The sequence below is a fragment of the Meiothermus cerbereus DSM 11376 genome, assembly GCF_000620065.1.
In the GTDB taxonomy this organism is placed as follows: domain Bacteria; phylum Deinococcota; class Deinococci; order Deinococcales; family Thermaceae; genus Meiothermus; species Meiothermus cerbereus.
In genome coordinates this window covers 115512-159548 of record NZ_JHVI01000007.1, presented here as the reverse complement: position 1 = coordinate 159548, position 44037 = coordinate 115512, and the positions used below count along the sequence as shown (strand labels likewise).

At 61.3% G+C, this 44037-nt stretch carries 44 protein-coding genes, 1 rRNA gene and 1 pseudogene (1 of these 46 cut by a window edge); 29 read left to right on the top strand and 17 right to left on the bottom strand.

Annotated features, from left to right (window positions below):
- Positions 1–5 precede the first annotated feature (5 nt).
- A 16S ribosomal RNA gene (locus Q355_RS0102895) occupies positions 6–1494 on the top strand.
- A gap of 190 nt (positions 1495–1684) precedes the next feature.
- Positions 1685–2980 carry a cytochrome P450 gene (locus Q355_RS0102890; protein WP_027876405.1) on the top strand — a complete coding sequence of 432 codons (1296 nt, stop codon included), beginning with the start codon at positions 1685–1687 and terminating at the stop codon, positions 2978–2980.
- A 173-nt stretch (positions 2981–3153) separates the two neighbouring features.
- Here Q355_RS0102890 and Q355_RS0102885 read toward each other — a convergent pair whose 3' ends face one another.
- On the bottom strand, positions 3154–3927 hold the full coding sequence (locus tag Q355_RS0102885) for an HAD family hydrolase (protein WP_027876404.1): 774 nt from the start codon (positions 3925–3927) through the stop codon (positions 3154–3156).
- A 186-nt stretch (positions 3928–4113) separates the two neighbouring features.
- Here Q355_RS0102885 and trpE point away from each other — a divergent pair, with 186 nt between their 5' ends.
- The 10 genes from trpE to Q355_RS0102835 are packed head-to-tail and all read left to right on the top strand — an operon-like array spanning position 4114 to position 11894.
- Entirely contained in the window at positions 4114–5529 is a 1416-nt protein-coding gene (trpE, locus tag Q355_RS0102880; protein WP_027876403.1) for an anthranilate synthase component I, read from the top strand.
- Entirely contained in the window at positions 5526–5795 is a 270-nt protein-coding gene (locus Q355_RS0102875) for a chorismate mutase (protein ID WP_027876402.1), read from the top strand. The genes trpE and Q355_RS0102875 overlap by 4 nt, the downstream gene beginning before the upstream one ends.
- 11 nt (positions 5796–5806) lie before the next feature.
- A complete protein-coding gene (locus Q355_RS0102870; RefSeq protein ID WP_036258534.1) occupies positions 5807–6367 on the top strand; it encodes an anthranilate synthase component II in 561 nt (186 codons plus the stop codon).
- Between the two features lie 30 nt (positions 6368–6397).
- Complete coding sequence (locus Q355_RS0102865; protein WP_027876400.1) at positions 6398–6616, top strand: hypothetical protein; 219 nt, start codon at positions 6398–6400, stop codon at positions 6614–6616.
- Positions 6616–7008, top strand: a complete 393-nt coding sequence (locus Q355_RS0102860) for a type II toxin-antitoxin system VapC family toxin (protein ID WP_027876399.1) — start codon at positions 6616–6618, stop codon at positions 7006–7008. Before Q355_RS0102865 ends, Q355_RS0102860 begins: the two co-directional genes overlap by 1 nt.
- Positions 7005–7820 carry a glycosyltransferase family 2 protein gene (locus Q355_RS0102855; protein WP_027876398.1) on the top strand — a complete coding sequence of 272 codons (816 nt, stop codon included), beginning with the start codon at positions 7005–7007 and terminating at the stop codon, positions 7818–7820. The genes Q355_RS0102860 and Q355_RS0102855 overlap by 4 nt, the downstream gene beginning before the upstream one ends.
- Entirely contained in the window at positions 7796–8683 is an 888-nt protein-coding gene (locus tag Q355_RS0102850; RefSeq protein WP_027876397.1) for a glycosyltransferase family 2 protein, read from the top strand. Before Q355_RS0102855 ends, Q355_RS0102850 begins: the two co-directional genes overlap by 25 nt.
- A complete protein-coding gene (locus Q355_RS0102845; RefSeq protein ID WP_027876396.1) occupies positions 8676–9527 on the top strand; it encodes a glycosyltransferase family 2 protein in 852 nt (283 codons plus the stop codon). The genes Q355_RS0102850 and Q355_RS0102845 overlap by 8 nt, the downstream gene beginning before the upstream one ends.
- A 34-nt stretch (positions 9528–9561) precedes the next feature.
- Positions 9562–10731, top strand: a complete 1170-nt coding sequence (gene trpD, locus Q355_RS17065; RefSeq protein WP_027876395.1) for an anthranilate phosphoribosyltransferase — start codon at positions 9562–9564, stop codon at positions 10729–10731.
- Positions 10728–11894 carry a lipid-A-disaccharide synthase-related protein gene (locus tag Q355_RS0102835; RefSeq protein ID WP_027876394.1) on the top strand — a complete coding sequence of 389 codons (1167 nt, stop codon included), beginning with the start codon at positions 10728–10730 and terminating at the stop codon, positions 11892–11894. The genes trpD and Q355_RS0102835 overlap by 4 nt, the downstream gene beginning before the upstream one ends.
- Here Q355_RS0102835 and Q355_RS0102830 read toward each other — a convergent pair.
- Positions 11857–12276, bottom strand: coding sequence for a hypothetical protein (locus Q355_RS0102830; protein ID WP_027876393.1), 420 nt, complete (start codon positions 12274–12276; stop codon positions 11857–11859). The two genes, Q355_RS0102835 and Q355_RS0102830, sit on opposite strands and share 38 nt — an antisense overlap.
- A gap of 373 nt (positions 12277–12649) precedes the next feature.
- Here Q355_RS0102830 and Q355_RS0102825 point away from each other — a divergent pair, with 373 nt between their 5' ends.
- A complete protein-coding gene (locus Q355_RS0102825) occupies positions 12650–13567 on the top strand; it encodes a hypothetical protein (protein ID WP_027876392.1) in 918 nt (305 codons plus the stop codon).
- A 252-nt stretch (positions 13568–13819) separates the two neighbouring features.
- Positions 13820–15751, top strand: a complete 1932-nt coding sequence (locus Q355_RS0102820) for a DNA topoisomerase subunit B (protein ID WP_027876391.1) — start codon at positions 13820–13822, stop codon at positions 15749–15751.
- Here the strand turns inward: Q355_RS0102820 and Q355_RS16645 are convergent.
- A complete protein-coding gene (locus Q355_RS16645) occupies positions 15748–17433 on the bottom strand; it encodes a peptidoglycan DD-metalloendopeptidase family protein (protein WP_156941853.1) in 1686 nt (561 codons plus the stop codon). The two genes, Q355_RS0102820 and Q355_RS16645, sit on opposite strands and share 4 nt — an antisense overlap.
- Positions 17434–17550: 117 nt before the next feature.
- Here Q355_RS16645 and Q355_RS16145 point away from each other — a divergent pair, with 117 nt between their 5' ends.
- From Q355_RS16145 to Q355_RS17060, 3 genes are read left to right on the top strand one after another with little or no spacing between them, the layout of a single operon-like run.
- The gene (locus Q355_RS16145; protein WP_027876390.1) at positions 17551–18132 is read left to right on the top strand and encodes a peptidoglycan-binding domain-containing protein; all 582 of its coding nucleotides are present in this window, start codon (positions 17551–17553) and stop codon (positions 18130–18132) included.
- Between the two features lie 2 nt (positions 18133–18134).
- Complete coding sequence (locus tag Q355_RS0102800; RefSeq protein ID WP_027876389.1) at positions 18135–18575, top strand: hypothetical protein; 441 nt, start codon at positions 18135–18137, stop codon at positions 18573–18575.
- A gap of 2 nt (positions 18576–18577) precedes the next feature.
- The gene (locus tag Q355_RS17060) at positions 18578–18994 is read left to right on the top strand and encodes a DUF6636 domain-containing protein (protein WP_036258533.1); all 417 of its coding nucleotides are present in this window, start codon (positions 18578–18580) and stop codon (positions 18992–18994) included.
- Between the two features lie 103 nt (positions 18995–19097).
- On the opposite strand, the pseudogene Q355_RS17285 reads toward Q355_RS17060, so the two are convergent.
- Positions 19098–19559: pseudogene (locus tag Q355_RS17285) on the bottom strand (phage integrase N-terminal SAM-like domain-containing protein); the annotation flags it as partial.
- Between the two features lie 308 nt (positions 19560–19867).
- Here Q355_RS17285 and Q355_RS16330 point away from each other — a divergent pair.
- Both Q355_RS16330 and Q355_RS0102780 read left to right on the top strand, forming a co-directional pair.
- A complete protein-coding gene (locus Q355_RS16330) occupies positions 19868–21430 on the top strand; it encodes a TRM11 family SAM-dependent methyltransferase (protein WP_211247146.1) in 1563 nt (520 codons plus the stop codon).
- A gap of 21 nt (positions 21431–21451) precedes the next feature.
- Positions 21452–22792: a hypothetical protein gene (locus tag Q355_RS0102780; RefSeq protein WP_051529275.1), complete on the top strand. Its 1341-nt coding sequence runs from the start codon at positions 21452–21454 to the stop codon at positions 22790–22792.
- Between the two features lie 101 nt (positions 22793–22893).
- On the opposite strand, the gene Q355_RS0102775 is transcribed toward Q355_RS0102780, so the two are convergent.
- The 7 genes from Q355_RS0102775 to Q355_RS0102745 form a co-directional block, all read right to left on the bottom strand.
- Positions 22894–23706: a carbohydrate ABC transporter permease gene (locus Q355_RS0102775; RefSeq protein ID WP_084496024.1), complete on the bottom strand. Its 813-nt coding sequence runs from the start codon at positions 23704–23706 to the stop codon at positions 22894–22896.
- Positions 23703–24827, bottom strand: coding sequence for a carbohydrate ABC transporter permease (locus Q355_RS0102770; protein WP_027876384.1), 1125 nt, complete (start codon positions 24825–24827; stop codon positions 23703–23705). Before Q355_RS0102770 ends, Q355_RS0102775 begins: the two co-directional genes overlap by 4 nt.
- A 118-nt stretch (positions 24828–24945) precedes the next feature.
- Positions 24946–26181 (bottom strand): ABC transporter substrate-binding protein, encoded by a 1236-nt coding sequence (locus tag Q355_RS0102765; protein WP_027876383.1) that lies wholly within the window; start codon positions 26179–26181, stop codon positions 24946–24948.
- A 13-nt stretch (positions 26182–26194) separates the two neighbouring features.
- The gene (locus Q355_RS0102760) at positions 26195–27397 is read right to left on the bottom strand and encodes an ROK family transcriptional regulator (RefSeq protein ID WP_027876382.1); all 1203 of its coding nucleotides are present in this window, start codon (positions 27395–27397) and stop codon (positions 26195–26197) included.
- A gap of 83 nt (positions 27398–27480) precedes the next feature.
- Positions 27481–27945 carry a D-aminoacyl-tRNA deacylase gene (dtd, locus tag Q355_RS0102755; RefSeq protein ID WP_027876381.1) on the bottom strand — a complete coding sequence of 155 codons (465 nt, stop codon included), beginning with the start codon at positions 27943–27945 and terminating at the stop codon, positions 27481–27483.
- Positions 27946–27986: 41 nt separating this feature from the next.
- Complete coding sequence (locus Q355_RS0102750) at positions 27987–28817, bottom strand: DegV family protein (RefSeq protein WP_027876380.1); 831 nt, start codon at positions 28815–28817, stop codon at positions 27987–27989.
- A 42-nt stretch (positions 28818–28859) separates the two neighbouring features.
- The gene (locus Q355_RS0102745) at positions 28860–29699 is read right to left on the bottom strand and encodes a DegV family protein (RefSeq protein WP_027876379.1); all 840 of its coding nucleotides are present in this window, start codon (positions 29697–29699) and stop codon (positions 28860–28862) included.
- 258 nt (positions 29700–29957) lie between these two features.
- Here Q355_RS0102745 and serA point away from each other — a divergent pair, with 258 nt between their 5' ends.
- Both serA and Q355_RS0102735 read left to right on the top strand, forming a co-directional pair.
- Positions 29958–31523, top strand: coding sequence for a phosphoglycerate dehydrogenase (gene serA, locus Q355_RS0102740; RefSeq protein ID WP_027876378.1), 1566 nt, complete (start codon positions 29958–29960; stop codon positions 31521–31523).
- A gap of 18 nt (positions 31524–31541) precedes the next feature.
- Positions 31542–32600 carry a pyridoxal-phosphate-dependent aminotransferase family protein gene (locus Q355_RS0102735; protein ID WP_027876377.1) on the top strand — a complete coding sequence of 353 codons (1059 nt, stop codon included), beginning with the start codon at positions 31542–31544 and terminating at the stop codon, positions 32598–32600.
- A gap of 29 nt (positions 32601–32629) precedes the next feature.
- On the opposite strand, the gene mqnP is transcribed toward Q355_RS0102735, so the two are convergent.
- The gene (gene mqnP, locus Q355_RS0102730) at positions 32630–33490 is read right to left on the bottom strand and encodes a menaquinone biosynthesis prenyltransferase MqnP (protein WP_027876376.1); all 861 of its coding nucleotides are present in this window, start codon (positions 33488–33490) and stop codon (positions 32630–32632) included.
- Between the two features lie 117 nt (positions 33491–33607).
- On the bottom strand, positions 33608–34444 hold the full coding sequence (locus tag Q355_RS0102725) for a sulfurtransferase (RefSeq protein ID WP_027876375.1): 837 nt from the start codon (positions 34442–34444) through the stop codon (positions 33608–33610).
- An 84-nt stretch (positions 34445–34528) separates the two neighbouring features.
- On the opposite strand from Q355_RS0102725, the gene acuI reads away from it, so the two are divergent.
- From acuI to Q355_RS0102710, 3 genes are all read left to right on the top strand, one after another.
- Positions 34529–35509 (top strand): acrylyl-CoA reductase (NADPH), encoded by a 981-nt coding sequence (gene acuI, locus Q355_RS0102720; RefSeq protein WP_027876374.1) that lies wholly within the window; start codon positions 34529–34531, stop codon positions 35507–35509.
- 52 nt (positions 35510–35561) lie between these two features.
- The gene (locus Q355_RS0102715; RefSeq protein WP_027876373.1) at positions 35562–36203 is read left to right on the top strand and encodes a lysophospholipid acyltransferase family protein; all 642 of its coding nucleotides are present in this window, start codon (positions 35562–35564) and stop codon (positions 36201–36203) included.
- A 107-nt stretch (positions 36204–36310) separates the two neighbouring features.
- Positions 36311–36613 (top strand): HU family DNA-binding protein, encoded by a 303-nt coding sequence (locus Q355_RS0102710; protein WP_027876372.1) that lies wholly within the window; start codon positions 36311–36313, stop codon positions 36611–36613.
- 60 nt (positions 36614–36673) lie between these two features.
- On the opposite strand, the gene Q355_RS0102705 is transcribed toward Q355_RS0102710, so the two are convergent.
- The 3 genes from Q355_RS0102705 to Q355_RS0102695 form a co-directional block, all read right to left on the bottom strand.
- Entirely contained in the window at positions 36674–37117 is a 444-nt protein-coding gene (locus Q355_RS0102705; protein ID WP_027876371.1) for a hypothetical protein, read from the bottom strand.
- Positions 37118–37149: 32 nt separating this feature from the next.
- Positions 37150–37944 (bottom strand): pseudouridine synthase, encoded by a 795-nt coding sequence (locus Q355_RS0102700; RefSeq protein ID WP_084496023.1) that lies wholly within the window; start codon positions 37942–37944, stop codon positions 37150–37152.
- Positions 37945–38023: 79 nt separating this feature from the next.
- Positions 38024–38671, bottom strand: a complete 648-nt coding sequence (locus Q355_RS0102695; RefSeq protein ID WP_245597464.1) for a winged helix-turn-helix domain-containing protein — start codon at positions 38669–38671, stop codon at positions 38024–38026.
- A gap of 108 nt (positions 38672–38779) precedes the next feature.
- Here Q355_RS0102695 and Q355_RS0102690 point away from each other — a divergent pair, with 108 nt between their 5' ends.
- The 3 genes from Q355_RS0102690 (at position 38780) to Q355_RS0102680 (ending at position 42009) form a co-directional block, all read left to right on the top strand.
- Positions 38780–40120 carry an MFS transporter gene (locus Q355_RS0102690; RefSeq protein WP_027876368.1) on the top strand — a complete coding sequence of 447 codons (1341 nt, stop codon included), beginning with the start codon at positions 38780–38782 and terminating at the stop codon, positions 40118–40120.
- Between the two features lie 83 nt (positions 40121–40203).
- The gene (gene hisG / locus Q355_RS0102685) at positions 40204–40845 is read left to right on the top strand and encodes an ATP phosphoribosyltransferase (protein WP_027876367.1); all 642 of its coding nucleotides are present in this window, start codon (positions 40204–40206) and stop codon (positions 40843–40845) included.
- A 147-nt stretch (positions 40846–40992) separates the two neighbouring features.
- Positions 40993–42009: an aldo/keto reductase gene (locus tag Q355_RS0102680; protein ID WP_027876366.1), complete on the top strand. Its 1017-nt coding sequence runs from the start codon at positions 40993–40995 to the stop codon at positions 42007–42009.
- On the opposite strand, the gene Q355_RS0102675 is transcribed toward Q355_RS0102680, so the two are convergent.
- On the bottom strand, positions 42006–42974 hold the full coding sequence (locus Q355_RS0102675) for a quinone oxidoreductase family protein (protein WP_027876365.1): 969 nt from the start codon (positions 42972–42974) through the stop codon (positions 42006–42008). The two genes, Q355_RS0102680 and Q355_RS0102675, sit on opposite strands and share 4 nt — an antisense overlap.
- Positions 42975–43006: 32 nt before the next feature.
- Here Q355_RS0102675 and trmH point away from each other — a divergent pair, with 32 nt between their 5' ends.
- On the top strand, positions 43007–43639 hold the full coding sequence (gene trmH / locus Q355_RS0102670) for a tRNA (guanosine(18)-2'-O)-methyltransferase TrmH (protein ID WP_027876364.1): 633 nt from the start codon (positions 43007–43009) through the stop codon (positions 43637–43639).
- Positions 43640–43679: 40 nt separating this feature from the next.
- Positions 43680–44037, top strand: partial view of a VanW family protein gene (locus tag Q355_RS0102665; protein ID WP_027876363.1) — the 5' end (the start) only. 824 nt of this gene lie beyond the right edge of the window; the window shows 358 of its 1182 coding nt (coding positions 1–358); it begins with the start codon at positions 43680–43682; the stop codon falls past the right edge of the window.

Below are 44037 nucleotides of genomic sequence, written 5' to 3'. Positions count from 1 at the left end.
GAGCATTTTTGGAGAGTTTGATCCTGGCTCAGGGTGAACGCTGGCGGTATGCCTAAGACATGCAAGTCGCACGGACTGTTTCGGCAGTTAGTGGCGGACGGGTGAGTAACACGTAGGTGACCTACCCCAAAGTCTGGGACAACTAGGAGAAATCTTAGCTAATCCTGGATGTGAACCTCAGCTGTGGCTGATGTTTAAAGCTTCGGCGCTTTGGGATGGGCCTGCGGCGCATCAGGTAGTTGGTGGGGTAACGGCCCACCAAGCCGACGACGCGTAGCTGGTCTGAGAGGACGACCAGCCACAGGGGTACTGAGACACGGACCCCACTCCTACGGGAGGCAGCAGTTAGGAATCTTCCGCAATGGGCGAAAGCCTGACGGAGCGATACCGCTTGAAGGACGAAGCCCTTCGGGGTGTAAACTTCTGAACTCGGGACGATAATGACGGTACCGAGGTAATAGCACCGGCTAACTCCGTGCCAGCAGCCGCGGTAATACGGAGGGTGCGAGCGTTACCCGGATTTACTGGGTGTAAAGGGCGTGTAGGCGGTCTCTCAAGTCCGATGCTAAAGACCGAAGCTCAACTTCGGGGGTGCGTTGGATACTGTGAGGCTAGACGGTCGGAGAGGGTAGCGGAATTTCCGGAGTAGCGGTGAAATGCGCAGATACCGGAAGGAACGCCAATAGCGAAAGCAGCTACCTGGACGATTTGTGACGCTGAGGCGCGAAAGCGTGGGGAGCAAACCGGATTAGATACCCGGGTAGTCCACGCCCTAAACGATGAGTGCTGGGTGTCCGACATCTGTTGGGTGCCGTAGCTAACGCGTTAAGCACTCCACCTGGGAAGTACGGTCGCAAGACTGAAACTCAAAGGAATTGACGGGGGCCCGCACAAGCGGTGGAGCATGTGGTTTAATTCGAAGCAACGCGCAGAACCTTACCAGGTCTTGACATCCACGGAACCCTGGTGAAAGCCGGGGGTGCCCGCAAGGGAGCCGTGAGACAGGTGCTGCATGGTCGTCGTCAGCTCGTGTCGTGAGATGTTGGGTTAAGTCCCGCAACGAGCGCAACCCTTGTTGCTAGTTGCCATCAGTTCGGCTGGGCACTCTAGCGAGACTGCCTACGAAAGTAGGAGGAAGGCGGGGATGACGTCTGATCCGCATGGCCCTTACGACCTGGGCGACACACGTGCTACAATGCCTGCCACAAAGCGCTGCGACCCGGCAACGGGAAGCCAATCGCATAAAAGCAGGCTCAGTTCGGATTGGGGTCTGCAACTCGACCCCATGAAGCTGGAATCGCTAGTAATCGCGGATCAGCCATGCCGCGGTGAATACGTTCCCGGGCCTTGTACACACCGCCCGTCAAGCCATGGGAGTGGGTTTTGCCTGAAGTCGCCGGGAGCCGCAGGCAGGCGCCTAGGGTAAGGCTCATGACTGGGGCTAAGTCGTAACAAGGTAGCTGTACCGGAAGGTGCGGCTGGATCACCTCCTTTCTAAGGAGTTACATGCGCCGCGTGCGGCGCCAGTCTGGCGGCCATCGTAGCCGAACCAGACATTCGCGCAAGCGAAGACTCGCCTAACCTGCGCCAAGATTCGACCCGCCCCGCAAGGGGCGGGTTTTTTTACTGCAAGAACAAGAAAACGCGCTTTGGTTTTGCGGTGAAGCGGTAGACTCTTGGTGATATGACCCTCGACCCCACCGAACTCGAGCTGCGCCAGGATCCGCTGGCTTTTTTTGTACACCTCTCCCGCACCAGCCCCGACATCACCACCTTTCGCTTTGCCTCGGGCAAGGAAATTGTCTTTCTCAACCACCCCGACCTGATCCGCGAGGTGCTGATCGAGCGGGCTGAAGAGTTCCACAAGTCCGACATGACCCGCGCTTTTGCCGGGGGCATGGGCAACGGGATTTTGCTTTCCGAGGGGGAATTCTGGAAGCAGCAGGTTCGCCTGATGCGCCCGGCCTTTCACTACAAGCGCCTCGAGGGCTACGCCGAGGTGATGAGCCGCTTTACCCAGGAGATGCTCTCGCACTGGCAAAACAGCGAAATTCGCCACATCGACGAGGACATGAACGCCCTCACGCTGCGGGTGGTGGCCAAGTGCATGTTCGATGTGGAGGCGGGCGAAGACCGCGAGATTATGCACCGGGCCATCATGCTGGGGCAGAAGGTGGTGGGGCAGATGGTCTATGGCTGGCTCAACCTGCCCGACTGGCACCCCGCCATGAACCGCGATGGGATTCGGGTGGTACGGGCCTTGAACGAGATGGTAAGCCGCCATATTGCCTACCGGCGTGAGCGGGGCGACCTGGGCGACGACCTGCTCTCGATGCTGCTGGAAGCCCAGGGCCAGCCGGGTGTAGAGCTATCCGACCGACAACTGCGCGACGAGGTGCTCACCGTCATTACCGCGGGCCTCGAGACCACCGCCAACGCCCTGATCTGGACCTGGTACCTGCTCGACCAGAACCCCGCCGTCAAGGCTAGGCTCAAGGCTGAAGTAGACAGCTTGGGCAAGTTACCCGGCTTCGAGGATGTGCAGCGCCTGCCATACCTGGATCAGGTCTTTAAGGAAAGCCTGCGGCTGTACCCGCCGGTCTGGATCATCGGGCGCGAGAACGTAGAAGCGCTCGAGCTGGGGGGTATGCGCCTTCCCCCCAAAACCCAGATTGTGATGAGCCAGTGGGCCGCCCACCGCGACCCCCGCTTCTTCGAGCACCCCGACGAGTTCCGGCCCGAGCGCTGGACGCCGGAGTTCGAGAAGTCGCTGCCGCGCGGGGCCTACTTCCCCTTCAGCCTGGGGCCCAGGGTGTGCACTGGGCAGGGCTTCGCCACCCTCGAGTACAAGCTGATTGTGGCCACCGTACTGCAAAAGTTCGACCTCGAGCTCGCCCGCCCGGCCCCTGTCCGCCCCGAGCCCAACTTCACCCTCTGCGCCCACGGGGGGCTGCCGATGCGGGTACGCAGGAGAAAGTAGCAGCGGGCATGGTTCCCGGATTCAATCGGAGGGGGCTTTGAGCGCCCGGATGGGAGGCCGCGTAAGGGTGCGATAAGGCCAGGGGGGTGTGCTGCGGTGCTTTGGACGGGCATTCCCCAAAGTCAAAGTAATCAAAAGGGTTTGCTGCCAGGCCCAGCTGGGTGCTGGGATGACTATACGGCGGTTTGCTGGCCGCTAAGCAGAACCGCCAGCTCTGCCAGGTCGGCCACGATGTAGTTGGGCCGGGGAGGGGTCTGGGGGCGGATGGAGGCCACCAGGCCATGCTCTTCCAGCTCACTTTGCAGCTTGGCTGCAATTACTGTGCCGAGGTCGGGGCGCTGGGTGCGCTCAGGCACCGGGGTCGCCTGCCAGTCCGGGGGCATGTTGCGCCAGACCCACACCGCCGTCAGGCCCGCCGCGTTGGCCCCCCAGATGTCCTGGCTTAGCAAATCCCCCACATGCACAATGGCTTCCGGAACCTGGCTTCGCAGGGGGTTCCAGAAGGCCGGGTCGGGCTTAATGGCGTGTGAGATATCCGGGGCCAGCATCTGCTCATAGGCGATGTTGAGCTTATCTACCAGAACCTGCTGGTACCTGGCCAGGCCATTGGTGGCTACCGCTATATGGTAGCCCTGCTGGCGCAAAGCAGCTAGCCCGGCGGGCACATCGGGGTAGAGCACCTCCGGCTCCAGGACGGCTTCTGCCAGCACCTGGGTAATGTTGGGAAAAGCCTGTGCAAGCCCCAGTTTTTCCCGCACGACCTGGTAAATATCGCCCCAGTCGTAGACCCGCGTGGGGTCGCCCTGGGCCAGGCGCCGCAGGTACTCCTCGCGCAGGGCCTGGCGGACAGCAGGCTGGACTAGCAAAGCCTGCATATAAGGCCGCATCAGCCGGCGAAAAGGCCAGTCGGCCAGGGTGCCGTCGAGGTCGAAGGTGAGCCAGCGCATGAACCTCAGCGTATCTTTTGGGGCAGCGTCTTGCAATCTGGCCCTACATGCCGCAGACTTAAGACCAGATGCTACGGTTCGCGCACGTCAAGGGTTGGTGGTGGCCTGGATAGCCCTGGGACGGTAGCGATCCGTTACCCCCTGGGGCTTTTCCTCAGGGGCTTTTTATTGCCAAAAGGAGAAGACATGCCCATTGCACACACCGCCAAGCCCACCATCCCCATCAAGAAAACGCTACTGGCCGATCTCGAGACCCCCGTCACGGCCTACTTGAAGCTTTCCGAGAAAAGCACCCCCAGCTTTTTGCTGGAGTCGGTGGAAGGGGGCAAGGCCTGGGCCCGCTGGAGCTTTGTGGGGGTGGGGGCCCGGCACACCTGGCGGCTCAAGGAGGGGGTACTCACCCTGGACGGTGAGCCGCTGCCCACCCAGGATCCCCTGCGTACCCTGTACCAGTCGGTTCACCGCCCCATCGCTCCCGACCCCGACCTGCCCCTCTTCTGGGGTGGGGCGGTGGGATATGCCGCCTACGACCTCATCCGCTACTACGAGCGGCTGCCGGCCCATAAGCCCGACCTGCTGGGCATTCCCGACCTGCTATTTGTCGAGCCGGAGGTGCTGATTGTGTTCGACCAATTTAAACAGCAGCTCCACATTGTGGCGCCGGCCCAGGAAGAAGAAAAGGCCCAGGCCCTGGAGCGCATCGCCTGGGCCGAGAAAAAACTGCAAGGCCCCTTACCGGGTGTACCGGGCGAACGGGCCGGACGGCGCACGACCTTCAGCCAGAACGTGTCCCAGGCCGAGTACGAACAGATGGTGGAGCGGGCGCTGGAATATATCCGGGCGGGGGATATTTTCCAGGTGGTGCCTTCGCTGCGCTTTTCCGCCCCGCTGTGGGTGCACCCTTTCGCCATTTACCGTGCCCTGCGCTCGGTTAACCCCAGCCCCTACATGGGTTTTCTGGATCTGGGCGAAGTGACCCTGGTTTCCAGCAGCCCCGAAAGCCTGCTGCGCTCCGATGGGCGCACGGTGGTTACCCGCCCCATTGCCGGAACCCGCCGGCGGGGTCGGGATGCCGCCGAAGACAGGGCCCTGGCCGAAGAACTCCTGGCCGATGAGAAGGAGCGGGCCGAGCACGTGATGCTGGTGGATCTTTCGCGCAACGACCTGGGCCGGGTCTGCCGCTACGGCAGCGTGCGCCCCAAAGAGCTCATGGTGGTGGAAAACTACTCCCACGTGATGCACATTGTTTCTACGGTAGAAGGTGAGCTCTGCGAGGACAAAAGCCCACTCGATGCGCTGGCTGCGGTACTGCCTATGGGCACGGTTTCGGGGGCGCCCAAAATCCGGGCCATGGAGATTATTGAGGAGCTCGAGCCCAGCCGCCGGGGGGCCTATGGGGGCGCTTTTGGCTACCTGGCCTATGACGGCCACATGGACGTGGCCCTGACCCTACGCACCATTGTGATTGCCAGGGAGCAGATTCACATCCAGGCTGGAGCGGGGGTGGTCTACGACTCCAACCCCAGCGCGGAGTACCAGGAGTGCTTGAACAAGGCCCAGGCCATGCTCAAGGCGGTGCGGCTGGCCGAGGAGGGACTATGAACCTCGAGGCCATTAACCAGCAGATTAGTGCCATAGATGCGCGCATCGTGGTGCTGCTGGCCCAGCGTGCTCGGCTGGCCCGGGAGGCGGCCCGGCTCAAACAAAGCCCGGCCCAGATTGAGGCCAGAGATCGCCAGGAGCAAATTATCCACCAGGTGCGCTACATGGCCGAGCACCAGGGCATCTCGCCCGGTATGGCCGAGCGGATTTACCGCACCATCCTGGCTGAGTTTGTGGCTATGGAAAAGCGGGAGGCGGGGCTGTGAAGCGGATACTGATGATTGATAACTACGACTCCTTCACCTACAACCTGGTGCAGTACCTGGGCGAACTGGGGGCCCGGGTCACGGTCTGGCGCAACGATCAGTTCCGGCTCGAGGACATCGCCGGGTTCAACCCCGACGGCATCGTGGTGAGCCCAGGGCCCTGTACGCCCAAAGAGGCCGGGCTCTCGGTGCCCCTGATCCGGGCCTACGCCCCCAGGTACCCCATTCTGGGGGTCTGTCTGGGCCACCAGAGCATTGGGGAAGCCTTTGGCGCCAGGGTGCGGCGGCACAAGGTGATTGTCCACGGTAAGACCAGCCTCATCTCGCACGATAGCACCGGGGTTTTCGCTGGGCTGCCCACGCCCCTGACCGCCACCCGCTACCACTCGCTGGTGGTGGAAGACTTACCAGAGGAACTCGAGGCCAACGCCTGGTACGACGAAGCTGGGGGCCGTACCGTGATGGGCCTGCGCCACCGACGCTACCCCACCCACGGGGTGCAGTTTCACCCCGAGTCGGTGCTGACCGAGGGGGGCAAGCAGATGCTAGGGAATTTCCTAGCGATGCTTTGACTATATGGTATTTATATATATACTATTTGCATGCCACAGGTACAGACTTATCTAAAAGAAGCGACCTACCAGATACTCGAGCGCCGGGCTAAGGCCAAGGGTATGAAGCTCTCTGAGCTGCTGCGCGAGATGATCGAGGCCCAGGTAGCGCCGCAGCGCTCGGCGGCCTTCCTGGCCTTGGCGGGAAGCTGGGAGGGCGACCTCGAGCGACCCCCCCAGGGGCTGTTTGAGGAGCGCGAAGGGCTGTGATGTACCTGCTGGACACCAATGTCTGGATTGGCTATCTGAAAGGGGTTCCTGCTTTGGTCGAGCGCATCCAGGCCGAGCCCCAGATTTGTATAAGCAGCATCACCTTGGGGGAGCTATATTACGGGGCCCGCAAGAGCCAGCGGGTGGAGGCCAACCTCCGGCGGGTGGAGATTATCCGCGACGAAATTCCCTACTTCGGAGTGGATGCGGTGGTGGCTGGGGTGTACGGGATGATTCGGGCCGATCTCGAGCGCCAGGGTGCACCGATTGGCCCCAACGACCTATGGATAGCGGCCATCGCCAAGGCCCACGATCTGGTACTGGTCTCGCGCAACCAGCGTGAGTTTGCCCGCATCGCTGGCCTACGGCTGGAAGACTGGGAGCACGCATGATTTCGGTAATTGTGCCCACCCACAACCGCCGCGGCTTGCTGGAAAAGAAGCTGCGCGCTCTGGAAACACAGCAAGGTGAGTTCGAGGTCGTTGTGGTGGCCGATGGCTGCAGCGACGATACTGTAGATTTTTTGCAAACCTACCAACCCCCCTACCCGCTCGAGCTGATCCAGACCCCGGGCCTGGGTGCCGCCGGGGCCCGCAACCGGGGGGCCGAAATCGCCAGGGGCGATATCCTGCTCTTTTCCGACGACGATGTGATACCCCAGCCTGGCTGGATTGAGGCGCACCAAAAAGCGCAGCAAAAGCCGCGCACGGTGGCCGTAGGACGCCTGGAGCTGCCCCTCGAGCTGCGCGGCAGCGGGGCGGCTGAGCTGAAGGGGCCCAGGGTTTTCTGGTGGAACATCACCGGCAACAACACCTCTATGCCCAAAGCCCTGTTCGACGAGGTGGGTGGTTACGACCCAAGCTTCAGCAGCTACGGCGGCGAGGACCCCGACCTGGGGTACCGCCTGATGAAAGCCGGGGCGCGGCTGGTGTTTGTGCGGGAGGCACTCGCGCTGCACGAGGCTTTTGATTACCGCAGCAAGGCCATGGAAAAGGCCCGCCAGGCGGGCGCGGCCCATGTGCGGGTGTGGAAAAAACACAACGACCCCCGAATCGCCTGGGCCCTGGGGGTGCACCCGGCCCTGGTGGCCTTGAAACTGGCCCTGCTTCCTTCCTTTAAAGGCCTTTGGGGGCCACGGGGCGATTACGAGCTGGCCTATGCCTGGGGGGCTTCGGAAGCATGGAACCCACCTTCAGCGTCGTGATTCCCACCTTCAACCGGGCCCAGCTGCTGGCCCGCACCGTGCAGGCCTTTCTGGCCCAGGAGGGGGTTTCCTTTGAGCTGATCGTGGTAGACGACGGCTCCAGCGACCCCACCCCCGAGGTGCTGGCCGGGTTTCGCGACCCCCGCCTACGGGTGCTGCGCCAGCCCAATGCGGGGCTGGCGGCGGCCCGCAATGCGGGGCTGGCCCAGGCCCAGGGCCGCTACGTGCTCTTCAACGACGACGACGTAGTGCCCGAAGCCGGGTTCTTGCGGGCCCACCTGGGCCTGCACCAGCGCTACAAAGGGGCCGCCGGGGTCAGCCGCACCTACGTTCCCGAGGCCCTGGGGCACACCCCCTTCACCCGTTTCTGGCGCGCAAGGGCCGAAGCGGGGGTGCGGGGTAAGGCCGATGGCGCCCCTTTGGGCTGGGGCGGGTTCTGGTTCACCAGCCTTTCTTTGCCGCTAAAGCTGGCCGAGGCCTTTGCGCCTTTTAGGGGCTATGGTTGGGAGGAGCACGAGCTGGGCTGGCGGCTCTGGCGCAAAGGGGTGCGGCCACGCCTGGTGGCAGGAGCCCGCGCTGCACATGAAGATCGAGTAGATTTGGACACCATGCTGGCCAAGGCGCGCAGCATGGGGCGGGTGGCCTGGGAGTTTTACCGCCTTCATCCCAGTGTGCAGGTGGCCTTCTGGACGGGTGTACACCCCCTTTCGCGGGCCTACAAGCGCTGGGCCTACCCCTGGGCCAGGGCCGAGTCGTTCCTAAAGCAGCGCGACTGGGAGCAAGGGGCAGGGGCTTTCGCGATCTACCGATTTTTACTCGAGGCCGCCTATACCCAGGGACTGTTGGAGGGCCAGGGTGGCTGAACCGCTGGTCTATATCCTGGTGCTCAACTACCGGGCCTGGCGCGATACGCTGCTATGCCTGAAGGCCTTGGAGCGGCTCGAGTACCCCAATTACCGCCTACTGGTGCTGGACAACGCCTCCGACAACGATGCCGTGGCCCAGCTGCGGGCGGCCTATCCAGGGTTAGAGATCGTGGAGCTAAAGCGCAATCTGGGCTTTGCGGGCGGCAACAACGTAGGCCTCCGCCAGGCCCTGGCCGAAGGGGCCGACTACGTCTGGCTGTTGAACCCCGATACCATCCCCGAGCCAGAGGCCCTCTCGGCCATGGTGGGCCTGGCCGAGCAAGACCCCCGCATCGGTGCGGTGGGTTCGGTGCTATTGGATATGGACAACCCCCAGCAGGTACAGGCCTGGGGTGGGGGCGAGGTGGTGCTCTTCTGGGGGCTCATCCGCCTGCTGACCCACCCCCGCCAGGCAGCGCGGCTCTCCTATATCAGCGGGGCCAGCCTGCTGGTGCGCCGGAGGGCGCTGGAGCAGGTGGGCCTGCTGGACGAGGGGTTTTTCATGTACGGCGAGGACTGCGACTACGGCCTGCGCCTGCGCAAAGCGGGGTTCCTGCTGGCGGTGGCCCCACAGGCCCGGGTGCGGCATAAAGGCGGCACCTCCTGGCATGGAAGCCTGCAGGCCGACGAAAACTTCGCCGCCTACAACGTGCGGCTGTTTCGCAAGCACGCCCCCTGGCCCAGGCTGGCGGTGGCCGGGTACACCCTTTTTTGGCTGGCCGAGTACAGCCTGCGGGGCCGTTTCGACAAGGTGGGGGCCCTCTGGCGGGGCCTCCGGCGGGGCTGGCAGCTCCCGCTCTAGGTTTAGACTCTTTCAATAAAGCTCTGGAGGAAACGTGGACGAACTTAAAAAAGCCCTTCTGGCCGAGCCCTTATCCCAGGCCGAAGCCCATGCCCTGATGAAGCGGATTATGGCCGGCGACCTGACCCCGGTGCAGACCGCCGGGGTACTGATGGCCCTGCGTACAAGGGGCGAAACCCCCGAGGAAATTGCCGGCTTCGCAGCCGGAATGCGCGAGGCCGCGGTGCGGGTGGAAACCCGCCGCCAGCCCCTGCTGGACATCGTGGGCACCGGAGGGGTGGCCCCCGAGGCCTTTAATATCTCCACCACCACCTGCTTTGTGGTGGCCGCGGGCGGGGTGGCGGTAGCCAAGCACGGCAACCGGGCGGCCTCCTCCAAGTCCGGCTCGTTCGATTTGATTGAGGCCCTGGGCATCCGCATTGATATTCCCCCGGCCAAGGTGGCCGAGGCTATCGAGACAGTGGGCCTGGGCTTTTTGTTTGCCCGCAGCCACCATCCGGCCATGCGCTATGTGGCCCCGGTGCGGGCCGAGCTGGGGGTGCGTACGGTGTTCAACCTGCTGGGCCCCCTGACCAACCCGGCCTTTGCCAGCCTGAACCTGGTGGGGGTAAGCAGCCCAGGGCTGGTGGAACCTTTTGCCCGGGTCTTGCGTGACCTGGGCAGCCGCCGGGCGCTGGTGGTGCATGGCCGGATGGTGCGGACGGAGGGCTTTGCGGACGCTCCCCTATCGGGACAGACGGCTGACGCCGCTGTTCACCGAGCGGACGCTCCCCTATCGGGACAGACGGCTGGCGCCGCTGTTCACCTGGAGGACGATCCCCTATCGGGACAGACGGCCAAGGCCGCTGTTCACCTGGAGGCCATCGACGAGCTGGCCCTGGGCGAAAATGTGGTGGCCGAGTTGAGGGACGGCCAGATTCGCACCTACACCCTGCGGCCCGAAGAGGTGGGGTTGCAGCCTGCCCCCTACCAGGCGATTGGTGGCGGAAGTGCAGCCGAGAACGCGCTTGAGGCACGGGCCATTTTGGGCGGCCAGCAGCGGGGGCCCAAGCGCGATGCGGTGGCTTTGAACGCCGGGGCAGCATTTTACCTGGCAGGCCAGGTAGAAAGCGTGGCCGAGGGGGTTCGGCTGGCCCAGCAACTGCTGGATGAAGGGGCAGGGCTGGAGGTGCTGGAGCGCCTGGTTCGGCTTACCCAAGCATGAAGCAGGTTGTTCTGATATCCAATGGCCACGGCGAGGACATCATCGGGGCCGCCCTGGCCAAGGAACTAGGCGCCCTGGGCTACGAGGTTCGGGCGGTGCCGCTGGTGGGCCAGGGCCAGGCCTACCGGCGGGCCGGTATCCCCACGCTGGGTCCGTGCAAGGAACTGCCCTCGGGGGGGTTCGCCCTGCAGAGTGCGGGGGCGGTCTGGGCCGATATCCGGGCTGGCTGGTTCTCGATGAGCCGGGCCCAGTACCGGGCGGTGCGGATGGCGGCCCAGAGGGCCCTAGCTACGCTGGTGGTGGGGGATGTGTACGCTTTGGGGGTGGGCGCGGTGTTTGGGGGTCGCCCGCTTTTCTTGATGCAGTGCCGCTCCTCGCTGCGGGTGGGAGGACGCCCCTACAGCGTGACCGAGCGCCTCCTGATGCGCCGAGCGGCCAGGGTCTACCCCCGCGAGCCCGAAGGGGCGGCCTGGTTGAAGGCTCGAGGCGTCCCCCAGGCCTGCTACCTGGGTAACCCCATGCTGGACGCCCTGGACGGTGGGCCGCTCGAGCTTCCCCCGCCGTATCTGCTGCTGCTGCCCGGCTCGCGCGAAGATGCCTACCAGAGCCTGCCTTTAATGCTCGAGGCCTGCCGCCGCCTGCGCGACACGGCCCTGACCCCGGTGGTGGCCTGGGCGGGGCTGCCGCTAGAGAGGCTGCGGCTGGAGGGCTTTGAGCTCGAGGCCACCGGTTCAGGCGAGGGTGTTACCCACCAGCTTTGCCACCCCGATGGAACTGTGGTTTATCTAACCCAGCGGGCCTTTAGGTCGGCCCTGCTGGGCTCGAGGGTGGCCCTCTCCACCAGCGGGACGGCAGCCGAGCAGGCGGCGGGCTACGGGGTGCCGTTGGTGGGCTTTCCCACCCGCGGGCCGCAGTACACCCCGCTGTTTGCTGAGGTGCAAAAACGCCTGCTGGGGGAGGCCTTGACCCTCACCGCGCCAAACCCCGAAGCCCTGGCCCGGGGCGTGCTCGAGCTCCTTGCCTCCGAAGAGCGGCGGGAACGGGCCAGAGCTGCCGGGAAAGCCGCCATGGGCGAGCCCGGCGCTGCGGCGCGGATTGCCCTGGACATACACCAGCACCTCCAGGCTATTGTGTCGGAACCCGCGCAATCCCGGTCTCGATAAAGCGCCACCACAATAAGAGGCCCACCAGGCTGGCCCAGAAAAAATAAGGCCCCACCTGCTCGGGTACTTTTTCCAGGCTTTGGCGAAACCAGCCCCCTGGCCCCAGGCCGCTCACGAACCACAAAATGCTGGCCGCCAGCAGACCATACACCGCGTGCAGCCAGCTCGCGCCGCCCATGAACAGCGTGCGCACCAGCAGCTCTACCACCACTGCCACCACCGCGAAGCCGGCGGTGAGCTTAAAGAAGCGCAGTTGCAGGGCGCTGGGTTCTCGCACCAGCAAAGGCAGGTTCCACAGCAGCGAAACCCCTATCAGCAAAAGCGCCATAAGGTTGAGCAAGCCGCGCAAGCCAATGATGTAAACCGGAAGCGGAATATCCATGCCAGGCAGAATTTACTTAAGAACCGATGGGTATGGATGTTAATGTGTCATAAGAAATGCCGTTGATTTGTTCTTTCTTTGGGGCCCCCGCCTGAAGCGCGGGTAGCAACAGCTCGAAAAGCCAGGGCGCTCTGACAATCCCCAACGGAACGATTCAGGCGGGGTTCATATCGGCGGGGCCTTTGTGGGTTCAGCGCATTGGCGTTAGCCTACTGTCCGTTGCATCAGCAGAAGTAGCTTTTGTAGCCAGCGGGTTTTGACCCGCACGAAACGTGGGCTTCACATAACGCCCGAGCTTTTCAAATATCACAGGGTTTTTGTCCAGGTGAGGCTAGGCTTTGCTTTGGATAGGGGCATCTTTTGGGGAACTGCTATGCATGAACTTTTTACCAATGCACCGGCCCACTGGCCCAGGGTTTGCCTCGAGGGCCTCATCAAAAGCAGCGCGCCCGAAGTCAAGGCGGCCAATCGCCTGATATTTGCCACCACGGTAGAGACCCTGTTCCGTAAATCGGGCATCCAGGTGCTGGAGGCCGATGTGCTGCGCCTGACCCGCGAGGGGGTGTTGGAAATTCCCTTGCGGGTGCGGGCCGATGATGGCGAGTACGACCTGTTTTTTTATCCCGTAGCAGACGAAAAAGCCGCTGCCCATTATGTGGCGGTTTACGAGCTGGCCCAACGCTGGGGGCGCATCCGGCCCATCTACTACAGCACCGACGACCTGCTGGCTATCTATCCCGAAACCCTCGAGCCAGTTACCTACCGCGACCGGCTTTTTATCCAGGCCTCCTTGAGCGCACCCAAAGGCCAGTACGCGATGTGGTGGGCCCAGGAGCCGGGGGAGCAGTTTCACTACAGCCCTACCTATGATCTTTTCGACCGCATCTACCGCGAGATTAACGGCCTGGAGGTGCGGGCTTTCGCCCTGATTCTGCTCGAGCTGGGCATGATTCAAGAAGAATACGAGTTTACCGCCTCGACCTTCTCCGACAGCACCGTGGAAATTCCGGTAGAAGGCCCCGAGGGTGTGCCCATCATCATTTCTTTTTCGCAACATCGTGGGGTGCGTTTTCATTTCCATATGGAGCGCACCAGCGCCGAGTACCGCGATCTGTTTTTGAACCTGTTTTTATTGCGCCTGAAAAGCTGGCGCAAGGAAGCCGACTTCGATCACATCAAACGCCTGGATAGTCCCGCCTACGTCTGGTGGCGTGAGCTGGGCAAGCGCCTGCGCCTGAGCACGGGCTCGAGCGAACACGCCATCAGCGCGGTGGGCTCGGTCAAGCGCTGACCCCAGCCCCTTCAGGCCAAAGGCCCCATTTCGCCTTTATCGGAATTAGAACCAGCCTTGCGCCCTGCAGCCAAAATATATAACTCTGTCCAGAACGCATAAAAAGAACCCTTAAGCCTTACATGAGGGCATTTATTGCAGCTCGAGGCCTGCCAATAACCCTACCTTTTGCCTGTGTGGGGCGCACTATTCGACAAATTATAGATTCGACCTTTTTATTACGTAAATAACGAAATATGTTATACTGTTCAAGTGAGCACTGAAGTTACTGCCAGCTACGACGCATCTGCAATTAAGGTTCTGAAAGGTCTGGAGGGGGTTCGCCACCGCCCGGCCATGTACATTGGTGGCACCCAGGCCGATGGGTACCACCACCTGTTCAAGGAGATCCTCGACAACGCGGTAGACGAAGCCCTGGCCGGTTTCGCCACCGAGATCGTTACCACCCTCCACCCCGATGGCTCCATTACGGTTGAGGACAACGGACGTGGGATTCCGGTAGACATTATGCCGGAAGAGCAAAAGCCTGCAGTAGAGGTGATTTATACCGTACTGCACGCTGGGGGTAAGTTCGAGGAGGGCGCTTACAAAGTTTCGGGGGGGTTGCACGGGGTGGGGGCCAGCGTGGTGAACGCCCTATCGGTGTATACCCGGGTGGAGGTCTTCCGCGATGGCAAGCACTACCTGATTGAATTCAGCCGGGGGGAAGTTACCAAGCCCTTGCAGCTGGTGGGTGAGGCCCCCAAGGGAAAACGCGGCACCCGCGTCACCTTCATGCCCGACCCAGAGATTTTTGGCCCGGATCAGAGGTTCGAATCCAGCCGCTTGCGGGTGCGCTTGCGCGAAGTCTCTTTTTTGGTGGCCGGTCTCAAGCTGGTTTTTAAGGATGAGATTCACCAAAAGGAGGAGGTTTTCTTCGATAAAGGGGGGGTGGCCTCTTTTGCCAGGTTTCGCGCCGATGGCGAAGAACTGCTCTACGACAAGCCGGTGCTCCTGCAGGGCCAGGTGGATTCGGTGGGGGTGGAGGTTGGCCTGATCCATACCAAGGGCTACAGCGTTAACCTGGTTAGCTTTGCCAACATGATTCCCACGGTGGATGGGGGTACCCATGTTTCGGGCTTCAAGACCGCCTACACCCGGGCCATCAACGCCTATGCCAAAAAAGCGGGCTTGGTCAAAGACTTAGAACCCACCGGCGACGACCTGCTGGAAGGCCTTTCCTGCGTGATCTCGGTCAAGATTCCTCAGCCGCAGTTCGAGGGTCAGACCAAGGGCAAGCTCCTGAACCCCGAGGCCGGTACGGCGGTAAGCAAGGTGGTGTACGAAAAGTTTTCCGAGTACCTCGAGGAAAACCCCCGCATCGCCAAAACCATCTACGAAAAAGCCCAGCGGGCGGCCCAGGCCCGCGAGGCGGCCCGCAAGGCCCGCGAGCTGGTGCGCCGGGCCAACCCCCTCGAGTCCGACGACCTGCCCGGCAAGCTGGCCGACTGCCAGTCGGAAGACCCCGCCGAAGCTGAGTTGTTCATCGTAGAGGGTGACTCGGCGGGCGGCAGTGCCAAGAGCGGGCGCGACCGCCGTTTTCAGGCCATCCTGCCTTTGCGCGGCAAAATTCTAAACGTCGAGAAGGCCGGTCTGAACAAGGCCCTCAAAAACGCCGAGGTGCGGGCCATGGTGGCGGCCATTGGCGCGGGCATTGGCGGCAAGGACAACGAGGAAGCCCACTTCAACATCGAAGACCTGCGCTACCACAAGATCATCATCATGACCGATGCCGATGTGGACGGCTCACACATCCGCACCCTGCTTTTGACCTTCTTCTACCGCTACATGCGCCCCATCATCGAGCAGGGCTATCTGTATGTGGCCCAGCCGCCCCTGTATGGCCTGCGGGTGGGCAAGAGCAAGCATATGGAGTACATCTTTGACGACGAGGCCCTCAAAAAAGCCCTGGCCAGCATCGGCGACAAGCCCTACGAGATCCAGCGTTTCAAGGGCCTGGGCGAGATGAACGCCGAGCAGCTCTGGGAGACCACCATGGACCCCGCCAAGCGGGTCTTGAAAAAAGTAGAGATGCACGATGCTTCCTACGCGGCCCAGATTTTTGACGACCTGATGGGCTCGGACGTGCAACCCCGCCGCGAGTTCATCGAAGAGAACGCCCGCTACGCGAAGATCGAAGTCTAGGGCAACTCCAACACCCACAGGTTGCGGTCGCGGCTGCTCAGAAACACCAGGCGCTGCCCGTCGGGCGATACCTGCCACTGGTCGTGTGAGACCTGGGTGCCCAGGTCGGCCAGCAGGCGGGAGGTGCGGCTTTGCAGGTCGTACTCGAAGAGGCGGTGGGTGGGCTGGCCCAGCAGCAGCGGAATGTATACCAGGCGCCGGGCGTCGCGCCAGCGGTAGGAGCCAAACCAGTCCAGGCGCTGGCCTTGGCCCCCGCGAGAGACGACAAACAGGCCGTTGCGCTCCGGGCGGTCGAAGGCCACATAGTAGGCCACCCAGCGCCCATCGGGGCTGGGCAGGACGCTGCGCATGGCAGACGCACTGGCAAGTACACGGCGTTCGCTGCTCTTGAGGTGCAGGGTCTCGAGGTTGCGCAGGGCATCCTCTGGGGCGCGTTTGCCGGTGAGCAAAAGGGTATTCTCGTCCAGCCAGCCGGTCAGGCCCCCGCCGTAGAGGGTTGCCACGCGCACAGGCGCTTTCCCCAGCGCAGCCACCCAGACCTCGGAGCGACGCCGGTCGAAGTTGCCGACTGGCTCGGTGGTGTTCCAGGCCAACTGTCGGCTGCTGGGCGACCAGGCCACGTTGCCACCCTGGGTGTGGATGTAAAAGCGCTGCCCATCCGACAGGCGCTCCACCAGGCTGGGCGCTCCGGGCAGCAGGGCGTAAGTAAAACTGGGGTTGTAAAAAGCGATGGGAAGCAGGGGTTTGGGGCTTTCGGACTGCCCCATGGAGACCCCATAGAAGGCGGCAGGGGCGCTTGGCTCGGGCTTATCTATGAACAGCACCGTAGCGGAGTCGGGGCCCCAGATGGGGTTCACGCAACAGCCGCCGGAGGTGAGGCGGCGGGGTGTGGGGGAGCGGTTGCGGGCTGGCTGCACAGTGGAAAACCGGGCCGTGCCAGGCAGACCGGTAAAACCCCCGGAAAGCAGCCTGGGCTGGGTCGGGGTTATCTGAAGCGATGGCCAGGGGCGCTTGTAGTCGTTGAGCAGGGGGCCGCCCCGGCGGGCTTGTGGCTGCTGGTCGGGGTGCTGCCAGCGGCGGGGGTTGTCCAGGTCGCGCTGGAAGCCCCTCGAGAACCCCCCCACCAGGCTTAGGGTCGGCCAGTCGGCGGCGATATAGGGAATGGGGTTAAAAAAGCGCTGGTGGGAGCTGTCGCGGATTTCCAGGTGCAGGTGTGGGGCGGCGGTGCAGCTTAGCTGCGAATCGCCCACCTTGCCCACCACCTGCCCGCGCCGTACCCTGGCCCCCACCCGCAAAGGGGGGCGCTCGAGCAGATGGCCGTACAGACTGGCCAGCCCGTTGCCGTGGTCAATGACCAGGTTGTGCGGTGGAGACCCGTGCGGCCCGTCCACCTCTACCACCACCCCATCCCCAATGGCCACCACGGGCGTGCCACAGCGGGCCGAAAAGTCCAGGCCAAAGTGAATCCCCTGTCCGGCCCGGTAGCCGCTGTTCCGCTGGCGGTAGGCCCCGGTGGTGTTGCCGTAAAGCTGACCCAAGAGCCAGGTGTTGGGGCCGGGCGGGCCTTGCAGCGGCAGGCCAAATTGCTGTGCGGGCTTGGCGATTCGCTCGTCGGGGAGGGGAGCGGCGTAGTGAGCCAGGGCCATACTCCAAGCCAACACTCCCAAAATTGCCCATCGCATAGTTCGATTATCCCTGGGTTGCTCTTTGGCGAATGTGGGGCGGGGGCATCAAACCTTGCGCTGAAATAAACCTGGGTCTACGTTTTGACTTGCTAACCTCAGGCAGGAGGAGCACCCGTGCGAAACCATCTCACCTTTCTGCTCATCGCCCTTGGCCTTTTGCTGTTTCCGCAAGCCCTGGCCCAGGCCAGCTTCTACGCCCGCCCCCTTAGCCTACAAAACAGCCGATTGAAAGGTGAGGACGTCTATAGCGTGCAGAGCTTCCTGCTCAATGCCGGCTATCCCGAAGTGGGCGAACTCGACCGTATCTACGGCCCCCGCACCTGGCAGGCGGTGATCAACTTCCAGGAGATCGAAGGGGTGCAGGGTGACCCCAAGGGCACGGTGGGGCCCAACACCTGGGTAGCCATGTTTTACAGCGGAAGCCTCAAAGTCCCCCTGTTCTCGCGCCCTTTGCAACTGCAAAACCCCCGCCTGCAAGGTACTTCGGTGCGCACCCTGCAGCAACGTTTGCTCGAGCTCGGCTACCGCGAGGTGGGTGAGGCCGATGGGTTTTTTGGGCCCAAGACCCAGGCTGCGGTGGTGGCCTTTCAGCGCCGGCTATCCAGCGCAAGCGGAGTCAGGGTACGCACCGATGGGGTGGTGGACAGTGTAACCTGGGCCAACCTCTTCAGCGACTTTGCCCCTGAAAAAAGGTAGATATGCGCTGGCTGCTGGTACTGTTGCTTACCGGGCTGGCCGTAGGGGCACCCCAATGGCTGCCCTACTGCAATGCCCGCTTTGACTTTTGTGTGCAGCGACCCGCTTTTATGGTTCCCCAGCCGCCGCCCGAAAACGGCGACGGGCAGGAGTTCCGCCGGGGTGCGGCCCGCCTGGTGGTCTCGGGGGCGCTGGATGTGAACGTTTTTACGCTGCCCGATTTGTATAAGCTGGCCCAGAAAAAGATGCTGGTGAAGTATAAAACCCTCAGACCCAACTTCTATGTGGTATCGGGCCTGGACGGCGATACGGTAATCTACGAGTACAAGAGGCTCGAGAACGGGGTGTTTTACACCCTCTACCTCGAGTACCCCCTTTCGCAAAAAGCCACCTACGACCCCCTGATCAAACCCATGCTGGACTCCTTCCGCATCCGGAGATAAACGTGAAAAGATGGATTGTTCTGGCTTTTTTACTCTCTGTCGGCCTGGCCCAGGGCTACTTTGAGCTGGGGGGCTTCAAAACCCCTTCGGGCAACATCCACTGCTTTGCCTATGCCGACCGGCTCACCCAGGAGGCGGTGCTGCGCTGCGACCTGCTCAAAAACCAGGCCCGCCTTCCGGCCAAACCCAAAGACTGCCAACTCGACTGGGGCAACGCCTTTGGCCTAGGCGAACGGGGTAAAGCCCAGCGGCTTTGCGTAGGCGATACTGTGGCCGACCCCCGCTTGCCCGTGCTGGCCTATGGCAAGGTCTGGAGCGAGGGCGGTTTCCGCTGCGAAGTAACCCCGGCCCGCCTGCGCTGCACCAACCGGGATAAGCGGGGTTTTGAGCTGGCTCGAGCCGCCCAGAAGCTGTTTTAGTGAAGCCTGCCAAGGGGTATTTGCGCGCCAGTGCGTTGGGCACCTCTACCTCCCCATATCTTTCAGCCAGGTCGAGATCGTGCAAGGCTTTGGCGTGCTCGAGCTGCCTATGCAACCCATCCACCAGCTTAGCTGGCAACATGGTTCTGCGTTCCCGGTCGCCTTTAGTCTCCCGCACCGTGATTTCCCTGCGGGTAAAGTCAACGTCCTTGACGCGCAAGCGTAAGCCCTCCATCAGGCACATCCCGGTTCCGTATAGCAGCGACAAAACCAGATGGTGAACCCCACCGGTATGCTCCAGTATGGCCTTATCCTCTTCCCTGGTAAACACTGTGGGCAAGTGCTTGGTCCGTTTGGCCCGGATGGCCTCGATGTTCTCGGGTAGGGGGTTCTCGAGTACCGACTTGTACAGAAAAAGCAAGGCTGACAGGGCGACATTCTGCGTTGAGGCTGAAACATTTTTATTGACTGCTAGGTCAGTCAAATAGGCCCTTACTTCCTCTACCCCCATATCTCTTGGATGCTTTTTGCTGTGGAACCAGATAAAATCGGTAATGTAGTACAATTACGACTGCTTGGTGCTACGCGCCAGATGACGAACCCTGATGGCCTCGCGCACCGAGTTTAGGAAAGGGGAGGTTTTAAATGAATAGAGCTTTGGTGGTTTATCGGCATTCGCCACTTCGGCATAACTCCTCTAAGCAGAGGATTATACCGCAGGCGCGGTATAAATACTAGTTGGGTGGCTTGCGCCAAACTCAAAAACCTAGTTGCGATCGGCAGGCTAAGACTTTCCCAATCATGCTCACAAAAGTAAGAGTGATAGAATTTGTTACGCTGGCTTATCTTGTAAGGCTATAAAAGGACTCGGCAGTGAATAAACTTTGCCCGTTTTGTAATACAGCAATCGAAACTTCGCTTGTTCGCCATATTAAATCAGAACATGGCGAAGATACTTTGCGTAAAGCCGTTCTAGCGGACAAACGCAATGGCACACCTGATGTGGAAATTGGTGATAAATACGGTATCTCGTTCAGTTATCTTGAACGAGTCATCACCCAGGAATACGGAACCAACATAAGCACCATTACTCGCCGAAAGTCTAAGATAACACAATGGGAGCCAAAGGGTTTTCAGCTAGAGACAACCACTGTTTGGAGTTTCAAGAATCGGGGCAAGTGGGCGACCCACGACGGACGCTATCGTGGGAACTGGTCTCCATACATTCCACGCAATCTTATCTTGCGGTATTCACAACCGCATGAAGTCGTGCTGGACTATTTTAGTGGCGGGGGAACGACTGCTGTAGAAGCGAAGCTTCTAACTCGTCGCTGTATCGCACGTGATATTAATCCAGACGCATTAGCGTTGACGAAAGAAAACCTTGATTTCCAATTGCCCCAAGATATGTTTTCAGGCAATGGACACTTCCCCATCCAAATCGAACTTGGTGATGCGAGAGACTTGTCCTCTATCGAAGACGAATCCATTGATTTGATTTGTGCTCACCCGCCATACGCTGGCATTATTAGTTACAGCGCAAATGCGGTTGACGGCGATCTCTCTACACTTTGTGTTCCTGAATTCATAGACGAAATGCAAAAGGTAGCCCGCGAGAGTTACCGCGTGCTTAAGGCAGGGCGGCAGTGCGCAATCCTGATAGGCGACTCGCGAAAGTCCAAACACATTGTGCCCATTGGTTTCCTGACCATACGCGCTTTTCTGAATGCTGGCTTTGTTCTCCGAGAGTTAATCATCAAACGTCAGCATAATTGCAAGACAACAGGGTTTTGGTATTCCAACAGCATTCGCTACAACTTTCTTTTGCTGGCACATGAATTTCTCCCCGTTTTTGAGAAGCCTGCCAGATCGAGAACCATCGCGGAGACCAGACAACTTAGTTGGCTAAGTGATATTGAAACTCAGAAAGTTGAAGAAGCTATAGAACGAGTAGAGAGAGAGCAATTAGAAACAACCAGCGTTTGGATATTTCCTGCCCGCCAAATGCAAGCAGAGATTCGTCGAAATCTTCTTGGCAGGTTTGCCAAAGCAGGCGGGTCAATATTGGAGATCGATCCCGACAGAAAAGTTGAGCCGCGCGCTAATGGCGCTCATCATACACTGGCGTACATTCACCATCACTCAAACTATAACCTTGCTTCCCAAGGGTATCTTGACTTGCTTGAGATGGCAGTAGCAAAAGCAACACAGTGCCTGGAGCGCGATGGCTTCTGCGTTGTAGAAACACGCGATTTCCGCAAAGATGGCGTGCTTATACCGATGGGTCTTTTGGCATTCGAACGCCTACAAAAATCGGGGTTGGAACTTCGAGAAATTGTTATTGCTACTTCAGAAGAGAATCGGCCTTTCGAACCGCCCTCAGAAGGATATCTCGGCATAGCACACAAGTATTTGCTCATTTATCGCAAGCCCTGAAATTCCGCCTTCGGAGGTGACATGACTTTTCGTAATTTCATTTCTCATCTCAATCAGCAAATCGGAATTCCGTTGCCACGCGACTGGGAAACGGCTACTGATGAAATTGCTTTAGCTCAACGAGTTCTTGAACGTCTGAATGAATACTTCTTTCAAACTTATGATGGTATCGGGACGACCACGCTCAACGATAAAGAATATCAATACTTCTCAGAGTTTCATAAATTCTGGGAGGCTCATCACGCCGAAATTCTCAATGCAAGAATCGACCGAATGCAAGCACACATAGCCGCCCGCGCGTTGCACAATGCCTTCTTGAAGTACGGGACGGACATCTTCCATGTCACGCTGAATACACGCGGTCTCTCAAAGCAAGCCGTAGCACAGGTCAGGTTTTTCACTGCCAATCAGGATTTTCGCGAACCACCCGAAGATCAATTTGGCAAATACCTTGAAGACCACACGCAATTTGACGCCCGCGCAATTGCCGATGACCCTGATGGCTTCCTGAGTTTCTTGGGAATGACTCGACTTTCTCAAAGTGACAAACGTCTGGACTATGCCAAACATGCTGCTGAGTTTCTGCTTGAACGCAATATAAGTGCCTACGATATCGCGGCGCATTATGGAAATGACGCCGAGAAGATTCGACAAGCATTTCTAGCCAATGTGGGCATGGGCTACGGACGCAAAAAAACGGATATGTTCATCCGTGATATGGTGGTGCTAGGCGTGTGGCCTGAACTATCCAATCTGCAAGTTGTTGACGTTGCCAGTGACCGCAACACTATGAAGCTTGCGCTGCGAACCCGCGTCCTTCAGACAGATATTCCGCTGCTTTCCAGTTTTCTCGATATTTTTGGCTATCAATATGAACACATTGACGCGATGAGTGCAGCGGCTTGGCGCGCGGTGTGGGAAGAATGGAAAGCGGTCGAACCCAAAACCGCTCCAATCGCGCCATGCATGATGGACTTTTTACTTTATAGAATCGGGCGTGAATACTGTGACGACAAGCTGGTTGAGTTTGTTTGCGAAAAAGGACATCGCTTTTTTCATTTTGGCGCACGGCTAAAACTATGCCGTGAGTGTCGCAGCACACTAACACCTGTGAAAAGGCTCTTACCCTGCCAAGTTCACAGCCAGCAGTTGCCGCGCGATGAAGAAGGCGCGTTACGCTTGGACGAATCAAATCTACTTCGAACTTTTGATGGTGTTTGTATTTTCGAGTCGGCTTGCAAACCCAAAGCAAATGATTTCAAAAAGCTCTCTCCGCCAAAAGCCATCTCAATTATCGGCCGTACAGGTTGGACAGATTCGTACGCCTACAAAGATGAAGGCGGTGGTGGAATGATGGGGTAGGGTTTCAACGTCAAAGACGCCACCCAACAAGCGCGTCAAGCCGACACGCTCCGCTTCGCTCCGCGTGCGGCTTACGCGCGAGCCGTTAGAGCTCCAAAACCCTACCCCTTCACCGACCCCGCCAAAAGCCCCCGGATAAAGTAGCGGCCCAGGAAGATATACACCAGCAAAGTGGGCAGGGCCGCCAGCAACGCGCCAGCCATGGGCAAGTTCCACTTGACTGCCTCGCCGCCCGCGAGCTGGGCCAGTGCGACCGTGATGGGCTGGTTGGCGGGACTGCTGACCAGGGTTACGGCGAACAAAAACTCGTTCCAAATCTGTGTAAACTGCCAGATAATCACCACCACAAAACCCGGCAGCGATAGGGGGAAGACGATGCGGCTATAGATGCCGAAGAACCCCGCGCCGTCTATGCGTCCGGCCTCGATCATCTCGTCGGGGATTTCGGCGTAGTAGTTGCGGAAGATCAGGGTGGTGATGGGCAGCCCATACACCACGTGCACCAGCACCAGCCCCCACAAGGAGCCTCCCAGTCCAATCTCGCGGATGAACTGGAACAAAGGAATCAGCACTGCCTGGTAGGGGATAAACATGCCAAAAAGCATGAGCGGGAACACAATGTTGGCCCCAGGAAAGCGCCACTTGGCCAGCACGTAGCCGTTGAGTGAGCCCAGCAAGGCCGAGAGGATGGTGGCGCTGATGGTCAGCACGAAGCTGTTTTGCAGTTTGGGTAAAAAGGCCGTCCAGGCCTGGGCAAAGCTCTCCCAGTACCAGCGCTCGGGTAGCCGCCAGGTGTCCTTGAGGGTGATGGCGGCGGGTTCTTTGAGGGCGGTCACAATCACTAGATACACCGGCAGCAAGAAAAACAGCGTGGCGATAAACAAAATGCCGTACTGTACGATGCGCCCAATCATCGCCGCACCTCGCTTTTGAGCTGGCTGTACAGGTAGGGCACAATTACCGCCGCAACTAAGAGCAGCAGAATCATCCCGATGGCGGCGCCTTTGGCGATCTGGTTGGCGCGGAAGGTGGTCAGGTACATCAGCAGGGCCGGTACATCGGTGGGGGCATTGTCGGCCCCGGCCATGGCGAAGATCAGGTCGAAAATTTTCAGGCTGATGTGGCCCAGGATAATCATGGCCGAAAGGGTGATGGGGGCCAGCAGTGGGAGGATGATGCGCTGGTAGAGTTGCCACTCCGAAGCCCCGTCTACCCGGGCAGCTTCGCGCAGCTCCTCGGGGATGCCGCGCAGCCCGGCCAGGTAGAGGGCCATGGTGTAGCCCGACATCTGCCAGACCGCGGCCAGGATGATGCCGATAAAGGCCAGGTTGAAGCCGTGAAGCTCGTCGTAGGGGAGGGGTTGCAGAGAGCGGCCCAGCGTGAAGGCCCAAAGAAAGAGCAGGGCTGCCGAGCCGGAGGCAATGTAGCCCCGCCGCCGCTCACCCCCGCGGAAGGCTCCAACAGCGATGAATATAAGCACCAGACCCACCACCAGGGCCGTGATGAAGGGTACATCGTTCCAGCTAACCTGCCAGATCTGCTCACGGCTGGTGAGCCAGGCAAACTCGCCTTTGGGCAGTCCCACCAGGGTGGGTAGCTGGTTGACGCCCCCCTGCGGTTGCAGCATCCAGCGCCAGATGGTGCCGGTGACGATGAACGACAGCGACATGGGGAACAAAAAGATGGTGCGGAAAAACCCTTCGCCCCTGGGGCTTCGGTCCAGCACGATGGCCAGCCCCAGCCCTACGCCCAGGCAGCCCAGGATAAAAAACAGGGTGAAGAAAAAGGTGTTGAACAAATCCTGGCGGAAGCGGGCATCGATGAAGCCGGTAAACAGCTCGCGGTAGTTTTCAAAGCCGATGAAGCGAATCTGGGGGTTGGCCGAGAGGGCCTGGGCGGGGTCTTTGCCCCAGTCGGTGAGGGAGATATGGAAAGTCTGAAAGATAAAGCCATACACAAAGACTGCCAGCAGCACCAGCGAGGGCAGAATCACCAGGAAGCCGTACAGGGTATCTTTGTTTTGGAACCAGCGCATCTTCACCTCTGGGGTTGGTACTGCTTTTAGGCGTTCATTCCATGTTTGTTTGGCTAAAAGTTCGATTGCTTGATCCAGATGGGGCGGGGGCAGACCCGCAGGCCTGCCCCCTAAAGGCTTACTGGCCCAAACGAACCTGGTTGGCGATGGCCTGTGCGGCGTTGGCCGCGGCCTGGGCGTTGCGGCTCGAGAGGTAGATTTCCATCACGGTGCCGAACTGGCTCATGAAGGATTCCGGAGCCACTGCGCCGTGCACCAGCGAACCCACGATGCGGTTGGATTTCCAGTCGCGCATGGCGGACTGCAGGTAGGCGTTGTATTTGCTGGGGTCGGAGTCGGTGCGGGCAGCAATCGAACCTTTGAGCGGGTTGAAGGCGTCCTGCCCTTCCTTGGAGCCTACCAGCCGCAGCCAGTTGATTGCGTTGGTGCGGTTTTTCACGCCCTTGGGCAGTCCGAAGGAGTCGGAGAGCATCATGAACACGCCGGCGGTACCGGGGGCGGGGGCCCAGCCGAAGCCCTCGCCGGGCTTGAGGCCCTTGGTGGTGGTCATGTAGCCGGCGGCCCAGTCACCCATGATGTTAAAGGCGGCCTGGCCCTCGAGCACCCGGTCTACCGCTTGCTGCCAGGAGAGGCCAGCGGCGTCCTTGTTGGCGCAGTCCAGCACGCGCCCGAAGGTGTTCCACACCGCGACTGCCTTGGGGTCGGTAAAGCGCAGCTTGCCGCTCCAGAGGTTGGCGTAGTCGGCAGCGCCCAGCACCCCCAACGCCACCGACTCCCACAGGTGTTGCTGCGTCCAGTTTTCACCCAGGGCCAGGGGGGCCTCGAGGCCTTTGCCCTTGAGGGTCTGGCAGACGGTGAGGAACTCGGCCCAGGTTTTGGGCGGCTGCACACCCCACTCGCGCAGCTTGGCCGGAACGTACCACATTACGTTGGAGCGGTGGATGTTGACCGGCACGCTGTAAATCTTGCCCTTGTAGGAGATCAGGTCAATGAGCCCCTTGGGGAAGCGGTTCATCCAGCCTTCCTGATTAAACAGGGCGGTCAGGTCTTCCATGCGGTCGGCCACCACCCAGGTGCCGGTGAGCTCCTGTCCGGCGTGTACCTGGAAGCTATCGGGGGGGTCGCCGCCCAGCATGCGGGTCTTGAGCACGGCCTTGGCGTTAACGCCCGCGCCGCCGGTAACGGTGGCGTTGATCACCTCAACGTTGGGGTAGCGCTTCTTGTACAGGTCAATCAGGGCTTGCAGAGCGGGGCCTTCGTCCCCGGCCCACCAGGAGAAAATCTCCAGCTTTCCCGACTGGGCCATGGCCAGTGAACCCAGGGCCAAAATCAATGTGAGCCATAGTTTTCGCATACTTGTACCCTCCTTAACTGCGCGATACGCCAATGGTTGCCCGACCACCCAGGGGGGAGATTGGCGGGCTCCACTCCCTGGTTCCACCATTTGCTAAAAAGCGCTGCAGCACCAGAGCTGCTGCGCCCATAGCCGGAGCTAGATGTCCGAACGCGCTGGGTTTTACCGGTATTTCGGCGTGTTCGGGGATAAAAGCGAGGTTGCGGATGGTCTGGCGCAGGGGGGCCTCGAGCCACTTCCAGGCTTCGGCCCCAGCCCCACCCAGCACCACCACCGCGGGATCGAAGGCGACGCACAGGTTCACCACAAAGCGCCCCAGTTCGTAGGCCAGGTTTTGCAGAGCTTGCAGGGCGTAGGGGTCTTGCTGCTCGGCCCGCTGCAGGATGCCCCAGAAGCCTTCTTGGCGGTTGCTGGCCGCCTGGTAGCGCTCTACCATGGCCCGCAGTGAGAGGGTGTCTTCTACGTCCCCTGCACGGCTGCGACTGTAGGGCTGGCCGGTGAGCCAGTGGCCCAGCTCGCCGGCGGCCCCCAGACGGCCCCGGTAGACCTGACCGTCCACCACCAGCCCCGTACCCAGGCCCGTGGTCATGACCACGTAGACCAGCGGGCTCTGGTTCTCGCCCCAAAAAGTCTCGCCCAGGGCGGCGGCGTTGGCGTCGTTTTCTACCAGGGTAGGCACTTTTAGAAGGGCCTCGAGCATCTCCGCAGGCTGCTCGTTGCGCCAGCCGGGGCCCGGGGCATAGATCAGCTTGCGCCCGCTGACCACCCCAGGGATGGCCAGCCCCACCCCCAGCAACTCGGCGGGGTTGGAGAGCCGGGCTCGTACCTGCTCGGCCACTTTGGATAGCCGCTCAGCCAGCGGGGTATGGGGGCTTTCGACCCAGTCCCACTCGCCGTGAATCTTGTTGCTCAGGTCGAGCAGCACAATCTGGGTATTCTCCACGCCCAGCTCGACGCCTAAGGCCAGGGTGTGCTGGGGGGAAAACTCGAGCTCGGTTCCTGGCCGGCCCAGGCCAGGCTTGTGCTGGTTGCCTTCATCCAGCAGACCCTCCTCCAGCATCTCCTGCACCAGCGAGGAAACCGTGCTTTTGGTGAGGCCCACCGCCCGCGCCAGCGCGGCCCGGCTTAGCGGCCCACTGCGGCGCAAAGCCTCCAGAATCAGGCGGCGGTTGAGCCGCTTGATGGCTTGCTGGTCAAGGGGAGCGTTGCGGGCCATGGCACGCCTTCAAGGAACGGGTTATTTAGTAAGTTCAGCGAACGAACTATATTCCACCAGACCGCAGGCTGTCAACTGTAGGCTTATAGTCGTCTGGGCTGAAGCCGCTGCGAAGAGTCGAGCCAGAGGGTTACGGGGCCGTCGTTGGTCAGGTGTACTTCCATGTGGGCCTGAAAGACCCCGGTTTCCACATGCAGCCCTTGCCCTGCCAGCAGGTCGCAAAAGCGTTCGTACAGGCGTTTACCCTCATCCGGGGGCGCTGCCCCCACAAAGCTGGGACGGTTGCCCTTGCGGGTATCGCCGTAGAGGGTGAACTGCGACACCACCAGTACCTCGCCCCCCACCTCGGCCAGCGCTCGGTTCATTTTGCCTTCTTCGTCAGCAAAAACCCGCAAAGCGGCGATCTTGTGGGCCAGGTAGACGGCATCCTCCAGGGTGTCGCCCCGGCCTACGCCCAGCAGCACCAGCAGCCCGGGCCCAATCTGCCCCACAGTCTGGCTTTCTACCTCGACCCTGGCCTGAGAAACCCGTTGAATCACGGCACGCATGGCCCAACCATAGCAGGGCAAAATGGGAAAGGGGAGGGGGTTTAGCGCGGAGCAGCAAACAGGGCCACCGTGCCGGGGCCGGTGTGGGCGGCCACCGCCGGGCCACACTCACGCACATCCTCGACGACCACACCCTCCTGGCTGATGAGCCGGCGCAGTTCCTCCACCCCCTGGGAGTTGTAGGCGTGGGCCAGCACTACCCGGGCCCCTTCAGGAAAGGCTTTGCGGAAGGCCTCGGCCATTTGCTGCAGGCCCTTGTGCCAGCCCCGGGCCCGCTCGAGGGGCCGCACCAGCCCATCCCGCACCTCCAGCACCGGTAAGAGCTTCAGGAGTGAGCCGATGAAATGCTGCAGGCCGCCAATCCGCCCGCCCCGGTGCAAATACTCCAGCGTAGCTGGCAACACAAAGCCGCGGATGCGCTGCGCCAGCGGGGCGATGGCCTCTTCCAGCCGATCCCAGGATACCCCGGCCGCAAGCTTGCGCCGGGCCTCCTCAATCACGAACGAAAGCCCTCCGTTCAGGGTCAGGCTGTCAATCACCTTAACGCGGCCGCCAAATTTTTCGGCTACCATGCGGGCGGTCGAACAGGTACCCGAGAGCTTGCTGGAGACGTGCACCGAAACTATGCGGTCGAATTTTTCTAGCAAATTGCTATACAGCGCCTCCAGATCTGTTGCCGAAATCTGGCTGGTGCTCACCTTTTTGCCAGCAAGCTGGGCCTCTATAACCTGGCTGGGGGTGATCTCTACAAAGTCGCGGTAACTCTGACCCTCGATGATGACCTGCTGAGGAACCAGGTAGATGTCCCGCTCGAGGGCTTCTTGCGGGGAGAGGCCCAGGGTCGAATCGGCCACAAAGGCGGTACGTTCCATGTTTGCCTCCTGATTATGCAAAGCGGCCTCTCGCCATCCTGGCTACAGGCTGTAGGCATAAAACCCGTACACCCCCGGCCCGGTATGGGTCGAGATTACCCCGCCGATGCTGCTGGTAACCCGTTCCTCCAGGGGCAGCCCGGCAGCCTGCACCGCCGCTTTGAAGGCGGCCACATCGCCTTCCTCGGCGTTGTAGAGGTAGTAGATGCGGATTTTTTGACGGCCTGCAGACCAGGTTTTGAGGGCTTCGACCATCTCGGCCAGGGCCTTTTTCTCGCCCCGGGCCCGGCCTGCTGCCTCTACCCGGCCTTCTTTGAGGGTCAGGATGGGCTTGATGCCCAGCAGGCTGCCCAGAAGGGCCTGGGCCCCACCGATGCGCCCGTTTTTCTTGAGGTAGTCCAGGGTGGCCAGGGTAAAGCGCACGATGTGGTCGGAGCGGATGCGCTCGAGCTCCACCAGCACTTGCAGCAGATCGGCCCCCTGATCCAGCATCTCTTTGGCCCGCTCGACCATCATCCCAATACCCATGCTGGCGGCCAGGGTATCGAAGACAGTAACTTTTCCTGGAAACTCCTGGCTGGCGAGCTGGGCCGATTGCACGGTGCCGGAAAGCTTGGAAGAGATGTGGATCGAGAGCACATGGTCGGCGTGCTGCAAGGCCCGTTCGTAGGCAGCTTTGAAATCGACCGGGGAGGGCTGGCTGGTGCTGGGCATCCCGGCCCCGGCCTTGACCCCTTCGAAGATATCGCTGGGGGTGATCTCGACCCAGTCTTTGTGGATTTTGCCCTTGAAATTGACGTATAGAGGAACTACCTCGACGCCCATCTCGGCAGCACGGGTTTGTAGGTCGGAAGTGGAGTCGGTTACGATGGCTATTCTCATTTTGGCTCCTGTGGCTGAATGCGCACTCCTCTAAACCGCCAGAGCCTTGCCGGTCTGGTTCGGCGAGGGTGGGCGCAGAGGGTGGTACTTCTTCGTGGTGTAAGTCTAGCACAGGCTTTTGTCTTTGCAAAAGCAAGGCCTTGAGAAGGCACTAAAGGTTTATATTGTGCCAAACTGCACAAAATGATAAGGTTGGAGGCGTGTTGATTTGGGGATAACCTCCTCAACCCATCCCAAATACAACCGAGGGCCAGAGCTATGTGGAAAGTGCTAGTGACCGACGAGATGCGGCTGGGGGAGGTCAAGCACCCCCAGGTACGCCTGGACTACAAGCCCGGTATGACGCGGGAAGAGCTTCTAGGGGTGATTGGAAGCTACGATGCCCTGATTACCCGCAGCCGTACCCAGGTAGATGCCAGGGTGCTGGAGGCTGGGATCAGTCTGAAGGTGGTGGGCCGGGGTGGGGTAGGGGTGGATAACGTGGACCTCGAGGCCGCCTCCCGCCGGGGCATCCTGGTGGTGAACGTGCCCGAGGCCAACACCCGCTCCGCCGCCGAGCTGGCCTGGGCCTTGCTGCTGGCGGTGGCGCGGGGGGTGGTGGAGTCCGACCAGAAAATCCGCCAGGGCCAGTGGGACCGCAAATACCTGGGCCTCGAGCTCAACCACAAGACCCTCGGCATTGTGGGGCTGGGGCGCATTGGGGGGCAGGTGGCCAAGTTCGCCAAGGGCTTTGATATGCGGGTGCTGGCCTACGACCCCTACATCCCGCGCAGCCGGGCCCAGACCCTGGGGGTCGAACTCTTGGACGACCTGGCCGATATGTTGCGCCAGTGCCACTTCCTGACCGTGCACACCCCCCTCACCGAGGAGACCCGCGGCCTGATTGGCCGCCGCGAGCTGTACCTGCTGCCCAAGGGGGCGGTGGTGGTCAACGCTGCGCGCGGGGGCATTGTGGACGAAAAGGCCCTGTTGGAGGTGCTGAACGACGGGCACCTGTGGGGCGCGGGTCTGGACGTGTTTGTGGAGGAGCCTCCGGGTGCCGAACACCCCCTGGTGCACCACCCCAAGGTGGTGCACACCGCCCACCTGGGGGCCAACACCCTGGAAGCCCAGGAGCGGGTGGGTGAGGCGGTGCTGGAGCGGGTCATCGAGACCCTGCAGGGCAACCTGGCCCACGCCCTCAACACCGGCTTCGACGCCGAGGGTTTGCAGGTGTTCTCCTCCTGGCTGCCGCTGGGCGAGGCTTTGGGCAAGCTGCTGGCCCAGATCACCCAGGGCCGGCCCCAGACGGTGGAGGTCTCGTACTACGGCGATTTTGAGAAAAACCCCGACCCCATCGCCTCGGCGGTGGCCAAAGGCCTGCTCGATCAGGTGCTGGGGGCCGGGGCTACCAACCTGGTCTCGGCCCGGCCCCTCATGCGCGACCGGGGCATCTCGCTCATCACCCGCCAGGTCGAGCAGTCGCTGGACTACCGCCAGGTGCTGGAGGTGCGCCTCGAGACCGACCGGGAGACCCGCAAGGCCCGGGGGGCGGTGCTGGGCGGCAAACCCCGCATCGTGGGTATTGACGACCACACCGTAGAGGCCGTGCCCAGCGGCTACATGCTGGTCTGCATCAACCGCGACCGACCGGGGGTGGTAGGCAAGGTGGGCACCCTACTGGGTGAGAACAGCATCAACATTGCGGGGATGCAGCTTGGCCGCGACAACCCCGGCGGCAAGGCCCTGTTTGTGCTGGCCATTGACGAGCGCCCCAGCGAGGCGGTGCTGGAGGTGCTGCGCGGGCTGGACGTGCTCGAGCGGGTGGACTTAGCTGCGCTTTAGGGAGATAAAATGCCCGGTATGTACCGCCCCCGCCTGCTCACCCCCGGCCCGGTCGAGCTGCACCCCAGGGCCCTGGAAGCCCTTTCCCGCCCCCAACTCCACCACCGCAGCGACGAGGCCAAGCGGGTTTTTCTCAAAGCTAAGGCCGGCCTCGAGGCCGCCTTCAAGACCCAGGGTCAGGTTCTGATGCTCACCGGCTCGGGCACGGCGGCCATGGACGCCCTGGTGCAGAACCTCTTTGCGCCGGGGGCCCGGGTGCTGGTACCGGTGCACGGCAACTTCTCCGAGCGCTGGGCCAAAATTGCCCAACAGGCTGGCCTCGAGGTGGTGCGCCTGGAGCTCGAGTGGGGCCGGGTGGTGCGACCTGAGCACCTGGAAGAGGCCAGCGGCCCCTTCGATGGCCTGCTGCTGACGCACTCCGAGTCCTCGACCGGGGCCCTGAACGACGTGCGCACTCTGGCCCAGGCCTTCAAGGCCCGCTTCCCAGAGGGCTTAGTGGTGGTGGACGCCATTACCAGCATGTTCTTGAGCGAGTTCGAGCTGGAAGGCTGGGGCCTTGATGCGGCGGCTTGTGGCTCGCAAAAGGGCATCATGTGCCCGCCGGGGCTGGGCTACGCGGCCCTCTCGCCCCGGGCCATAGAACACCTGAAGCCTCGAGGCTTTTATCTGAACCTGGCCTCCGAGCTCAAGGTGCAGAGTTCCGGTGAGTCGGCCTGGACACCGGCCATCAACCTGGTGGCCGCCACCGCCGCGGTGCTGGAGGAGTTGCTGCCCCGGCTGCCCGAGCACCTCGCCCTCAAAGAGCAGCAAAACGCAATCCTCTACGCCAGCGGTGAGCGGCTTGGCCTAAAGCCCGTCCCCGAGGTAAAAAGCCCGGCCACCACCTGCTTTTACCTGCCCGAAGGGACAAGCTACGCCCAGCTCAAGGAGGCCTTCGCGGCGCGGGGGGCCACCATCATCGGGGGGCAGGGCCAGCTCAAGGGCCGGGTCTTCCGTCTCTCGCTGATGGGCTACTCCGATCTGTACGATGCCTATGCGGTCGCGCGGATGCTCGAGGATGTGCTGGCTGATTTTTGAGCATGGTGGCTGAGGGCCTCGAGGACCCTTCAAATCCAGGTGTCCAGCGCAATGGCCACCAACATCCCCAGGCTCACCACCACATTGGCCTGAAAAAAAGCCTGGTCTACTTTGCTGAGGTCGTTGGGCTTGACCAGCTGGTGCTCGTACCAAAGCACCGCCCCCACCGCCAGCACGCCCGCAAAGTACACCCAGCCCGCGCCGCAGAGCAGGCCGGTCAGGATAAAGAAACCGAAGGTGAGGGCGTGGCAGGCCTGGGCAATGCGCAGGGCAGTGGGGATGCCGAAGCGGGCCGGTACGCTGTGGATGCCGTTCTCGCGGTCGAAGCGGTAGTCCTGGGTGGCGTAGAGGATATCGAAGCCAGCCAGCCAGAAGGCGGTGCCAGCCCAGAGGGCGAACAAGGCCGGCTCAAAAGCGCCCGTGACGGCAATCCAGCCCCCGGCGGTGGCCGCGCCGATGGTCAGGCCCAGCCAGAAGTGGCACAGCCAGGTGAAGCGCTTGGTGTAGCTGTAGCCCACCAGAAAAAATACCGCCACCGGCAGCAGTTTCGCGGTAAGGGGGTTGAGGTTGAAGGCCGCCAGGGCCAGCAACACAATACCCACCACGGCCAGCCCCAACACCTCGCCGGGTTTGACCAGGCCGCGGGGCAGATGCCGTCCGGCGGTGCGGGGGTTGGCTGCGTCGATGTGGCGGTCAATCAGGCGGTTGAGGGCCATGGCCCCGGTGCGGGCGCCCACCATCGCCACGGTAACCCAGGCAAATACTTCCCAGCCCGGCCAGCCCCGGGCGGCCAGCAGCATACCCCCATAGGCAAAGGGAAGGGCGAACAAGGTGTGCTCGAAGCGGATCAGGTCGAGATAGGTTCGGAGTCGGCTGCCCGGTGCCAGCATAGCTGGGCCTAAGTTTACCCGGTCTGATGGGATGCAGTGTGCGCCGTGTATGTTTTATAGCGGTCTAAAACAGCCGATGGTCGATGTGGGGGAGCGGTTTTCACCTGGGGTTGGCGCTTATTCCTCACCCGTTGCGACGGGCCTGCTAGGGTCGGACACCCAGTCGCTCCAGGAGCCGGCGTACAGGCGGGCGGGCTTCCCGATGAGCTCTAAGGCCAGCACATTGGCCGTGGCCGAGACGCCCGAGCCGCAGTAGGCGATAATTTCGCCCTCGAGGCCCTCGAAGCGCTTTTGCTGGGCCTCGGCGGGCTTGAATCTTCCCGAGGCCTCCAGGCTGTCCAGCCAGCTGCGGTTGATGGCCCCAGGAATATGCCCGGCCACCGGGTCGATGGGTTCCACCTCGCCCCGGTAGCGCTCGGGGGCCCTGGAATCAATCAGCACCGTGCCAGGGGGGCGATGGGCTACAAAATCGGCATCCACCACCATCTCGGGCCGAGGGTGGGGCCGGAAGGTGGTGGGGGCGTGCTCCACCGCCGAGGTAGAAATCTCGTAACCTGCCTTCTGCCAAGCCCTGATGCCGCCGTCCAGTACGGCCACCTGGTCGTGGCCCAGCCACTTCAGCAACCACCACAAGTGCGGGGCATACATCCCACCGGCGGGGGGGTCGTCGTAGGCCACCACAAAGTGCTGGTTGCCAATGCCTGCGCGGCCCAGGGTTTCGGCCAGGGCTTCGGGGGTGGGCAGGGGATGGCGGCCCCCCCGGCGGTCGGGCCGCACCGGGGCCGAGAGGTCTTGTTCTAAGTCGAGGAACAAAGCACCGGGGATGTGCCCCGCTACATAGGCCTGCCGACCGGCCAGGGGGTCTTGCAGGGAAAAGCGGCAGTCCACAATCCGCAGCCGCTCGTCGTTAAGGCGATCGTGCAGCCATTGGGCGCTGACCAGTGGAGAACGCATACCAAAAGCCTAACACCGCCAGCGGAAACATGTGAGCTACTACCGAATTGTTTTCGTCCAGCCTTCATCGGGTAATCTAGGGCCATGCAAACCTTCAAGGCCCTGGTAGTGGAATCGGGCGACCCCTATACCGCCCAGATTCGGCAGGCTACCCTGGATGAACTGCCGCAAGGGGATGTGCTGGTGCGGGTGGCCTACAGCAGCCTCAACTACAAGGACGGCCTAGCCATTACAGGTGCAGGCAAGGTGATCCGCAGTTTCCCCATGGTTCCCGGCATTGACCTGGCCGGAACGGTGCTGGAGTCGGCCTCGCCCGCGTACAAACCCGGCGACTCGGTCATCCTGACCGGCTGGGGGGTGGGGGAGCGGCACTGGGGCGGGCTGGCGGAACTGGCTCGAGTGCGCTCGGAGTGGCTGGTGCCTCTACCCCAGGGGCTTTCCTTGCAGCAGGCTATGGGCATCGGCACGGCGGGTTTTACCGCCATGCTGGCGGTGATGGCCCTCGAGGCCCATGCGATAGATAAAAGCAAAGAAGTGCTGGTTACTGGCGCAGCGGGTGGGGTGGGCAGCCTGGCGGTCGCGCTTTTGGCCCGGTTGGGCTACCGGGTGGTGGCCTCTACCGGCCGCACCAGTGAAGAAGCCCATTTGAGGTCGTTGGGTGCGGGCGAGATTCTGGATCGCGCTGCGCTGACAGCACCCAGCAAGCCGCTCGAGTCCGAACGTTTTGGCGGGGCGGTGGACACCGTGGGCGGGGCGGTGCTGGCCGGGGTGTTGCCGCGCATGGCCTACGGCGGCAGCGTGGCAGCCTGCGGCAACGCGGGTGGGGTGAAGCTCGAGACCACCGTATTCCCCTTTATTTTGCGCGGGGTGAACCTGCTGGGCATCGACTCGGTGATGTGCCCCCGGGAAAAGCGCCTGGAGGCCTGGCAGCGTCTGGCCCACGACCTGCCCAGGCCCTTGCTGGAAGAAGCTATGCAGGTTGTTAGCCTGGAAGAAGTGCCGGAACGGGCCCAGGCCATCCTGCAAGGTCAGGTGCGGGGGCGGGTGGTGGTGAAAATGGCCTGAGTGCCTGTGCTTTGGCCCTCGATTCCCGACTTTCTGCTTATGATGGGGCGCGATGTACGAGTATGGCTTAAGGGTTTACCACAACACCAAAGCGCTGGCTCGAGTGCTGCTGCAGGTGCTGTTTGGTTTGAAGGTGGAAGGCGCGGAGAAAATTCCCATGGAAGGCCCGGTAATACTGGCTTCCAACCACATGTCCTTCCTCGACCCGGTGGTGATGGGGGTGGCCTGCCCCAGGGTGGTGAGCTATATGTCGCGCGACGACGTGTTCAAGTACCCCATCCTGCGCTGGCTTTTGCCACGCCTGTACGTGATTCCGGTCTCGAGGGGGGCGGGCGATCTGGGGGCCATTAAGGCGGCCATTCGCGTTCTAAAAAACGGCATGGCCTTTGGTATCTTTCCCGAAGGGCGTCGCAGCCGCACCGGGTTTATCGAGCCGTTCAAGACCGGGGTGGCGGCCATTGCCTTGCGTACGGGTGCCGTGATCGTTCCGGCGGCCATCATCGGCAGCGACAAAGCCTGGCCGGTGGGCAAGGGGCCGCGTCTGCGGCGACCGGTTCGTGTGGTATTCGGCGATCCCATTGCCATACCTCCGGGGAAAACCGATCACAAGACCCTGGAGGAGGTTACACGCCAGCTCGAGGCAGCCGTGACCGCACTTTTGCCCCCTGAATACCACAGAAAGCCCACGGTTTAGGCATTCTGTCCGAAACGAAATTGCCCTCCGCGCTGCTCTGGTGCTTGCGATTTGTATATCAGGTGTGCTACACTCCGTGCTGAAGGGAAAATAAAGGAGGTAACAGTATGGCAAGAGCCGCAGCAAAGAAAACCAAAACCAAAGCCGACCTGATTGACCAAGTAGCCGCCACCGCTGGCTTGAAGAAAAAAGATGCCAAAGCCGCCGTGGACGCTTTCCTGAGCAAGATCGAAGACGCCCTCAAGGCTGGTAATAAAGTGCAGTTGACCGGCTTCGGCACCTTCGAAGTGCGCAGCCGTAAAGCCCGTACCGGTGTGAAGCCTGGCACCACCCAGAAGATCAAGATCCCCGCCTCCAAGTACCCTGCCTTCAAGCCTGGCAAGGCCCTGAAGGAAACCGTCAAGAAATAAACCCGCAGTCCCTTCCAATAGAGGAGGCCAAAGCCTCCTCTATTGATTTGCATGAGATGCCTAGCCGAGGCGCAGCAGGGGCCGCCACCAGGGGATGCCCAGCAACATCAGCGCTATGCTCAAGCCGTACCAGATCAGGGCCTGACGCTGTTTGAGCAGGGCCTCGGCGGCTTTTCGGACGCGGACGCTACCCACATGCGCCAGCACCACTGCAGCCAGCATCAGCACCCAGTGTTCGGCAAGGAAGAAGCGGGTCTGGTCATTCTGCATGGCAGCACCAGGGTTGGCCAGCGCGCTCTGTACTAGGGGGCTTAGAACCATCAATAAAATGCCCAGCAGCAGCTGCGTGTCCATCAAAGCGGTATACATCAGGCCGGCCTGGCGGTCGGCGGATCCATAACTGCGGCTGCGGAGCCCACTGAGGCTGCGGTAAAGCAGATAAATGGCCGCGAGCAGCACCAGCCAGCGGGCGATGTTGTGGATGGAAAGAAGGAAGTCGTACATGCCTTCATCCTAAGGCATAGCCCTAGATGGGCTTATTTTGCATTTGCCAGGCCCACCGCATGGTACAGGGCCTGGGTTTCCTCGGCGGTCAGTTTGCGGCTGCCACCCAGAGGCAGGTCGGCGGGAAGCCAGATCGGCCCAAAAGCCACCCGCTTCAGGTAGGTAACCTCATTACCTCTGGCGGCAAACATCCGCTTGACCTGGTGAAAGCGGCCTTCCCGAATGACCAGCTCTACCTTGTAAGGGTCGGGCTTGTAAGGGTCGGGGCTCAGGTGCAGTTCTGCTGGCTGAAGCGCCTCACCATCGAGCTCGAGGTCGCCTGCCGCAAACACCGCCACATCGTCGGGGGTGGCTGGGCGGGCCAGTTCCACGTAGTAGCGCTTGGTCACCTTCCAGCGCGGATGGGTCAGCCGGTGCAGCAGTTCGCCGTCGGTGGTGAGCAGCAAGAGCCCCTCGGTATCTTTGTCCAGGCGGCCCACTGGCATCCAGTCGTCCCTTTGCAATTCCTCGGGCAGCAGTGCGGTAATGGGAATGCCGTCGCGATCCTTGGTAGAGGTGATGTAGCCTGCAGGCTTGTTGAGCATCAGGTAAAAATAGGTCTGGTACTCCAAGCGCTCCCCGGCCACCTCGATGCGTGCGAGGCTGGGGTCGAACTTAAAGGCCGAGTCGGTGATGATCTCGCCATCGACGGTAATCAGGCCCGCTCGAGCCAGCCTGTGTATTTCTTTGCGGGTACCCACGCCCAGATGCCCCAGTATTTTGTCTAAACGCTCTTTGCCCATGTTAAATAAAAAACCCCCGATTTCCGGGGCTGATAAAAAAATCATACACCCATATGCGTTATGCGTCAAGGCTATGCAGGGCTGAGGTAGTTTTATCGGTGCCCGGACACGAGCAGCGCCCTGGCTATTCGAAGCTTGGGGCCAGGCCCAGGTGCATTACGTATTTTTCGGCACCTCCCCGATGGGCATAGCGCTCGTAGAGTTCCCATAGTTCACGCTGTAAGGCTTTGGCATCGGCCCGGTCAAGCATAAGGCCTCCGGTCCAGAGGTTGAAGGTGGCTGGGTATTGCAGGCCCAGGACTTCGGGCTCTTCTGCCTCATCATCCGGGTGGGAGCTCCAGGTGAGCAGCCCGTCCTGGTTGCGATAGACCACCATGTGTGCCTGGTGGGTGTTTGCTTGCAGGGCTTTTTCCAGGCTGCGCTCGAGCTGGGCTTTCCAGAACACATGGCTGGTCAGGTTTTCCAGGAGACGCTGGGGCACCAGCTTTAGGGGAAAGCGAAAGGCTGTGGAGGTGGCCTGATACTGCTTGATGGGTCGCCCCTGCCTGTGCGATACAGCCACCACCTGCAATAGACCGGCCTTAAGCATCTGACCCACGCGGTAGTGCATGGTCTGAATGGGCAGATTAAACGCTTCGGCCGCGGCCTTAACGGTGGTGGGCCCATGCATAAAGGGCTTGAGGAAGACAGCTACCTCGGGGTCGGCCAGAATACGGGCGGCCAGCGCATTGTTGAGCTCGAGCACCCTGGTATTTTCGCTTGTGCTGGACACACCTGCATTCTACTCAAAATCTTGTCTTATTTGCTGAGTAGAGCTTCTCTAAACTTGGACCATGGAAAGGCACCAGGGCCCGAATAGCCTGCCCTGGCTCAAAGAGCTATGCATTTGACCGGACTAAGGGGATTCACACTGGTGGCCTTGGGGCAACTGGTCTCGCTGGTGGGCAGCGGTATGAGCCAGTTTGCCCTTACCATCTGGGCCTTCGAAAAAACCGGGCTGGCTACCTCGCTGGCCCTGATGGGTTTTTTCTATATGGTGCCGCTTATCCTGATCTCGCCCTTTGCTGGGGCCTGGGTAGATCGGGCCAACCGCAAGCTCATGATGATGATCTCGGATCTGGGCGCTGCGCTGGGCACGCTGACGGTGTTTTTGCTTTACCTGAGTGGGAGCCTGGAGGTGTGGCACCTGTACGTGGTAGGGGCCCTGAACGGTCTGACCAGCGCTTTTCAATGGCCTGCTTACTCTGCGGCCATCTCGACCATGGTAGCCAAGAAGGACTATGCGCGGGCCAACGGCCTGCTCTCGCTGGCAGAGTCGGCCTCGGGTATTGGGGCACCCATTCTGGCGGGTATCTTTCTGGGGCTGGTGGGGTTAGGGGGCATTCTGCTGCTGGATCTGGTCACTTTTGTGGCTGCCTTCGTCACCTTAATTCTGGTGCAGGTGCCCCAACCCAAGCAAAGCGCCGCTGGCCTGGAAAGCCGGGGAAGTCTGCTGCGTGAGGCACTGTATGGTTTCCGCTTCATTTTTGCCAGGCCGAGCCTGCTGGGTCTGCAGACGGTGTTTCTGCTGGGCAATCTGGTGGCCAACCTGGGCTCGGCCATTATGGCCGCAATGATTCTGGCCCGCACGGCCTCGAGCGAAACCGCACTGGCTACCGTGCAAAGTGCTGCGGGCATTGGCGGGGTGCTGGGTGGGGTGTTGCTCTCGACCTGGGGTGGCCCCCGGCGCAAGGTACATGGGGTGCTTTTGGGCTGGGTGTTTTCGAGCCTTTTTGGAAGCGTGTTGTTGGGGTTGGGGCAGAGTGTGTGGATCTGGGCTGCCTGTGCTTTCATGTTCGCCCTGATTGTGCCCATTCTGAACGGCTCTAACCAGGCCATCTGGCAGGCCAAAGTGCCCCCCGACGTGCAGGGTAAGGTGTTTGCCGCCCGCCGCATGATTGCCTGGGTAGCCGGGCCGCTGTCTATGCTGGTAGCGGGTCCGCTGGCCGACCGGGTGCTGACCCCGGCCATGATGCCCGGTGGCTCCCTGGTTGGTCTTTTTGGGGGCCTGGTGGGGGTGGGGCCGGGGGCTGGCATGGCGCTGCTGCTGGTTATGAGCGGCCTGCTGGGTATGGCGGTGGGCCTGGGGGGCTACTTGTTCCGGGTGATACGCGAGGCAGAAGCCCTGATCCCCGACCACGACCAGACCCCCGAAGACCCGGCCAAGCCTGTGCTGTCGTAGCCTTTGACAGCCATTGAGGTTCGTAAAGGTGCTGCTGCGCTCCCTGAATCGAAGCTGGCGGTTTGTGATATAAGGGAGCTGGGATGATTCGCGGACGCTATGCTTTGGTGGTAGCCCTGCCCAAAGGGCGCAACTTCGCCGACGGCTACCAGGCGCTAACGAAGGCTGGGCTCGAGCTGCCGCCAGTGCAAAATGGGCGGGCCTTGCTGCACGGTAACGAAGGGGGCATCGCTGTTCTGGAGCTGCGCAACCATGACGTGCCCACCTATGTGGATCTGGGCATTGCCGATGTGGGGGTGGTGGGCAACGATGTGCTGCTAGAGTCGGGTCGGGACGTGTACGAGCCGGTTGACCTGGGCACAGGGGCCTGCCGCCTTTCCCTCATCCGCCACCCTGCCTCTAGCGGGCCCATCCGCCGCATTGCCACCAAGTACCCCCGCTTTACCGCCCAGGTACTGCGTGAACGGGGAATAGTTGCCGATATTATCGAGCTGGCCGGTAATGTCGAACTGGCCGCCCTCACCGGGCTGGCCGATGCCGTGGTGGATGTGGTACAGACCGGGGCTACCCTCAGGGCGGCGGGCTTGCTCGAGGTCGAGGTGCTGGCCCACTCCACCGCCCGCTTCATAGTCAACCGCCAGTCGCTCAAGCTCAAGCGCGATCTGCTGCGCCCCCTGATCGAGCGCTTGCGGGCCAATGCCCATAACCCATTCACCGCCAGCTAATGGGCACTGGGAGCCCCTTATACCAAAGCTGACGATAACCGACCCAGATGTGTAGGGCGGCCCGCCACTTCGTAGGGCAGCAGCCAGGCGGCTGCGGGTGGAGAACGTGGTGTCATCTGGAACGCTGTGGGCGTAGAATCAAGCCCTATGAGCTACCGCAAACTGGGAAAGTCGGGTTTGTTTGTTCATCCCATCGCCCTCGGCACCATGCAGTTTGGCTGGACTGCCGACGAACCCACCTCCTTTGCCATCATGGACGCTTTTGTGGAGGCGGGAGGCAACCTGATTGATACCGCCGACATCTACAGCACCTGGGCACCTGGCAATCCGGGTGGGGTCTCGGAGGAGATTATTGGGCGTTGGATGCAAAGTCGAGGGCTGCGTGAGCGGGTGGTCTTAGCTACCAAGGTACGGGGTCCGATGGGGCCGGGGGGTTCCGAGGGGCGCAACCACCCCCTGCAGCGCGAGGGGCTATCACGTGCCTGGATCATGCGGGCAGTCGAAGACAGCTTGCGCCGCCTGCGCGTGGACTATATCGACCTTTACCAGGTGCACTGGGTTGACAATCAGGTGCCCATCGAGGAAACCCTCTCGGCCCTGACCGACCTGGTGCATAAAGGCTATGTGCGCTACATCGGCTGCTCCAACTTTTCGGCTTGGCGCCTGATGCAGGCCTTGTGGGCTTCCGATAAACACGGCTTCGAAAGCTTTGTTTCGATCCAGCCTGAGTACAGCCTAACTATGCCTACCCGGATGAACTTCGAGCGGGAGCTGGCTCGAGTTTGCGAGACCTATGGCCTGGGGGTAATCCCTTACAGCCCCCTGGCGGGTGGCTTCCTCACCGGCAAGTACCGCCGCGACCAACCCCTGCCCGAGAGCGTGCGGGCCCAGGGCATTGCCAGTGGGCGCTTTAGCGAGCAAAACTGGAAGATTCTGGATAAGGTGCTGGAAATCGCCGATCGACACGGGGCCCATCCAGCGCAGGTGGCCCTGGCCTGGCAGTTGTCGCGCCCTTTCATTACCGCCCCGATTGTGGGGGCCAATACGGTTCAGCAGTTGCAAGACCTGCTCCCAGCCGCCGGACTGCAGCTTGGGGCAGAGGAAATTGCCGCGCTCAATGAAGTGTCTAGCTGGCCCCTCACCCGCACCGAGCGCGAAGTTTAGGGGTAAAGCAAAATTTTGCCTGTGCTCCGGCGGCTTTCCATCAGGGCGTGGGCCTCTGCGGCCTGCTCGAGCCTGTAGCGCGCGCCAACCAAAAGCCGAACCTGCCCGGCCTGGAGCAGGGCAAAAACGGCCTCTACGGTGGGTCTCAAAAGCGCGGGCCGACTGCGGCGGTAGTGCCCGCTGCTGTAGCCGATGACCGCTTTGCTCTGGCGGTGCAGCGGGCGGGTTTCAAAGCTGCCGGCCTGCCCACTGGCATGTCCATACACCACCATTCGGCCAAAAGGAGCCAGGCACTGCATTCCCCGATTAAAGACCTCGCCCGCCACCGAGTCGAGAATTACATCGGCGCCTTGTTGTTTGGTAAGCTTCAGCACCTGCTCGGCAAAATCCGCATACCCCAGCACTTCGTCGGCCCCCAGACGGCGAACAGCATCGGCTTTGGCTGTATCCCCCACAGTGCCAATGACCAGCCCCGCACCCAGGGCTTTGGCCATCTGTACCGCCAGACTGCCCACCCCTCCGGCAGCGGCATGCACCAGCACGGTCTCGTTCTTTTGCAGCCGTGCGGCCCAGGTCAGGATGTTGTAGGCCGTAACCAGGGCAGTCAGGCCCGATACAGCCTCGTCGGGAAGCTTGGCAGGAACCGGGTAGGCCAGCACTGCTTTAGCTAGCACTTTTTCGGCATACGAGCCCCCGCTGGTAAACACTGCCACCCGTTGTCCCAGCTTCAGGCCTGTTACGTCTGCCCCCAGGGCTTCCACAACCCCCACCGCATCCAGCCCCGGTATGAAGGGGGGTGGTGAACCCGCCTCGTAGCCGCCCCGCCGGGCCTGCACATCGGCGTAGTTGAGGCTGGTAAGGGTCGTGCGCACCAGCACTTCGTCGGCCTTGGGCCTGGGGTCTGGCACCTCCTGGTAGCGCAGGTTTTCGGGCGGGCCGTTTTGCTCAACCACAATAGCTTTCATGAAGCTATTCTGGCACGGTACAATAAACCCTTGTGACGCCTGAACGCCTTGCCAGGATTCGTGCAGTATTGGATAAACGCCAGCCCGACCTGACGGTGTTGATGGAGCGGGTGCATAAGCCCCACAATTTCTCGGCCATTCTGCGCTCCTGCGATGCGGTGGGGGTGCTCGAGGCCCACGCCATCCCAGCCCGGCACGGAATCCCCAACCTGGAGGAAGCTGAGAACCTCAGCCTGAAAGGCAAAACCTTCAACGAAACCTCCGGTTCGGCGGCCAAGTGGGTGGGTTTGCAGATTCACCCCGATGTGGCCTCGGCTTTTGCCCACCTGAAATCGCAGGGGTTTCAGGTGCTGGCGGCGCATTTTTCCGAACGGGTGGTGGACTATCGCCAGGCCGACTACACCCGCCCTACCTGCATCCTGCTGGGCACCGAGAAATGGGGGGTGTCGCCCGAAGCCGCCGAGCGGGCCGATGCCCACATCTTGATTCCCATGATGGGCATGGTAGAGAGCCTCAACGTTTCGGTGGCGGCAGCGGTGATTCTGTTTGAGGCCCAGCGGCAGCGCTTGCAGGCAGGGTTTTACCAGCGGCCCCGCCTTTCGCCAGAAGACTATGAGGCCGTGCTGCAGAGTTGGATCGCCCGGCATGCGCGCGGCCAGGGTTGATTTGCCCTGCTTTTGAGCATTTTTGGTTGTACAGTGGGGTATGCGGGCTGCTATTCTGGGTGTTTTTTGCTTGATTTCTCTGGCATTGGCGGGGCCGGATGGCGTTTACTATGCCCTGGAGAACCGCATCGAAAAAGGTCAGATTGTGACCATCGGGGTGCCCCAGCGCATCAAGATTGGGGGGGTGGGGCAGCTTCCAACCCTCTTGACCAGGGCCGCCCGGCCTGCGCTCGAGGCCCGCTGGCGCTACAATGCCACCCTAAAAGACTGGGTGCTACAGGATCAGATGGGCCACAGCTTCGACCTGGCCGAAGCCAAAAAGCGCTACCTCGAGGCCCTGAAGGCAGGCCAGACGGAGTTTTTACTGCCTGTAAACCACACCCTGCACCCCCTGGGGG

Coding starts and splice junctions, on each gene's coding strand:
- Q355_RS0102825 (WP_027876392.1), top strand. CDS start 12,650: ATGCATGAACTTTTTACCAATGCACCGGCCCACTGGCCCAGGGTTTGC.
- hisG (WP_027876367.1), top strand. CDS start 40,204: ATGATTCGCGGACGCTATGCTTTGGTGGTAGCCCTGCCCAAAGGGCGC.
- Q355_RS0102830 (WP_027876393.1), bottom strand. CDS start 12,276: ATGGATATTCCGCTTCCGGTTTACATCATTGGCTTGCGCGGCTTGCTC.
- serA (WP_027876378.1), top strand. CDS start 29,958: ATGTGGAAAGTGCTAGTGACCGACGAGATGCGGCTGGGGGAGGTCAAG.
- Q355_RS0102680 (WP_027876366.1), top strand. CDS start 40,993: ATGAGCTACCGCAAACTGGGAAAGTCGGGTTTGTTTGTTCATCCCATC.
- Q355_RS0102750 (WP_027876380.1), bottom strand. CDS start 28,817: ATGGAACGTACCGCCTTTGTGGCCGATTCGACCCTGGGCCTCTCCCCG.
- Q355_RS0102690 (WP_027876368.1), top strand. CDS start 38,780: ATGCATTTGACCGGACTAAGGGGATTCACACTGGTGGCCTTGGGGCAA.
- Q355_RS0102775 (WP_084496024.1), bottom strand. CDS start 23,706: ATGATTGGGCGCATCGTACAGTACGGCATTTTGTTTATCGCCACGCTG.
- Q355_RS0102675 (WP_027876365.1), bottom strand. CDS start 42,974: ATGAAAGCTATTGTGGTTGAGCAAAACGGCCCGCCCGAAAACCTGCGC.
- Q355_RS0102875 (WP_027876402.1), top strand. CDS start 5,526: ATGAACCTCGAGGCCATTAACCAGCAGATTAGTGCCATAGATGCGCGC.
- dtd (WP_027876381.1), bottom strand. CDS start 27,945: ATGCGTGCCGTGATTCAACGGGTTTCTCAGGCCAGGGTCGAGGTAGAA.
- mqnP (WP_027876376.1), bottom strand. CDS start 33,490: ATGCTGGCACCGGGCAGCCGACTCCGAACCTATCTCGACCTGATCCGC.
- Q355_RS0102860 (WP_027876399.1), top strand. CDS start 6,616: ATGTACCTGCTGGACACCAATGTCTGGATTGGCTATCTGAAAGGGGTT.
- Q355_RS0102870 (WP_036258534.1), top strand. CDS start 5,807: ATGATTGATAACTACGACTCCTTCACCTACAACCTGGTGCAGTACCTG.
- Q355_RS0102765 (WP_027876383.1), bottom strand. CDS start 26,181: ATGCGAAAACTATGGCTCACATTGATTTTGGCCCTGGGTTCACTGGCC.
- Q355_RS0102735 (WP_027876377.1), top strand. CDS start 31,542: ATGTACCGCCCCCGCCTGCTCACCCCCGGCCCGGTCGAGCTGCACCCC.
- Q355_RS0102835 (WP_027876394.1), top strand. CDS start 10,728: ATGAAGCAGGTTGTTCTGATATCCAATGGCCACGGCGAGGACATCATC.
- Q355_RS0102885 (WP_027876404.1), bottom strand. CDS start 3,927: ATGCGCTGGCTCACCTTCGACCTCGACGGCACCCTGGCCGACTGGCCT.
- Q355_RS0102800 (WP_027876389.1), top strand. CDS start 18,135: ATGCGCTGGCTGCTGGTACTGTTGCTTACCGGGCTGGCCGTAGGGGCA.
- Q355_RS0102745 (WP_027876379.1), bottom strand. CDS start 29,699: ATGAGAATAGCCATCGTAACCGACTCCACTTCCGACCTACAAACCCGT.
- Q355_RS0102760 (WP_027876382.1), bottom strand. CDS start 27,397: ATGGCCCGCAACGCTCCCCTTGACCAGCAAGCCATCAAGCGGCTCAAC.
- Q355_RS0102700 (WP_084496023.1), bottom strand. CDS start 37,944: ATGATTTTTTTATCAGCCCCGGAAATCGGGGGTTTTTTATTTAACATG.
- Q355_RS0102780 (WP_051529275.1), top strand. CDS start 21,452: ATGACTTTTCGTAATTTCATTTCTCATCTCAATCAGCAAATCGGAATT.
- Q355_RS0102725 (WP_027876375.1), bottom strand. CDS start 34,444: ATGCGTTCTCCACTGGTCAGCGCCCAATGGCTGCACGATCGCCTTAAC.
- Q355_RS0102855 (WP_027876398.1), top strand. CDS start 7,005: ATGATTTCGGTAATTGTGCCCACCCACAACCGCCGCGGCTTGCTGGAA.
- Q355_RS0102850 (WP_027876397.1), top strand. CDS start 7,796: ATGGAACCCACCTTCAGCGTCGTGATTCCCACCTTCAACCGGGCCCAG.
- Q355_RS0102715 (WP_027876373.1), top strand. CDS start 35,562: ATGTACGAGTATGGCTTAAGGGTTTACCACAACACCAAAGCGCTGGCT.
- Q355_RS0102770 (WP_027876384.1), bottom strand. CDS start 24,827: ATGCGCTGGTTCCAAAACAAAGATACCCTGTACGGCTTCCTGGTGATT.
- Q355_RS0102710 (WP_027876372.1), top strand. CDS start 36,311: ATGGCAAGAGCCGCAGCAAAGAAAACCAAAACCAAAGCCGACCTGATT.
- Q355_RS0102890 (WP_027876405.1), top strand. CDS start 1,685: ATGACCCTCGACCCCACCGAACTCGAGCTGCGCCAGGATCCGCTGGCT.
- Q355_RS0102865 (WP_027876400.1), top strand. CDS start 6,398: ATGCCACAGGTACAGACTTATCTAAAAGAAGCGACCTACCAGATACTC.
- Q355_RS16645 (WP_156941853.1), bottom strand. CDS start 17,433: ATGCGATGGGCAATTTTGGGAGTGTTGGCTTGGAGTATGGCCCTGGCT.
- Q355_RS0102705 (WP_027876371.1), bottom strand. CDS start 37,117: ATGTACGACTTCCTTCTTTCCATCCACAACATCGCCCGCTGGCTGGTG.
- trpE (WP_027876403.1), top strand. CDS start 4,114: ATGCCCATTGCACACACCGCCAAGCCCACCATCCCCATCAAGAAAACG.
- acuI (WP_027876374.1), top strand. CDS start 34,529: ATGCAAACCTTCAAGGCCCTGGTAGTGGAATCGGGCGACCCCTATACC.